The 55,883-nt window shown below is 71.1% G+C and carries 53 protein-coding genes, 1 tRNA gene and 4 pseudogenes (2 of these 58 running past the window's edge); 28 read left to right on the forward strand and 30 right to left on the reverse strand.

Annotated features, from left to right (window positions below; all coding sequences use genetic code 11):
• Positions 1-414: the start of an LLM class flavin-dependent oxidoreductase gene (locus MVG78_RS09935; protein WP_247551103.1), read on the reverse strand. The gene continues 612 nt to the left of window position 1, outside the view; 414 of the gene's 1,026 nt are visible here — the first part of the coding sequence; the start codon lies at positions 412-414; the stop codon falls past the left edge of the window.
• Positions 415-448: 34 nt separating this feature from the next.
• Between MVG78_RS09935 and MVG78_RS09940 the strand changes: the two genes are divergently transcribed.
• Both MVG78_RS09940 and poxB read left to right on the forward strand, forming a co-directional pair.
• A complete protein-coding gene (locus tag MVG78_RS09940; protein WP_345892822.1) occupies positions 449-955 on the forward strand; it encodes a nucleoside deaminase in 507 nt (168 codons plus the stop codon).
• A gap of 437 nt (positions 956-1,392) precedes the next feature.
• Positions 1,393-3,120 (forward strand): ubiquinone-dependent pyruvate dehydrogenase, encoded by a 1,728-nt coding sequence (poxB, locus tag MVG78_RS09945; RefSeq protein ID WP_247551105.1) that lies wholly within the window; start codon positions 1,393-1,395, stop codon positions 3,118-3,120.
• Positions 3,121-3,129: 9 nt separating this feature from the next.
• Here the strand turns inward: poxB and MVG78_RS22050 are convergent, their stop codons facing one another.
• From MVG78_RS22050 to MVG78_RS09955, 3 genes are all read right to left on the reverse strand, one after another.
• Positions 3,130-3,657 (reverse strand): metal ABC transporter permease, encoded by a 528-nt coding sequence (locus MVG78_RS22050; RefSeq protein WP_428480630.1) that lies wholly within the window; start codon positions 3,655-3,657, stop codon positions 3,130-3,132.
• On the reverse strand, positions 3,573-4,001 hold the full coding sequence (locus tag MVG78_RS22055) for a metal ABC transporter permease (protein ID WP_428480631.1): 429 nt from the start codon (positions 3,999-4,001) through the stop codon (positions 3,573-3,575). Before MVG78_RS22055 ends, MVG78_RS22050 begins: the two co-directional genes overlap by 85 nt.
• Before the next feature lie 83 nt (positions 4,002-4,084).
• Positions 4,085-4,828, reverse strand: coding sequence for a metal ABC transporter ATP-binding protein (locus MVG78_RS09955; RefSeq protein ID WP_247551107.1), 744 nt, complete (start codon positions 4,826-4,828; stop codon positions 4,085-4,087).
• Between the two features lie 238 nt (positions 4,829-5,066).
• Here MVG78_RS09955 and MVG78_RS09960 point away from each other — a divergent pair, with 238 nt between their 5' ends.
• A complete protein-coding gene (locus tag MVG78_RS09960; RefSeq protein WP_247551109.1) occupies positions 5,067-6,500 on the forward strand; it encodes a DUF445 domain-containing protein in 1,434 nt (477 codons plus the stop codon).
• 27 nt (positions 6,501-6,527) lie between these two features.
• Here the strand turns inward: MVG78_RS09960 and MVG78_RS09965 are convergent, their stop codons facing one another.
• From MVG78_RS09965 to MVG78_RS09985, 5 genes are all read right to left on the reverse strand, one after another.
• The gene (locus MVG78_RS09965) at positions 6,528-7,181 is read right to left on the reverse strand and encodes a phosphoribosyltransferase (protein WP_247551111.1); all 654 of its coding nucleotides are present in this window, start codon (positions 7,179-7,181) and stop codon (positions 6,528-6,530) included.
• 42 nt (positions 7,182-7,223) lie between these two features.
• Positions 7,224-7,433, reverse strand: coding sequence for a hypothetical protein (locus MVG78_RS21540; RefSeq protein ID WP_282615006.1), 210 nt, complete (start codon positions 7,431-7,433; stop codon positions 7,224-7,226).
• Positions 7,434-7,568: 135 nt separating this feature from the next.
• Positions 7,569-8,498 (reverse strand): alpha/beta fold hydrolase, encoded by a 930-nt coding sequence (locus MVG78_RS09975; RefSeq protein WP_247551113.1) that lies wholly within the window; start codon positions 8,496-8,498, stop codon positions 7,569-7,571.
• A gap of 66 nt (positions 8,499-8,564) precedes the next feature.
• The gene (locus MVG78_RS09980) at positions 8,565-9,050 is read right to left on the reverse strand and encodes a septal ring lytic transglycosylase RlpA family protein (protein ID WP_247551115.1); all 486 of its coding nucleotides are present in this window, start codon (positions 9,048-9,050) and stop codon (positions 8,565-8,567) included.
• Between the two features lie 194 nt (positions 9,051-9,244).
• A complete protein-coding gene (locus MVG78_RS09985; protein ID WP_247551117.1) occupies positions 9,245-10,318 on the reverse strand; it encodes an aspartate-semialdehyde dehydrogenase in 1,074 nt (357 codons plus the stop codon).
• Between the two features lie 373 nt (positions 10,319-10,691).
• Between MVG78_RS09985 and MVG78_RS09990 the strand changes: the two genes are divergently transcribed.
• From MVG78_RS09990 to MVG78_RS21730, 4 genes and pseudogenes are all read left to right on the forward strand, one after another.
• Entirely contained in the window at positions 10,692-11,048 is a 357-nt protein-coding gene (locus MVG78_RS09990) for a RidA family protein (protein ID WP_247551119.1), read from the forward strand.
• Between the two features lie 162 nt (positions 11,049-11,210).
• Complete coding sequence (locus MVG78_RS09995) at positions 11,211-12,218, forward strand: NAD-dependent epimerase/dehydratase family protein (protein ID WP_247551121.1); 1,008 nt, start codon at positions 11,211-11,213, stop codon at positions 12,216-12,218.
• A 106-nt stretch (positions 12,219-12,324) separates the two neighbouring features.
• Positions 12,325-13,104, forward strand: a pseudogene (locus MVG78_RS10000) (DegT/DnrJ/EryC1/StrS family aminotransferase); the annotation flags it as partial.
• 122 nt (positions 13,105-13,226) lie between these two features.
• A complete protein-coding gene (locus MVG78_RS21730) occupies positions 13,227-13,385 on the forward strand; it encodes a DegT/DnrJ/EryC1/StrS family aminotransferase (RefSeq protein ID WP_345892883.1) in 159 nt (52 codons plus the stop codon).
• A 29-nt stretch (positions 13,386-13,414) separates the two neighbouring features.
• On the opposite strand, the gene MVG78_RS10005 is transcribed toward MVG78_RS21730, so the two are convergent.
• A complete protein-coding gene (locus MVG78_RS10005) occupies positions 13,415-14,086 on the reverse strand; it encodes a carbonic anhydrase (RefSeq protein WP_247551123.1) in 672 nt (223 codons plus the stop codon).
• A gap of 371 nt (positions 14,087-14,457) precedes the next feature.
• On the opposite strand from MVG78_RS10005, the gene MVG78_RS10010 reads away from it, so the two are divergent.
• A complete protein-coding gene (locus MVG78_RS10010) occupies positions 14,458-15,021 on the forward strand; it encodes a hypothetical protein (RefSeq protein WP_247551125.1) in 564 nt (187 codons plus the stop codon).
• A gap of 10 nt (positions 15,022-15,031) precedes the next feature.
• Here MVG78_RS10010 and serB read toward each other — a convergent pair whose 3' ends face one another.
• Positions 15,032-15,946 carry a phosphoserine phosphatase SerB gene (serB, locus tag MVG78_RS10015; protein ID WP_247551127.1) on the reverse strand — a complete coding sequence of 305 codons (915 nt, stop codon included), beginning with the start codon at positions 15,944-15,946 and terminating at the stop codon, positions 15,032-15,034.
• Here serB and miaA point away from each other — a divergent pair.
• The 4 genes from miaA to ilvC all read left to right on the forward strand — a co-directional run bounded on the left by miaA (position 15,945) and on the right by ilvC (position 20,474).
• Positions 15,945-16,946 (forward strand): tRNA (adenosine(37)-N6)-dimethylallyltransferase MiaA, encoded by a 1,002-nt coding sequence (miaA, locus tag MVG78_RS10020; protein ID WP_428480633.1) that lies wholly within the window; start codon positions 15,945-15,947, stop codon positions 16,944-16,946. The two genes, serB and miaA, sit on opposite strands and share 2 nt — an antisense overlap.
• A 108-nt stretch (positions 16,947-17,054) precedes the next feature.
• On the forward strand, positions 17,055-18,848 hold the full coding sequence (locus MVG78_RS10025) for an acetolactate synthase 3 large subunit (protein ID WP_247551129.1): 1,794 nt from the start codon (positions 17,055-17,057) through the stop codon (positions 18,846-18,848).
• Between the two features lie 13 nt (positions 18,849-18,861).
• Positions 18,862-19,389 (forward strand): acetolactate synthase small subunit, encoded by a 528-nt coding sequence (ilvN, locus tag MVG78_RS10030; protein ID WP_247551131.1) that lies wholly within the window; start codon positions 18,862-18,864, stop codon positions 19,387-19,389.
• Positions 19,390-19,457: 68 nt separating this feature from the next.
• The gene (ilvC, locus tag MVG78_RS10035) at positions 19,458-20,474 is read left to right on the forward strand and encodes a ketol-acid reductoisomerase (protein WP_247551133.1); all 1,017 of its coding nucleotides are present in this window, start codon (positions 19,458-19,460) and stop codon (positions 20,472-20,474) included.
• A 73-nt stretch (positions 20,475-20,547) separates the two neighbouring features.
• Here ilvC and MVG78_RS10040 read toward each other — a convergent pair whose 3' ends face one another.
• The 5 genes and pseudogenes from MVG78_RS10040 to MVG78_RS10060 form a co-directional block, all read right to left on the reverse strand.
• Positions 20,548-22,176 carry an ABC transporter substrate-binding protein gene (locus MVG78_RS10040; RefSeq protein ID WP_247551135.1) on the reverse strand — a complete coding sequence of 543 codons (1,629 nt, stop codon included), beginning with the start codon at positions 22,174-22,176 and terminating at the stop codon, positions 20,548-20,550.
• A gap of 46 nt (positions 22,177-22,222) precedes the next feature.
• Positions 22,223-22,618, reverse strand: coding sequence for a DUF2155 domain-containing protein (locus MVG78_RS10045; protein ID WP_247551137.1), 396 nt, complete (start codon positions 22,616-22,618; stop codon positions 22,223-22,225).
• Positions 22,619-22,635: 17 nt separating this feature from the next.
• Positions 22,636-22,875, reverse strand: a pseudogene (locus MVG78_RS10050) (hypothetical protein); the annotation flags it as partial.
• 10 nt (positions 22,876-22,885) lie between these two features.
• Positions 22,886-23,385: pseudogene (mlaD, locus tag MVG78_RS10055) on the reverse strand (outer membrane lipid asymmetry maintenance protein MlaD); the annotation flags it as partial.
• A 90-nt stretch (positions 23,386-23,475) separates the two neighbouring features.
• Positions 23,476-23,829 (reverse strand): NADH:ubiquinone oxidoreductase subunit NDUFA12, encoded by a 354-nt coding sequence (locus tag MVG78_RS10060; protein ID WP_247551139.1) that lies wholly within the window; start codon positions 23,827-23,829, stop codon positions 23,476-23,478.
• A 151-nt stretch (positions 23,830-23,980) separates the two neighbouring features.
• Here MVG78_RS10060 and MVG78_RS10065 point away from each other — a divergent pair, with 151 nt between their 5' ends.
• The 10 genes and pseudogenes from MVG78_RS10065 to MVG78_RS10110 all read left to right on the forward strand — a co-directional run bounded on the left by MVG78_RS10065 (position 23,981) and on the right by MVG78_RS10110 (position 36,052).
• Positions 23,981-25,489, forward strand: a complete 1,509-nt coding sequence (locus MVG78_RS10065; RefSeq protein WP_247551141.1) for a TSCPD domain-containing protein — start codon at positions 23,981-23,983, stop codon at positions 25,487-25,489.
• A gap of 88 nt (positions 25,490-25,577) precedes the next feature.
• Positions 25,578-26,044, forward strand: a pseudogene (locus MVG78_RS10070) (RidA family protein).
• A gap of 83 nt (positions 26,045-26,127) precedes the next feature.
• Complete coding sequence (locus MVG78_RS10075; protein WP_247551143.1) at positions 26,128-27,291, forward strand: GNAT family N-acetyltransferase; 1,164 nt, start codon at positions 26,128-26,130, stop codon at positions 27,289-27,291.
• Positions 27,275-28,237 (forward strand): DMT family transporter, encoded by a 963-nt coding sequence (locus MVG78_RS10080; protein ID WP_247551145.1) that lies wholly within the window; start codon positions 27,275-27,277, stop codon positions 28,235-28,237. The genes MVG78_RS10075 and MVG78_RS10080 overlap by 17 nt, the downstream gene beginning before the upstream one ends.
• A complete protein-coding gene (locus MVG78_RS10085; RefSeq protein WP_247551147.1) occupies positions 28,234-30,255 on the forward strand; it encodes a DNA/RNA helicase domain-containing protein in 2,022 nt (673 codons plus the stop codon). Before MVG78_RS10080 ends, MVG78_RS10085 begins: the two co-directional genes overlap by 4 nt.
• Positions 30,236-31,108: an endonuclease/exonuclease/phosphatase family protein gene (locus MVG78_RS10090; protein WP_247551149.1), complete on the forward strand. Its 873-nt coding sequence runs from the start codon at positions 30,236-30,238 to the stop codon at positions 31,106-31,108. Before MVG78_RS10085 ends, MVG78_RS10090 begins: the two co-directional genes overlap by 20 nt.
• A 91-nt stretch (positions 31,109-31,199) precedes the next feature.
• On the forward strand, positions 31,200-32,078 hold the full coding sequence (locus MVG78_RS10095) for a PPK2 family polyphosphate kinase (protein ID WP_247551151.1): 879 nt from the start codon (positions 31,200-31,202) through the stop codon (positions 32,076-32,078).
• A 163-nt stretch (positions 32,079-32,241) separates the two neighbouring features.
• On the forward strand, positions 32,242-33,018 hold the full coding sequence (locus tag MVG78_RS10100) for a gluconate 2-dehydrogenase subunit 3 family protein (RefSeq protein WP_247551153.1): 777 nt from the start codon (positions 32,242-32,244) through the stop codon (positions 33,016-33,018).
• Positions 33,018-34,784, forward strand: coding sequence for a GMC family oxidoreductase (locus MVG78_RS10105; RefSeq protein WP_247551154.1), 1,767 nt, complete (start codon positions 33,018-33,020; stop codon positions 34,782-34,784). Before MVG78_RS10100 ends, MVG78_RS10105 begins: the two co-directional genes overlap by 1 nt.
• Positions 34,784-36,052, forward strand: coding sequence for a c-type cytochrome (locus tag MVG78_RS10110; RefSeq protein ID WP_247551156.1), 1,269 nt, complete (start codon positions 34,784-34,786; stop codon positions 36,050-36,052). Before MVG78_RS10105 ends, MVG78_RS10110 begins: the two co-directional genes overlap by 1 nt.
• 183 nt (positions 36,053-36,235) lie before the next feature.
• Here MVG78_RS10110 and clpA read toward each other — a convergent pair whose 3' ends face one another.
• The 3 genes from clpA to MVG78_RS10125 form a co-directional block, all read right to left on the reverse strand.
• Positions 36,236-38,596 (reverse strand): ATP-dependent Clp protease ATP-binding subunit ClpA, encoded by a 2,361-nt coding sequence (gene clpA, locus MVG78_RS10115; RefSeq protein WP_247551158.1) that lies wholly within the window; start codon positions 38,594-38,596, stop codon positions 36,236-36,238.
• Positions 38,597-38,720: 124 nt separating this feature from the next.
• On the reverse strand, positions 38,721-39,077 hold the full coding sequence (gene clpS, locus MVG78_RS10120) for an ATP-dependent Clp protease adapter ClpS (RefSeq protein ID WP_027279944.1): 357 nt from the start codon (positions 39,075-39,077) through the stop codon (positions 38,721-38,723).
• A gap of 358 nt (positions 39,078-39,435) precedes the next feature.
• Positions 39,436-39,963, reverse strand: a complete 528-nt coding sequence (locus MVG78_RS10125) for a phasin family protein (protein WP_247551160.1) — start codon at positions 39,961-39,963, stop codon at positions 39,436-39,438.
• Positions 39,964-40,249: 286 nt separating this feature from the next.
• On the opposite strand from MVG78_RS10125, the gene MVG78_RS10130 reads away from it, so the two are divergent.
• A complete protein-coding gene (locus tag MVG78_RS10130) occupies positions 40,250-41,515 on the forward strand; it encodes a D-alanyl-D-alanine carboxypeptidase family protein (RefSeq protein ID WP_247551161.1) in 1,266 nt (421 codons plus the stop codon).
• A gap of 58 nt (positions 41,516-41,573) precedes the next feature.
• Here the strand turns inward: MVG78_RS10130 and MVG78_RS10135 are convergent, their stop codons facing one another.
• The 9 genes from MVG78_RS10135 to MVG78_RS10175 all read right to left on the reverse strand — a co-directional run bounded on the left by MVG78_RS10135 (position 41,574) and on the right by MVG78_RS10175 (position 50,867).
• On the reverse strand, positions 41,574-42,683 hold the full coding sequence (locus MVG78_RS10135) for a DSD1 family PLP-dependent enzyme (RefSeq protein ID WP_247551163.1): 1,110 nt from the start codon (positions 42,681-42,683) through the stop codon (positions 41,574-41,576).
• 68 nt (positions 42,684-42,751) lie between these two features.
• Positions 42,752-43,048 (reverse strand): gamma-glutamylcyclotransferase family protein, encoded by a 297-nt coding sequence (locus MVG78_RS10140; RefSeq protein ID WP_247551165.1) that lies wholly within the window; start codon positions 43,046-43,048, stop codon positions 42,752-42,754.
• 41 nt (positions 43,049-43,089) lie between these two features.
• On the reverse strand, positions 43,090-44,499 hold the full coding sequence (gene pgmG / locus MVG78_RS10145; RefSeq protein ID WP_247551167.1) for a phosphoglucomutase/phosphomannomutase PgmG: 1,410 nt from the start codon (positions 44,497-44,499) through the stop codon (positions 43,090-43,092).
• 9 nt (positions 44,500-44,508) lie between these two features.
• Positions 44,509-45,816: a UDP-glucose dehydrogenase family protein gene (locus tag MVG78_RS10150; protein WP_247551169.1), complete on the reverse strand. Its 1,308-nt coding sequence runs from the start codon at positions 45,814-45,816 to the stop codon at positions 44,509-44,511.
• Between the two features lie 13 nt (positions 45,817-45,829).
• Entirely contained in the window at positions 45,830-46,702 is an 873-nt protein-coding gene (gene galU / locus MVG78_RS10155) for a UTP--glucose-1-phosphate uridylyltransferase GalU (protein ID WP_428480634.1), read from the reverse strand.
• 96 nt (positions 46,703-46,798) lie between these two features.
• Positions 46,799-47,485: a J domain-containing protein gene (locus tag MVG78_RS10160; protein ID WP_247551172.1), complete on the reverse strand. Its 687-nt coding sequence runs from the start codon at positions 47,483-47,485 to the stop codon at positions 46,799-46,801.
• Between the two features lie 75 nt (positions 47,486-47,560).
• Positions 47,561-48,100, reverse strand: coding sequence for a VWA domain-containing protein (locus MVG78_RS10165; protein ID WP_247551174.1), 540 nt, complete (start codon positions 48,098-48,100; stop codon positions 47,561-47,563).
• Between the two features lie 282 nt (positions 48,101-48,382).
• On the reverse strand, positions 48,383-50,665 hold the full coding sequence (locus tag MVG78_RS10170) for an NADP-dependent malic enzyme (RefSeq protein ID WP_247551176.1): 2,283 nt from the start codon (positions 50,663-50,665) through the stop codon (positions 48,383-48,385).
• Between the two features lie 116 nt (positions 50,666-50,781).
• A tRNA-Leu gene (locus MVG78_RS10175) sits at positions 50,782-50,867 on the reverse strand.
• 51 nt (positions 50,868-50,918) lie between these two features.
• Between MVG78_RS10175 and lipB the strand changes: the two genes are divergently transcribed.
• A complete protein-coding gene (gene lipB, locus MVG78_RS10180; protein WP_247551178.1) occupies positions 50,919-51,632 on the forward strand; it encodes a lipoyl(octanoyl) transferase LipB in 714 nt (237 codons plus the stop codon).
• Positions 51,633-51,661: 29 nt separating this feature from the next.
• Here lipB and MVG78_RS10185 read toward each other — a convergent pair whose 3' ends face one another.
• Positions 51,662-52,162: a hypothetical protein gene (locus tag MVG78_RS10185; RefSeq protein ID WP_247551180.1), complete on the reverse strand. Its 501-nt coding sequence runs from the start codon at positions 52,160-52,162 to the stop codon at positions 51,662-51,664.
• Positions 52,163-52,329: 167 nt separating this feature from the next.
• Here MVG78_RS10185 and MVG78_RS10190 point away from each other — a divergent pair, with 167 nt between their 5' ends.
• The 3 genes from MVG78_RS10190 to MVG78_RS10200 are packed head-to-tail and all read left to right on the forward strand — an operon-like array spanning position 52,330 to position 54,805.
• The gene (locus tag MVG78_RS10190) at positions 52,330-52,842 is read left to right on the forward strand and encodes a hypothetical protein (protein WP_247551182.1); all 513 of its coding nucleotides are present in this window, start codon (positions 52,330-52,332) and stop codon (positions 52,840-52,842) included.
• Positions 52,839-53,885, forward strand: coding sequence for an ABC transporter ATP-binding protein (locus MVG78_RS10195; RefSeq protein ID WP_247551184.1), 1,047 nt, complete (start codon positions 52,839-52,841; stop codon positions 53,883-53,885). The genes MVG78_RS10190 and MVG78_RS10195 overlap by 4 nt, the downstream gene beginning before the upstream one ends.
• Before the next feature lie 11 nt (positions 53,886-53,896).
• Complete coding sequence (locus MVG78_RS10200; protein ID WP_247551187.1) at positions 53,897-54,805, forward strand: ABC transporter ATP-binding protein; 909 nt, start codon at positions 53,897-53,899, stop codon at positions 54,803-54,805.
• Positions 54,806-54,829: 24 nt separating this feature from the next.
• On the opposite strand, the gene MVG78_RS10205 is transcribed toward MVG78_RS10200, so the two are convergent.
• Positions 54,830-55,645 (reverse strand): NADPH-dependent oxidoreductase, encoded by an 816-nt coding sequence (locus tag MVG78_RS10205; RefSeq protein WP_247551189.1) that lies wholly within the window; start codon positions 55,643-55,645, stop codon positions 54,830-54,832.
• 150 nt (positions 55,646-55,795) lie between these two features.
• Here MVG78_RS10205 and MVG78_RS10210 point away from each other — a divergent pair, with 150 nt between their 5' ends.
• A protein-coding gene (locus tag MVG78_RS10210; protein WP_247551191.1) for a Gfo/Idh/MocA family protein crosses the window boundary here: on the forward strand, positions 55,796-55,883 show its 5' portion. Its footprint extends 1,031 nt past the window's final position; the window shows 88 of its 1,119 coding nt (coding positions 1-88); it begins with the start codon at positions 55,796-55,798; the stop codon falls past the right edge of the window.

Raw genomic sequence — 55,883 nt, forward strand, 5'->3', positions numbered from 1 at the left:
CGGGAAGTGATCCTCCGTCTGCCGGGCGTTCAGCGGGTTCAGCGCATAGGCGGTGCGCCCGTCCGAGCCCGGGGCACGGCCCAGCCCCAGGTCGATCCGCCCCGGCGCGATGGCCGAGAGCACGCGGAACTGCTCGGCCACCTTCAGCGCGCTGTAATGCGGCAGCATGATCCCGGCCGGGCCGACGCGGATTCGGCGCGTGGTGGCGGCGATGGCGGAGACCAGGATCTCCGGCGCCGAGCCCGCCAGGGCCTCGCTGTTATGGTGCTCCGAGAGCCAGTAGCGGGCATAGCCCAGCCGGTCCGCCAGCCTGGCGAGTTCCAGCGTGTCGGGGATGGCCGCGGCGGGCGGGCGCCCGGCGAGCACGGGGGACTGGTCGAGGATGGAAAGCGCGGGCTTCATAAGGGAAGACATGGGGCAGGAACGCCCGATGCGAAAGGATGCGAGCTTGTCCGACACCCAAACCCCCGCGACGCCCCCCGCGGCCGTCACGCCCGAACAGGCCATGCGCCGGGCCATCGCCCTGTCGCGCGAGAATATCGAGACGGGCGGCGGCCCCTTCGGCGCCGTCATCGTGAAGGACGGGCGGATCGTGGGAGAGGGGGCGAACCGGGTGGTGCCGGATGGCGACCCCACCGCCCATGCCGAGGTCACGGCCATCCGCGACGCCTGCCGCCGCCTGGGCACGCACGACCTGAGCGGCGCGGTCCTCTACACGAGCTGCGAGCCCTGCCCGATGTGCCTCTCCGCCACATGGTGGGCGCGGATCGGCGAGATCGCCTATGGCAATGGCCGCGCCGATGCCGCCGCCATCGGCTTCGACGACGCCGCGATCTATGACGAGGTGGCGCGCCCGATCGGGGAGCGCAGGCTGCCCCTGCGGCGCTTCCTGGCGGAGGAGGCGATCACCACCTTCCAGGCCTGGGCCGCGAAGGCGGACAAGGTGCCCTACTGAGACAGCTCCGGCCCCGGGGGCAAGGCGCCGCCTCGCCCCCGGGACCCCCATTCCGCCCATGACCATGAGGGGGGACCGAAGCCGCTTCCCGGACCCCGGGCTGTCATGGGCGCTGGTGGTGGCCGTCAGCCTGCCGTCCGATCCCTGGGCACAGGTGGATCAGTGGGGCACTGGTGGCACTGGCAGCCGCCGGAGAGCCAAGCATTCCGGCGCGATCCGGCGTCAGCAGGAACCAGCGAGTGGGAGGTCCAGGAACCTCAGCTTCCTGGCGGATCAGGGGGCAGGGGGAGAAGGCGGAGCCTTTTCCCCCGGGACGGCGCGACGGCAGCAGGAAGCGATGCGCCGGGCGAATGGCTGCGCCAAAACGAGTCTTCCAGATGAATATCCCGGTGCCCTGTGGTGTTGTCCTGCCGATTGACACCAGCGGGAGTGGCACCATGGCGAATGCGAGCGTGGCCGATCTTTTCGCCGAGACCCTTCAGGGCATCGGCGTCCGGCGGATCTACGGGGTGGTCGGCGACAGCCTGAACGCCATCACCGAGGCCCTGCGCCAGCGTGGGGAGATCGACTGGGTGCATGTGCGGCACGAGGAGGCCGCCGCCTTCGCCGCCGGGGCCGAGGCGCAGCTCACCGGCACGCTGGCGGTCTGCGCCGGCTCCTGCGGGCCGGGCAACCTGCACCTGATCAACGGCCTCTTCGACTGCCACCGCAGCCGCGTGCCCGTGCTGGCCATCGCCGCGCATATCCCGAGCGCCGAGATCGGCTCCGGCTATTTCCAGGAGACGCATCCGGAGAACCTGTTCCGCGAATGCAGCGTCTATTGCGAGATGGTCTCCAGCCCCGAGCAGATGCCGCGCGTGCTGGACAACGCGATCCGCGCCGCGGTGGGCCAGCGCGGCGTGGCGGTGGTGGTGATCCCGGGCGACGTGGCGATGAAGCCTGCCGCTGCGCCCGCCACGACCACGGCGCTGCTGCCCATGGCGCCGGTGGTCCGTCCGGCCGAAGGGCCGCTGGAGGCCCTGGCCGAGATGCTGAACGGCGCCTCGAAGGTCACACTGCTCTGCGGGCGCGGCTGCCGCGACGCGCATGGCGCCCTGCTGCAACTGGCGGAAGTGCTGAAGGCGCCGATCGTCCATGCGCTCGGCGGCAAGGAGTTCGTCGAATACGACAATCCCTATGATGTCGGCATGACCGGGCTGATCGGCTTCTCCTCCGGCTATCACGCCATGGAGAATTGCGAGGCCCTGCTGATGCTGGGCACCGACTTCCCGTACCGGCAGTTCTATCCGCAGAAGGCGAAGATCGCCCAGGTCGATATCCGCCCCGAGAATCTGGGCCGCCGCACGCGGCTGGATCTGGGGCTGGTCGGCGATGTCGGCACCACCATCGCGGCGTTGCTGCCGCGGCTGGTGGAGAAGCAGGACCGCCGCTACCTCGATGCCTGCCTGGCGCATTACCGCAAGGCGCGGGAGGGGCTGGACGAGCTGGCACAGGGGAAGCCCGGGGAAGGGGTGATCCACCCGCAGCACCTCGCCCGGGTGCTGAGCGAGCAGGCGGCGGAGAACGCCATCTTCACCGCCGATGTCGGCACGCCCACGGTCTGGGCGGCGCGCTACCTGACGATGAACGGGCGGCGGCGCCTGATCGGCTCCTGGGTGCATGGCTCCATGGCCAATGCCCTGCCGCAGGCGATCGGCGCGCAATCCGCCTTTCCGCAGCGGCAGGTCGTCTCCTTCTCCGGCGACGGCGGCTTCACCATGCTGATGGGCGAGTTGCTGACCCTGCGGCAGCAGAAGCTGCCGGCGAAAGTGGTGGTGCTGAACAACGGCACGCTGGGCTTCGTGGAGCTGGAGATGAAGGCGGCCGGCCTGCTGGAAACCGGCGTGTCGCTGGAGAACCCGGATTTCGCCGCCATGGCGCGGGCCTGCGGCATTCCGGCGCGCCGCGTCACCGATCCGGGCGAGCTGGAAGCCGCGGTGCGCGACACGCTGGCGGAGGAAGGCCCCGCGCTGCTCGACGTGGTGAGCAACCGGCAGGAACTGGCCATCCCGCCGAAGATCACGGCGGAGCAGATGAAGGGCTTCGGCCTCCTCGCGCTGAAGGCGGTGATGAGCGGGCGCGGCAACGAGATCCTGGACCTCGCGCGCACCAATCTGCGGCTCTGAGGCGGGCTGCTATCCCGCCAGGTGGCGCCGACGCAGCAGCCGGGCCAGCAACCCGTCCACCGGCCCGGCGATCACCGAGACGGCCCAGAGCCCGCCCGCCACCAGCACGATGGCCGGGCCGGTCGGGACGTCGAGGTGATAGGACAGCAGCAGCCCCGCCGTGGAGGCGATGGCCGCCAGCAGCACGGAGGCGCGGGCCAGCCCGCCGATCTGCCGCGACCAGTGGCGGGAGGCGACGGCGGGCAGCATCATCAGCCCCACCGCCATCAGCGTGCCCAGCGCCTGGAAGGCCGCCAGGACGTTCAGCACCACCAGGGCCAGGAAAAGCATGTGCCAGGCCCCGCCATGCGCCCGCTGCGCGGCGGCGAACTGGGGGTCGAAGCATTCCAGCACCAGCGGCCGCCAGGCGGGGGCCAGGGCGAGGAGGGTGAGGGTGGAGACCCCCGCCATCATCAGCAGCGCGTCGTCATCCACGCCCAGCACGCTGCCGAAGAGCAGGTGGGTGAGGTCCACCGCCCCGCCGCGCACGGACACCATGGCGACGCCCAGCGCCAGGGCGAGGAGGTAGAGCGCGGCCAGGGTCGCATCCTCCCGCCCCCCGTGGCGCGGGACAGCGCCCCGGCCCCGAGCGCCACGCCCAGCCCCGCGATCAGCCCGCCCAGGGACATGGCGGTGACGGAAAGGCCGGCGACCCAGAAGCCCGCCGCCACGCCGGGCAGGATGCCATGCGCCAGCACATCGGCGGACAGGCTCATCCGGCGCAGCATCAGGAAGACGCCGAGCGGCGGCGCGGCGAGGCTGAGCGCCAGGCAGCCGATCAGCGCCCGGCGCAGGAAGCCGAATTCGACGAAGGGCGAGAAGAGGAGGTCATAGGCGCTCATGCCGGGGACGGCACCCCGGCGGGTGCCCCGGTGGACACCCCGGCTGGCGGCATGGCGGAATGGCGCATGGCGTCAGGCGTGCCTCAGGCGGCGACGGGGCGGTCGCAGGCTTCGGCGTCCTCGTCCCAGCCCTCCGCCATCATCCGGGCGCGCAGGCGGTTCTGCGCGGTCAGCACCGCCTCGGTCGGCCCCCAGGCCACGGCCTCCCGCGCCAGCAGCAGGCAGTCGGGGAACTCCCGGCGCACCAGATCCATGTCATGCAGCACGGCGAGGATGGTGCGTCCCTGGCCATGCCAGTCCCGGACCAGGCGCAGCAGGTCCGCAGCGGTGCGGGCGTCCACGGCGTTGAAGGGCTCGTCCAGCAGGATCACCGGCGCGTCCTCGACCAGCAGCCGGGCGAAGAGCAGGCGCTGGAACTGGCCGGCGGAAAGGCTGCCCACCGGGCGCCGGCCGAAGCCGTCCAGCCCGACCGCCGCCAGCGCCTCCATGGCACGCTCCCGGTCGGCGGCAGAGGCGCCGCGAAGGGCGCCCAGGCGTGGCCAGTGCCCCAGCATGGCGACGTCGAGGCAGGTGATCGGGAAGGAACGGTCCAGCGATGTCATCTGCGGCAGCAGGGCGATGCGGCCGCAATCACGCTCCACCCGGCCCTCGCTGGGGGCGTGCAGCCCGGCGATGGCGCGCAGCAGGGTCGTCTTGCCGGCGCCGTTCGGCCCGACCACGGCGGTCAGGCTGCCTTCCGGGAAAGTGCCGTTCACATGGTGCACCGCCGGCCGGCGCTCATGTGCCACCGTCAGGTCATGTAGGCGGATGCCGGGCGTGCTGCTCAAGACAGCCCTCCCGCCACCAGAGTGGCCCCACGGGGGGCGACCCCGCTGGAGAGAATTTCGTCCGACATGGCCCAGGCGACCCCCAGCCACAGCAGCGCCGAAAGGCCCAGGGCCAGGATCAGGCGTGGAGCGACACCGGTGGACAAGGCGAGAGGATCGGGCAGGCGGGCCATACGTTATTACATAACACCCCGGAGGCACTGGACAAGCGCTTCCGGCACCGCCAATTCCGCGCCCTATGCAGGACAGCCCCGCTTCCCCCACCGCGCCGCGCGCCGGCTCAGAGGAGAGGGATTTCCGCAGGCCGCCGGAACATCCTTCCTCGCCCCAGCCTCCGGACCCCGCGGCGGTAGAGCGGCCGGACCCGGCGCCCGTTTCGCCGCCCCCCACAGCCCCTCTCCCGGCGGGCGAGGACGAGCTGCGCCGGCGCCTGCGCCGCCACAAGGCCCTGGCGAGCGGGCTGCTGCTGTTCATGGCGGCGCTGACGGTGGGGGCCTATGCCCTGCCGCCCGGCTGGTGGACCGACCTGCTGCAGGCCAGCGCCAAGGCCGGGCTGGTGGGCGGCATCGCCGACTGGTTCGCGGTCACGGCGCTGTTCCGCCATCCGCTGGGCCTGCCCATCCCGCACACCGCCATCATCCCGCGCCAGAAGGAGCGCCTGGGCGCCGCGCTGGGCCGCTTCGTGGCGGAACATGTCTTCACCGAGCGGGAGGTCGCCCGCGTCATCGCCCGGCTCGACCTCGCCGGCGTGATCCGCAACGTCCTGGCCGACGAGGCGACGACGAGGCCGGCCGCCCGGGCCATCGCCGCCTCGGTGCCGCGCCTGCTCACCAGCATGCAGGAAGGGAAGGCGCAGAAGCAGGTCCTGCGCATCCTGCCGCGCCTCGCCGACGGCCCCGCCGCCACGAAGCTCCTGGCCCATGCGCTGCGGACGCTGGTCGAGGGCGGCAAGCACCGCGACGTCTTCGCCCTGGCGCTGGGCGAGATCCGCGAGGTGCTGCGGAACAAGGAGCAGTCCCTGCGCGAGGAGGTGGAGAAGCGCGTGCGCGAGCAGGGCGGTTCCGTGGTCGGCTGGGTGGCCGGGGCCTATCTCGCCAAGCGCGTGGTCACGGCGGTGAACGGCACGCTGGATGAGGCGCTGAATTCCGAGAACGCGGAAAGCGGGCTGCGTGCCGCCTTCGACGAATGGGTGATGCGGGAGCTGGACCGGCTGGAGCACGACCCCCAGCGCGCCGCCCAGATCGGGGCGGCGCTGCGCTCGGCCCTGCGCCATGGCGTGGTGGCGGGCTGGCTGGACGATGCCTGGCACCGGGTGCGCTGGGCGGCGGAGCTGGATGCCGCCAATCCGGACGGGCGGCTGGCGGCACTGGCGCAGGCCGCGCTGAACAATGCGGGGCAGGTGCTGGCCGAGGACCCCGGCGCCCGCGCCCGGGTCAATGCGGCGGTGGAGCGGATGCTGCTGGCGCTGCTGCCTTCCGCCCGGCAGCGCCTGTCCGGCTTCGTGGCCGAGGTGGTCAGCGGCTGGGACGCACAGACCGTGACGGACCGGATCGAGCTGCGGGTCGGGCGCGACCTGCAATTCGTGCGGATCAACGGCACGGTGGTCGGCTTCCTGGTCGGCGGCGTGCTCTTCGCGCTGCTGAGCGCCATCGCGGGACATGTGGCCTTCTGAGGTGATGCGCCCCGGGCTCCGGCTCCGTCACGGCATCGCGCCCGTCCTGGCCTGGCGGAGCAGCCGGATCACCTCGGCATCCCGGGTCTGGGTGAAGTCCTCGTAGAAACGGCCGACCGCGCCGAGCGCATGCGGCCGCAGCAGCACCACGGCCTCGTCGCAAAGAGGCTCCAGCGCGGCGACGGCCTCCGGCGGCGCGACGGGAACCGCCATGACGCGGCGGAGGGCGCCGGCCCCCTCCAGGGATTGCAGGGCCACCCGCATCGTGGCCCCGGTGGCGATTCCGTCATCCACCACGATGACGCTGCGTCCGGCGATGGCGAGCGGCGGCCGGTCGGGCACATAGGCAGCGCGGCGGCGGGCGATCTCGGCGAGCTGCCCCTCGGCGATGCGGTCGATCTCCTCGTCGCGCACCCCGAATTCGCGCCGGATCCGCTCGTTGATCACGCGCCGGGGCGGGGCGCCATCGATGATCGCGCCCAGGGCCAGCTCTGGAGCCCCCGGTGTCGGCAGCTTCCGGACCAGGAGGATGTCGAGCGGCGCCGCCAGTGCCCGCGCCACCTCATAGCCCACCGGCACCCCGCCCCGTGGAAGGGCGAGGACGATGGGCTGCGGCAGGTCCATCCCCCGCAGCCGGTCCGCCAGTCGACGTCCGGCATCCCGCCGGTCGCGGAAAAGCATGGCGAAGCCTCCGGCGGCGCGCGCCGCCTGTCGCGGGGGTGGCTACATGGTGGCGGGCGGCACCTGCGGCGATGGTCCCGGCGGGCTGATGTCCGGGCCGGGGCCGGGGTTCGGCCCGTCGGGTTCCGGCGGCATGGGCGGCGCGGGCTGCCCGGGCGGCAGCGGCGGGATGGGCGAGCCGGGGGGCAGGCCAGGCTCGGGGATGGGATTGCCGCCGGGCTGCGGGCCAGGGCTCGATGCGGTCGGGGACAAGGCGGTCCTCCCTCTGCGTTGACGAGGCGGCCGGTGCGCGATGGCAGGGGCGCGATGGCAGCGGCCGTCCTTCCCGGACACAACGCCTCGTTGCCGCGCGGGTTCGCCGGCAGGGGTGAAAGCAGGGGGGGTGGCTCAGCCGCGATGGCCGGGAGGCGGCAGGAAGGCCAGGAGTTCCCGCAGCGTTTCCTCCGGACATTCCTCCTGCGGCGTATGGCCGCAGTCCAGCGCCCGGCCCCGGACGTCGAGCGCTTTCTCGCGCCAGGTCTCCAGCACGTCATAGAGCGCGCCGACCGTGCCGCGCCCGCCCCAGAGCGCGAGCAGCGGCGCCCGGACGCGGTTCCCGGCATCGGCGGCGTCGTGCTCCAGGTCGATGCCGGCGGCGGCGCGGTAGTCCTCGCAGATGGCGTGGATGGTGGCCGGGTCGCGATAGGGGCGCAGGTATTCGCGGATCACCGCCTCCGGCGTGGCACCGGGGATCTTCACCTGCCCCTCGATATGCTGGCGCAGGAAGAATTCCGGATCGGCCCCGATCATCCGCTCGGGCAGCGGCGCGGGCTGGATCAGGAAGAACCACCAGAAATAGCGGGTGGCGAATTCCTTGTCGGTGCGGGCATACATCGTGGCGGTGGGCGCGATGTCGAAGACGGCGACGCGCTCCACGGCCTCCGCATGGTCCAGCGCCATGCGATGCGCGACCCGCCCGCCCCGGTCATGCCCGACCACGGCGAAGCGGCGATGCCCCAGGGCGCGCATCACCGCCACCTGGTCCGCCGCCATGGCGCGCTTGCTGTAGTTCACGTGCCGCGCGCCGCCCTCCGGCTTGCCGGAATCGCCATAGCCCCGCAGGTCGGTGGCGACCACGGCATAGCCCGCCCCGGCCAGGGCGGGGCCGAGATGGCGCCACGTCACCAGCGTCTGCGGATGGCCATGCAGCAGCAGGACGGGGAAACCCGTGCCGCGCGTGGCGGCGCGGATGCGCAGCCCGGGCGGCGCATGCGGCGTTCCGGCGGGGATCTCCACATCCTCGATGCGGAAGCCGGGCATCAGGCTGGCATCGGTCATCGCGTCCTGTCCTCCTGCTGCCCGATCCTCCGCCCAAAGCCCGGGCCTGTCACCCTGGCTCCCCTCTCAGCGCGGCGGCGTCACATAGGCCTTGCGCCCGGACAGGCCGCTGCCCTGGCCGATGCGGATGCTGCCATCGGCCTGCGGCACGGCCAGCGGCGCGACCTCCACGCGGATGACGCTGCTGCCCCGCATGCCGAGCTGCCGCGCCACCATCGGGCTGACATTCAGGATGCGCTCGCCCCGGCGGGGAAAGCGGTCCCGCACCGCGACGATCGTGCTGCGGCGGTTGCGCAGGTTGGTGACGCGGGCGGTGGCGCCGAGGGGCAGGTCGCTGCTGGCCACGCTGTTGGACTGGGGATCGAAGATCGCGCCATTGGCCATGCGGCGCCCGGCGAGGTCCGGCGCGAAGACCGAGGCCTCCCCTCGCCGGATCTCGCCCGAACGGTCCGGGGCGGGGAGCATGCCCTCCGGCACGGCGGTCTGCGCCATGGCGGGGAGGGCGGACAGCAGCAGGGAAAGGGCCGCCAGGATGCGCATCGGGGCGGGCACCAGGGATCGCCGCCGCCCGGGAAGGGGCGGACGCCAGCTCCACATCGTCAAGACTCCGGAATGGTCCGGAGGCCGGAATGCTACGGCGCGCTGGAAAGGTCGAGGGGGTGGGGCCATGGATCGGCCCGCCTCACCCGATCGGGAATGGCCAGGGGGCGGAGGCGGCCCGGGGCCGCCCCACACCCCGCCCGTCATCAGCCCCGGCGCAGCAGGCGCTCGGCGATCTGCACGGCGTTCAGCGCGGCGCCCTTCAGGAGCTGGTCGCCGGCCACGAAGAGGGCCAGGGTGCGGCCCGAGGGGTCGCCCAGGTCGCGGCGGATGCGGCCGACCAGCACGTCGTCCTGCCCCGAAGCCTCGGAGGGCATGGGGAAGTGGTTGCGGGCGCGGTCGTCCACCAGCTTCAGGCCCGGCGCCCCGGCGAGCAGGGCGCGCGCCTCCTCCGGCGTCACCACCTCCTCGAACTCCACATGCAGCGCCATGGCATGGGCGCGCAGCACCGGCACGCGGATGCAGGTGATGCCGACGGGCAGATCCGGCGTGCCGAGGATGCGGCGGGTTTCCGCCACGACCTTCTGCTCCTCGCCGTTATAGCCGCTCTCCTCGTCCATCTCCGCATTGTGGCTGAAGAGGTTGAAGGCATAGGGGTGCGGCAGGACCTTGGGCTCGAACGCCTCGCCCTTGAGATAGGCGGCGGTGGACTGGCGCAGCTCCTCCATCGCCGCGGCGCCGGCGCCGGAGGCGGCCTGGTAGGTCGCGGCAGTCAGGCGGCGGATCGGATGGGCGCGGTGCAGCGGGGCGAGCGCCACGGTGGCGATGGCGGCGACGCAGTTCGGGTTGGCGATGATGCCGGCATGGCTGGCCATGCTCTCCGCATTCACCTCGGGCACCACCAGCGGCACATCGGCGCGCATGCGGAAGGCGGAGGAATTGTCCACCACCACGGCGCCGGCCTGGACCGCGACCGGGGCGTACTGCTTGGAAACGCCGCTGCCGGCGGAGAAGAGGGCGATGTCCACGCCCTGGAAGCTGTCGGGGCCGAGTGCCTCGATCACCAGCTCCTGGCCCCGGAAGCGCATCGTCTGCCCGGCCGAGCGGGGAGAGGCCAGCAGCTTCAGCGCAGCGACGGGGAAGTTCCGTGCCTCCAGGCAGTGCAGGAGCTCGACGCCGACAGCGCCGGTGGCACCGACGATGGCGACCACGGGCGCGCGCAGGCCGGCGGGTCGGTTCGGGGCGTCGCTCGGTGCTTCGAGGGAAAGGTCCAGGCTCATGGGGGTTCTGGTCTCTGTCTGGAGGCCAGCGGGCGGGAGCCTGTTTCGGGGCCCCGCCGCTGCCGGCGGGGTCCTCGGGGGTCTGCTATGCCGCCGCGATCGCCGCGCGCACGCCCGAGGACGCCCCGCCGGGGGACGTCTTTTTGGTCGTAATGCGCTTGAGCGAGGTCATGGGCACGGGGCAGACGCTACGGAGGCGTCACGGGGCTGTCCACGGGAAAAGCCATGTGCCTGTCGCGGGGCAGGCCAGCCAGGAAGCGCGCCGGGCCGGAAGGCCGGAACCGTCCGGCGGCGAATTTCCACCACGGGGGCTGGCGCGGCGCCGCGTCCCGCGCATGCTGGGGGCGCCATATCCGCCCGGGAGCACGACACCATGACCATCCGACGCCTTGCCGAGGAAGGCCGCCTGTCCGGCGCCACCATCGGCGGCGGGCTGATCTTCCTGGCCGGGCAGGTGGCGGATGACGCCACGCTCGATGCCGAGGGGCAGACCGCCGATATCCTGGCGCAGATCGACGCGCTGCTAGCCGAGGCCGGGACGGACAAGCGGGCGCTGCTCTCCATCACCGTGGTGCTGGCCGACATCGCCGATGCCCCGGCCATGAACCGGGCCTGGGACCGCTGGCTCGACCCCACGGCCAAGCCGGCGCGCATGACGATCCAGGCGCCGCTGGTCGATCCGGCCTGGAAGGTGGAGATCACCGGCGTGGCGCTGGCGCCCGCCGCCTGACGGGCCTTCCGGTCCGGAGGCGGTCCTTTTCGCCTCCGGACCGCCGCAATCGCGCCAGCACCTTGCCCCGCGGCAGGACGAGGATCGCCGAGACATGACGCTTCGCCACCACCACGCTGCCTGGGTCCGCCCGGCCATCGCGCCGTGCCGATGGATGAGGCCATGAGCGCCGCCTTCTGGCGCGGCCGCCGCGCCGTGGTGACCGGCGGGGCCGGCTTCCTCGGCGCCAATCTCTGCCACGCCCTGGCCGCGGCGGGGGCGGAGGTGCTGGCCATCGACGCGATGCTGCCCGGGATGGGCGCGCATCCGGGCAATCTGGAGGGATGCGGCGCCCGGCTGCTGCAAGGCGACCTGCGCGATCCGGCGCTGGACCTGGAGGGTGCCCTGCGCGGGGCGGATGCGCTGTTCAACTGCGCCGCCCAGACCTCCCATGCCGGCAGCATGCGCGAGCCCCTGCCGGACCTGGAGATCAACGCCACCGCGCAGCTCCGCCTGATCGGGGCGCTGCGCCAGGCCGCCCCGGGCGCGGCGGTGGTGCATGCCTCGACCCGCCAGTTCTACGGCCGCCCGCAATACCTGCCGGTGGATGAGCGGCACCCGGTCGTCCCGCCCGATGCCAACGGCGTCTCCAAATTCGCCGGCGAGCAGTACTGGCTGCTGGAAGGCCGCGTGCAGGGGCGGCCGGTCGCCTCGCTGCGCCTGACCAACTGCTACGGCCCCCGGCTGCGCATCCGCGACGCGCGGCAGACCTTCCTCGGCATCTGGATCCGCCGGGTGCTGGAGGGCGAGCCCTTCGAGGTCTGGGGCGGCGAGCAGTTGCGCGACCTCGCCTATGCCGATGACGTGGTGGCCGGTTTCCTGGCGGCGGCGGAGACCCTGCTGGGCCCGGCGCCGGAGCGTTGCGCCGGGCGGGCCTTCAACATCGGCGGCGATGCCCCGGTCTCGCTGCTGCGGCTGGCGGAGCTTCTGGTGGACGCCGCCGGGCAGGGGAGCTACGAGATCCGCTCCTTTCCGCCCGACCGGGCGGCCATCGATATCGGGTCCTACCATGCCGACGACCGCGCGTTCCGGGAAGCGACGGGCTGGGCCCCGCGCGTGCCCCTGGCCGAAGGGCTGCGCCGCAGCGTCGCATGGTTCCGGCCCCGCCTCGCCGACTACATCCAACCCTGATCGCATCTGAGGAAGACCCCGGATGAACGTGCCCGACCTCCTGGTGCCGCAGGCCGATCCCGGCGCCGGCTACCGCGCGCAGAAGGCGGAGATCGACGCGGCGGTGATGCGTGCGCTCGAATCCGGCTGGTACATCCTGGGCCAGGAGGGCAAGGGCTTCGAAAGCGAGTTCGCCACCTGGCTCGGGCGTGGCCAGGGCGCGGCGCAGCACGCGATCGGCTGCGCCAACGGCACGGACGCGCTGGCGCTGATCCTGCGCGGCCTGGGCATCGGCGAGGGCTGCACCGTCGCCACCGTGTCGCACACCGCCGTCGCCACCGTGGCGGCGATCGAGATGGCGGGGGCCACGCCGCTGCTGCTCGACATCGATCCCGACACCTACACCATGGATGCGGACGAACTGGTGGCCGTGCTGGAGGAGCCGCCGCCCGGCCTGCCGCCGATCCGCGCCGCCATCGCCGTGCATCTCTATGGCCAGGCCTGCGACCTCGCCCCGATGCTGGAGGCCTGCCGCGCCGCGGGCGTGGCGCTGATCGAGGACTGTGCCCAGGCCCATGGCGCGACGCTGGGCGGGCGCCGGCTGGGCACGATCGGGGATGCAGCGGCCTTCAGCCTCTATCCCACCAAGAATCTCGGCGCGCTGGGCGATGGCGGCGTGATCGCCACCGCCGATCCCCAGCTCGCCGAGAAGATCGGGGCGATCCGGCAATATGGCTGGCGCTCCCGCTACGTCTCCGACCTCGCGGGGGTGAATTCGCGGCTGGACGAGGTGCAGGCCGCCATCCTGCGCGCCCGCCTGCCGCGCCTGGACAACAACAACGCCCGTCGGCGGGAGATCGCCGGGGCCTATGACGCGGCGCTGGAAGGCGGCCCCGTGGCGCCGCCGCTGCGGCGCGAGGGCGCGACCCATGTCTTCCACCAGTATGTGCTGCGGAGCGCGGAGCGCGACCTGCTGCAGGGCGGCTGCGGGCGCAGGGGATCGGCACAGGCATCCACTACCCCGTGCCCGTGCATCTGCAACCGGCCTATCGTGGCCGCATCGCCCTGGGCCCGGCCCGCTGCGCCGAGACCGAGGCCACGGCGCGTGAGGTCCTGAGCCTGCCGATGTTCCCCGAGCTCAGCGACGCCCAGGTCGAGCGCGTCTGCGGCGCCCTGCGCGAACTCTGATCCGGCCCGGGGGCGGGAAGGGCCGGGCGCTACGCCACCCGGTGGTCCGCGGCACTCACGGCCACGGGCATCTCTTCGCCCTCGGCGACCTCCACGAAGCGTTCCCGCGTCCCATCCAGGGCGAAGAGGCCGCCGGTTTCGAGATCGAAGAACCATCCGTGCAGCGTCATCTCGCCCCGTGCCAGATGGGAGGCGACGGAGGCATGGGTGCGCAGGTGGTTGAGTTGCAGGGCCACGTTCTCCATGGCCAGGACGCGGGTAGCCGCCTTGCTTTCCAGGTCCGGATAGGATTCGCAGACGACGCAGCGTGCCGCATCGGCGTGGCGCAGCCAGGCCTGCACATTCGGCATGGTCTTCAGGGATTCCGGCTGCAGCAGGGCCTTCATGGCCCCGCAATCGGAATGGCCACAGACGACGATGTCGCGCACACCCAGCACCATCACCGCATATTCGATCGAGGCGGAAACGCCACCGGTGAACTGCGCCGTGGGCGGCACGATGTTCCCGGCATTGCGGCAGACGAAGATCTCGCCGGGGCCGGACTGCATGATCTCCTCCGGGATCACGCGGCTGTCGGCGCAGGAGATCACCAGCGCCTTCGGCTGCTGCCCGTTCTGCGCCAGATGGCGGTAGAGGTCCTGGCGCCGCGGAAAGACCTCGGTGCGGAAGCGCGAAGCGCTGCTGATCACGGAACTCGGCATGGGAGGACTCCTGTTACAGGGATGAACATGAACGCCTGCATGAAGCTTTCGTCATGCAGGAGGCGGGCCTCTCTCAACCGGAGTTACCGCATTGCAACATAGACTTCCCGTGAGCCGCACCGGACCGGTGGAAAATCCCGTTGGATCAGTCATCCCGGATAATGCGCCATATAATGCGCCATCCTACGGCACCAGCGGCCAGGGCGGCCCCTGAAACACTTCGTCGCGGCCGGTTCCAATAGGCCGGAACGAAGATGGCGGCACACCGATCAGGGCATGGCTGGCCCGGGCGGAACGACGGGATTCCGTGAAGCGTGGTGCCCATATCGGCGTTGTCCGGGCCGATTGTTCTCCGAGAGAGGATAAGGACCATGATCAACACACGCTTCGCCGTCCGGGCCCTGGGCATGGCACTCGGCGGCGCACCCGCCCTGCTGCCCATGATGGCCCAGGCGCAGGTGCCGACCACGCAGTACAGCCCCGGTTCCACACCGCGCAACGACAGCCGGTCCAATCCGGGTGCTCCGGATGTGGCGCCGAATCCGGATGAGCCGGTCAGCCACGCCCAGCAAGGCGCCACGCCCCGCAATGACAGCCGGTCCAATCCGGGCGCTCCGGATGTGCCGCCGAATCCGAACGAGCCGGTCAGCCACGCCCAGCAGGGTGCCACACCCCGCAATGACAGCCGCAGCGCGGACAGCGCCCGTGGCGGGCCGGGCACTGGTCCGGTGCATCATCGCTCCGGGCGGGCGGCCAGGCAGCCGCAGGCCCCGGCCAGCCATGCACCGGCCATGCCGGCCGCGCAGCAGAGCGGCGTGGTGATCGGCGGCCCGGAGGCCAGCCGGAGCAGCGGCAACCCGGACGGGGCCTTCCTGGGCGGCGGCGGTGTCTTCGAGCGCGCGCCGGATGGCAGCCTGCGCCAGGTGAGCCAGTAACCGCCGGCCGCTATCCCTGGTCCGGAAGGATCTCGGTGACCTTGTAGCCCTGTGCATAGAGCAGGGCGCGCAGGTCGCCATGGTCCACCCGGGCCCGGGCGGCGGCCGCGACCACCGGCTTGGCATGGTAGGCGACGCCGAGCCCGGCCGCGCCGATCATGGCCAGATCATTGGCGCCATCGCCCACCGCCAGGGTTTCCGACATGGCGAGCCCGTTCCCGGTGGCGAGGCGGGTGAGGATCACCAGCTTCGCATCCCGGTCGAAGACCGGCTCCTCGACCCGGCCGAGCAGGTGCCGGCCGTCATCGAGCAGGATATTGGCATGGTGCGTGGTGAAGCCGCAGAGCGCCGCGACGCGGGCGGTGAACCAGGTGAAGCCGCCCGAGGCCAGGGCGCAATGCGCCCCGTTCGCCGCCATGGTCCGGACCAGGGAGCGGGCGCCCGGCATGAGATGCGTCTTCGCCCAGGTGGCCTCCAGCGCCTCGACCGAGAGCCCTTCCAGCAGCGCCACGCGCTCGCGCAGCGAGGTGGCGAAATCGATCTCGCCATTCATGCTGCGCTTCGTGATGGCGGCGACCTTCTCGCCCATGCCCGCATAGGCCGCCAGCTCGTCCAGCGTTTCGCTGGTGACGATGGTGCTGTCCATGTCGGCGACCAGCAGGCGCTTGCGCCGCCCTTCCAGGGGCTGGGCGATGGCATCGACCGGGCGTTCGCCCAGTGCGGCCCGGGCGGCGGCCACGGCCTGGTCCGGGGCGAGGGCGGAGAAGGGAAGGTCCACCGCCTCGCCCTCCGCCAGCCATTCGGGGCGCCCCGTTTCCGCACCGAGCGCCCGCAGGGCATCGGCCACGATGGAAAGGGTAGAGGCGTTCAGCGCGCCACCGGCCACGGAAGCGGGGGCTGCGATCAGGGTCAGGACATGCGACATGCTGGCGGGACCATATTTCACCCGCACTGCCCAGGCCATCCCGATGCGGCAACCGCCCCTTCTGCTGATCGCCGGCCCGACCGCCAGCGGCAAGTCGGCCCTCGCCCTCGCCATCGCCCGCCGGATCGGCGGGGCGGTGCTCAACGCGGACAGCATGCAGGTCTATCGCGACCTGCGCGTGCTCACCGCCCGCCCGACGCCGGAGGAGGAGACCGAAGCGCCGCACCGCCTCTACGGCATCCGGGACGCGGCGGAGGCAGCCAGCGCCGCCTGGTGGCGGGGCGAGGCGGAGCGTGCCATCGCGGAGGTCGCGGCGGCGGGGCTCGTGCCGATCCTGTGCGGCGGAACGGGACTGTATTTCCAGGCACTGCTGAAGGGGCTGGCGCCGGTGCCCCAGGTTCCGGCGGCGGCCCGGGAGGAAGCGCGCGGCCTCCTGGCGGAACTGGGGCCAGAGGCGCTGCATGAGCGGCTGGCCGCGGCCGATCCGGACACCGCCGCCCGGCTCCGGCCGGGCGACAGCCAGCGCATCGCCCGGGCCTGGGAGGTCTGGCGCGGCACGGGGCGCGGGCTGGCGGCATGGCAGGACATGCCCATCCCCGACCCGCCGCCGGAACGGCCGGTCCTGTCCGTCCTGCTCGATCCGCCGCGCGACATGTTACGGGAAGCCATCCGGCGGCGCTGGTCCGCCATGCTGGAACTGGGCGCCCTGGAGGAGGTGCGGGCGCTGCTCGTGCGCGGGCTCGACCCGGCGCTGCCGGCCATGCGGGCGCATGGCGTGCCGGAACTCGGCGGCGTGCTGCGGGGGCGGATTTCGCTGGAGGAAGCGGGCCGACGCGCCTGTCTGGCCATCGGGCAGTACACCAAGCGGCAGGCGACCTGGTTCCGCCACCACGATCTCGCGCTGCCCGCTGCGCGGGGGCAGACCCGAGAGAGGCGCATACGATCCGTGCTCGTTTCACCGATTCAGCGCAACTTTCGGAAAGTCTTCTGGCGGAAATAATAGCATTTGTTGATTCCGCCCGTTGACGCATCACAGCATGACCCCTAGATGGGCCGCTCCGCGCTGTTACCCTGCGTGGGACCAGTTCAAGGAAACGGAACCTCGCCGATGTCCGCCACCCTTCCCGCCGCCTCCGACGCCGATGTGATGAACGGCGCCGAGATCGTCCTGCGCGCGCTGAAGGATCAGGGCGTAGAGGTCATCTTCGGCTATCCGGGGGGCGCCGTCCTTCCGATCTATGACGCGATCTTCCAGCAGAACGCGATCCGCCATGTTCTGGTGCGCCATGAGCAGGCCGCCGTGCATGCGGCGGAGGGCTATGCCCGCTCCACCGGCAAGGTGGGCTGCGTGCTCGTGACCTCCGGCCCCGGCGCCACCAACGCCGTGACGGGGCTGGTGGACGCGCTGCTGGATTCCATCCCGATCGTCTGCCTGACCGGGCAGGTGCCAACGCACCTGATCGGCAACGACGCCTTCCAGGAGGCCGACACCACCGGCATCACCCGCCCCGCGACCAAGCACAACTATCTGGTCAAGCGGATGGAGGATCTGGCGGCAACGGTGCATGACGCCTTCCACATCGCGCGTTCCGGCCGCCCCGGGCCGGTGGTGATCGACCTGCCGAAGGACATCCTGATCGGCAAGGGCCGCTACACCCCCGCGCCGGGCACGCCGCACCGTTCCTACCGCCCGCAGACCGAGCCTTCGGCGGAGAGCATCCGCGAGGCCGTGGCGCTGCTGAAGGGCGCCAGGCGGCCGATGGTCTATACCGGCGGCGGCATCATCAATGCCGGGCCCGAGGCCAGCGAACTGCTGACGCGCTTCGTGCGCGAGACCGGCTTCCCCATCACCAACACGCTGATGGGCCTGGGCAGCTATCCGGCCAGCGACCCGCAGTTCCTGGGCATGCTGGGCATGCACGGCACGGTCGAGGCGAACCTCGCCATGCATGGCTGCGATGTGCTGCTGAACATCGGCGCGCGCTTCGATGACCGCGTGACCGGGCGGCTGAACGCCTTCTGCCCGGATGCGAAGAAGATCCACGCCGATATCGACCCCTCCAACATCAACAAGAACGTGGCGGTGGATGTGCCGGTCGTCGGCGATGCCGCGGCCGTGCTGCGCGCGTTGACCGAGGCCTGGAAGGCCGACGAGCGGCCGGTGGACCGCGAGGCCCTGGCCGCCTGGTGGCGCCAGATCGACGCGTGGCGCGAGACGAAGTGCCTGCGCTACGAGCAGACGGGCTCCATCATCAAGCCGCAGCACGCGGTGCGCCGGCTCTATGAGCTGACGCTGGAGACCGGGCGCGACACCTTCATCACCACCGAGGTCGGCCAGCACCAGATGTGGGCCGCCCAGTATTTCGGCTTCGAGAAGCCGAACCGCTGGATGACCTCGGGCGGGCTCGGCACCATGGGCTACGGGCTGCCGGCGGCCTCGGGCGTGCAGATCGCGCATCCGGACGCGCTGGTGATCGACATCGCCGGCGAGGCCTCGATCCTGATGAACATCCAGGAGATGGGCACGCTGGCGCAGTACCGCCTGCCGGTGAAGGTCTTCATCCTGAACAACGAGTATATGGGCATGGTGCGGCAGTGGCAGGAGCTGCTGCATGGCGGCCGCTACTCGGAAAGCTACTCCGACGCCCTGCCGGATTTCGTGAAGCTGGCCGAGAGCTTCCACGCCAAGGGGCTGCGCGCCACGAAGGCCGAGGAGCTGGACGACGTGATCCGCGAGATGATCGCCTATCCCGGCCCGGTGATCGCCGACATCGCCGTGGACCCGAAGGAGAACGTCTTCCCGATGATCCCCTCCGGTGCCGCGCATAACGAGATGATCCTCGGCCCGGGCCAGCAGGGGGGCGTCGCCGGCGTCACCGACGAAGGCAAGGTCCTGGTCTGAGGGGCGCACCGACATGTCCGACCTGAACAGGGCGCCCTTGCAGCGCACGGCCACCATCGCGGTGCTGGTGGAGAACGAGGCGGGCGTGCTCGCCCGCGTCATCGGCCTCTTCTCCGGCCGCGGCTACAACATCGAGAGCCTGACCGTGGCGCCGGTCGATGACGGCAAGCGCCTGTCGCGCATCACCGTCGTCACCTCCGGCACCGACATGGTGATCGAGCAGATCAAGGCGCAGCTCGACCGGCTCGTCCCCGTCCACCGCGTCGCCGACCTGACGCTGGAGGGGCCGCACCTGACGCGGGAGCTGGCGCTGGTCAAGGTGGTGGGCCATGGCGAGCACCGGATGGAGGCGCTGCGCCTCGCCGATGCCTTCCGCGCCCGCGTGGTGGATGCGACCATCGAGAGCTTCGTCTTCGAGATGACCGGCGCCGCCGAGAAGATCGACGCCTTCATCGAGCTGATGCGCCCCATCGGCCTCGCCGAGGTGTCCCGCACCGGCGCGGTGGGCATCGCGCGGGGCACGCGGAGCCTCGCCACCTGAACCGGCGGCCGGGCAAGGTCCCGGCCCGCCCCGGATTTTCGTCCAACCCTTGAGGGGAGTGCGCGGATATGCGCGTGTATTACGACCGTGACGCGGATGTGGGCCTGATCAAGAGCCGCAAGGTCGCGGTGATCGGCTTCGGCAGCCAGGGCCACGCCCATGCCATGAACATGCGCGACAGCGGCGTGAAGGAGGTCGTGATCGGCCTGCGCCCGGGCGGCTCCGCCAAGAAGGCCGAGGCCGCCGGCTTCAAGGTCATGAGCCCGGCCGAGGCCGCCAGGTGGGCCGACCTGGTGATGGTGCTGACCCCCGACGAGGGCCAGGGCGACCTGTACCGCGACCACCTGCACGAGAACATGCGCGAGGGCGCGGCGCTGGCCTTCGCGCACGGGCTGAACATCCACTTCAACCTGATCGAGCCGCGCGCCGACATCGACGTGTTCATGATCGCGCCGAAGGGCCCCGGCCACACTGTGCGCGGCGAGTACCAGAAGGGCGGCGGCGTGCCCTGCCTCGTGGCCGTGCACCAGAACCCCTCCGGCAATGCGCTGGAGATCGCGCTCTCCTATGCCTGCGCCGTCGGCGGCGGCCGCTCGGGCATCATCGAGACGACCTTCAAGGAAGAGTGCGAGACCGACCTGTTCGGCGAGCAGGTGGTGCTCTGCGGCGGCCTGGTCGAGCTGATCCGCGCCGGCTTCGAGACGCTGGTCGAGGCGGGCTATGCCCCCGAGATGGCCTATTTCGAGTGCCTGCACGAGGTGAAGCTGATCGTCGACCTCATCTATGAGGGCGGCATCGCCAACATGAACTACTCCATCTCCAACACCGCGGAGTATGGCGAGTACGTGACCGGCCCGCGCATCATCACGCCAGAGACCAAGGCGGAGATGAAGCGCGTGCTGGAGGACATCCAGAGCGGCAAGTTCACCCGCGACTGGATGCTGGAGAACAAGGTCAACCAGGCCTCCTTCAAGGCCACGCGCCGCCGCCACGGCGAGCACCAGATCGAGGCCGTAGGCGAGAAGCTGCGCGGCATGATGCCCTGGATCACCAAGGGCAAGCTGGTGGACAAGGCCAGGAACTGAGCCTGTCGCAGGAAGGGCCCCGGGATCGCTCCCGGGGCCCTTTTCGTATTCCGGTTGCGCATCCCGGGGCCGGTCAGCCCCGGCGCAGCCCCCAGAAGACCGGCGCGCCCTTCACCATGCCGGTCAGGTTGCCGCGATAGGCGGTGTTCTGGGTGAAGAGGCCGAGCGGGATGAAGGGCACATCCGCGAAGGCCGCTTCCTGCATCTGCCGCCCGATCGCCGCCTGCTCGCCCTCCGGCGCGTCGAACCAGCGGTCGCGCAGCGCCTCCAGCCGCTCGCTCACCGGCCAGCCGACGATGCTCCGGCGCCCGCTGCCGCGCAGGTAGTTGTGCGCGGCGGGGTTCATCCAGCTCGCGCCCGAGGTGCTGATGCAGGTGACGTTCCAGCCGCCCCGCTCCGGCGCCTCCTGGTTGGCGATGCGGCGGATGAAGGTGCCGAAATCCATCGCCTGCACATCGAGCTTCAGGCCGCAGCGTTGCAGCAGATCGGCGGCCACCGCGTTCAGCGCGGTCACGGAGGGATAGTCGGTGGGGTGGATCAGCACCACCGGTTCGCCACGATAGCCCGCCTCCTCCAGCGCCCGGCGCGTGGCCGCGATGTCGCGCGGGCCGGTGAGCGCCGCCATGCCCGCATCGCTCGCCATGGCGGAGCCGGGCAGGAAGAAGCCCAGATCGTCCCGCCAGAGGCTGCGGTCGTCGCCGGCCACCGCCTGCATGAAATCCGCCTGCCGCACGGCGCCGAGCAGGGCGCGGCGGACGGCCGGCTTGTCGAAGGGCGGATAGAGCTGGTTGAAGCGCATGAAACAGGGTGAGCCCGCCGTATCCAGAACCTCCAGCCGGATGCCGCGGTGCCGGGCGAGCATGGGCGTCAGGTCGGCGGGCGGCTGTTCCCACCAGTCGATCTCGCCCCGTTGCAGCGCCGCCGCGGCGGTGCCGGGATCGGGCATGGAGATCCACTCCACGCGCTCCAGATGCACCTGCTTCGGCCCGGCGAGCAGGCTGGGCGTGCCGCCCTCGCGCGGCACATAGCCGCCGAAGCGCTCATACACCGTGCGGGCGCCGACCACCCGTTCCGCCGCGATGAAGCGGAAGGGGCCGCTGCCCACCATCTCCGTCACCTGCGTGCCGGGATCGGTGAGGGCCAGGCGTTCCGGCATGATGAAGCAGTTCATCGTGCCCGGCTTGCCCAGCGCCTCGGCCAGCATGGGGAAGGGGCGCTTCAGCCGGAAGACGATGCGCGCATCGTCGGGGGCGGAAAGCTCCTCCGTGACGGCCAGCAGCGCCATGCCGAAGGTGTCCCGCGCCCCCCAGCGGCGGATGCTGGCCACCGCGTCGCGCGCCCGCACCGGCTCGCCGTCATGGAAGCGCAGGCCAGGTCGCAGCGTGATGGTCCAGCGCCGCCCGTCCTGGTCGATCTCATGCCCGGCGGCCATCTGCGGCTGCACACGCAGATCGGTGTCCATGCCATAGAGCGTGTCGAAGACCATCAGCGCGTGGTTGCGCGTGACCACGCCGGGCGTCCAGTGCGGGTCCAGGATGGCGAGGTCCGTCTGGGCGACGAAGCGCAGCGGCGCCACCTGGGCACGGGCGAGGCGCGGCGCGGCCAGGGGCAGGGCGAGGCTGGCGCCCAGACTGGCACTCAGGCCGGCGAGGAGGCGGCGCCGCCCTGGCCCTGGGCCAGGGGGTGGATCGGGGGTCTTCATGCGGGGGAGGCTGCGGCCGCCCCCGGTGATCGTCAATCGGCCGCGATCAGTGGCATTCCAGGATGCGCAGGTCGTAGACCGGATGCTCCAGCATGTTCACGGCCGGGGCATTGGCCAGCATCCAGCCCCGGAAGGCCAGCGGCGCATCCTTGGCGGCCAGCGTATCCCGCACCTCGATGAAGGCGGCCGCATCCGGCACCTCGTCGGGCGGGTGGTAGTCGCAGGCACGGACGGTGATGGTGAGTGTGCCGAAGCTGGTCGGCTTGTCCACCGGCGCGTCCAGCACGGTGACCTGCGCGGTCACCTTGTCGAGCGCCTGGAGCTTCGCGATCTTCCCGGGGATCCAGTTGGCGGATTCCTGGGCGCCGGGATGGCCGGGGACAGCGGGCAGCAACAGGGCGGCCAGCAACAGCGCGGGAAGGGGGCAGTCCTCATCGCGCACTCAGCCCCCCGGACGGCGGGGGAGGGGAGGGCATCCACCACCCCGTGCAGCAGCCGGCGCATCGCCGCCTCGTCCACCCCCATCAGCACCGCATCCTCGAAGGCATCCCGCAGCACCTGGACGAGTTCCTCATGGTTCTCGCCCAGCACCTTCAGCTTGTCGCGGCAGGAGAGGGGATGGCCATCCTGGCCGGGCCAGGTCTCCGGCGCCTGCAGCCCCTCGTTCACGGGCGGGGGCTCCGGCCGGGGCGGGGGCATGGGCGGGTTGGCCATCCCCGGGCTGGCCTTCGGGTGCCGCCTCCTCGGGCCTGCTGGAATTCATCTGGGTCACCGAGAAGATGAACTTGCCCAGCAGCGCCTCCAGGCTGACGGAGGACTGGGTGATGGTGATCTCCGACCCGTCCCGCAGGTCCTTGTCGCTGCCACCCGGGACCAGGGCGATGTACTTGCCGCCAGCAGGCTTTCGGAGGTGATCTCGGCCGATGTGTCGTCGGGCAGCTTCAGCCCGGAATCCACCTGCATCGTCACCACCGCGAGGAAGGTCTGCGGGTCGATGCGCTCCTGCGTGACGCTGCCCACCCGCACGCCGGCGATACGGACATCGGAGCCGATGGCGAGGCCGTCGATCCGGTCGAAGCGCGCATGCAGGGTCATCCCGGTGCCGGTGGTGGAACGGCCGGAATTCGTGGCGGCATAGGCGAGAAACACCACGGCGACGACCAGCACGATGGCGCCGGCCGCGAGCTCGGCGAGGCTGCGTCCCTTCAAATCACGATCCTTATCCGACGGGGCGGAACGGGTGCCCGGACATCCCGGAGGGCCGCGGTCCGGCCATCCGGCGCGCCATCACGCGCTTCCTCACACACCGGGGGTCCAGGCTTCGTAGTCGCCCGCGGTCTTCGGACGCTCCCCGCCCTTGTAGTCATGGCCGGGCGGCCGGTGGGCGAGCGCGGTGCCGGTCATGTTCGGCTGGTGGTCGAGCTGCCACGGATAGCGGCGGTTCTCGTCCAGTTGCGGCGTGGCATGGTGCAGCCAGCCGTGCCATTCCGGCGGCACGTTGGTGGCCTCGGGCCGGCCGGAATACACCACCCAGCGGCGGGTGTGGTTGAAGCCGGGCACGACGTTGCGGCTCTCGAAATACAGGTTCCCGTGGCGGTCGGTGCCGACCTTCCGGCCCTTGAAGCCGGAGCACAGGCGCATGAGCATGGACATGGGCTTTGGGGCCTCCTGGCCCCGCCATATGGCATGCGGGCGCCGCGCGTGAAAGGCCGCGCTTTCCCTACCGTATCTGGTGGCGGTTGACTCCGCGCCTCACCACATGTTGCTTCAGCGCCGTGAATTTCCTTTCGGGGGCAGGATAGTCATGCAGAGGCTCGCAGGCACCGTGTGGTCCGATGTGACGCTGCGCCGCACCCACGGCCAGGCGGACCCGGATGCGCCGTCCCGTGCCGTGGCCCTGCCCGCGGCCTGGGACGATGCCGCCGCCGATGCCCTGGCCGCCCTGGTGCCGGAGGCGGGCACCGGCCGCCGCTCCATCTCCCTGATCTCCCAGGCGGAATCCTGGATCCGCCGGGCCGCCGCCGGGGCCTCCGCGCTCGACCTGCCGGAGGCCGGTTCGCTGGCCGAGGCGCTGCGGACCCTGCTGCTGGCGCGGCGCGGCGCCCCCGGCGCCTCCGCCTGGCGCGACTCGGCCAGGGACGACATGCGCGACGAGCCGCGCTTCGTCCTGAACCTTCCCGCCTTCCTGGAGGGGCCGGCGGGCTTCGACTCGACCGGCTACGCCCGGGCCGTGCGCCTTGCCGTGCTGGCGCTGGAGGGGCTTTCCGCCGGGCGTGCGCGCCGGCTGCGCATCGGCTTCGCCGATCTCGCGGGGCTGCTGGCCGGGCTGGGACTCGACTACGAGAGCCGCGAGGCGCGGGAGGTGGCCCAGGCCATCGCCGCCCTGACCCGCGGCGCCGCCGAGGCGGCCAGCGGCGAATGCGCCGCCGTGCTGGGGGAGCGTGCGCCGGTAACACTCTTCGCGCCGCCTCCGCCCGCCGTCTGCGTGGTGCCCGGCCTGGCGGAGGCCGCGCGCGGGGCGCTGGATGCCGCCGCCGCCGCGCCCGGGCTGCGGCATGAATCGCTCTTCGCCCTTTCCCCCGCCGATGCGGTGGAGGCCCTGCTCGGCGCCGAGTCGGCCAGCCTCGCCCCGGCGGCCGGGCCTTGCCGCCTGACCGGCGCGGGGGAGGAGGAGCCCACCGCCGCCGCCCGCCGTGCCGGATCGCGGGCCGAAGCGCTGCTGGCGCCGCGCGGCCCCGAGGCCCGGGCGGCGATGCAGGCCGCGGTGGAACCTTTCCTGCATGCCGGCGCCCCCGTGCCCGTCGCCGCCTCTGACCGGCCCCGCCCGGCGCCGATGCCCGCCCCGACCCGGGCGGCGGCGCGCGGGCAGGTCTGGAAGGTCTCGATCGCCGGGCACAAGGTCACGCTGCGCACGGCCGAGCATCCGGACGGCACGCTGTCGGAGGTCTCGCTGACGCTGGCCAAGGACAGCGCCGCCTTCCGGGGCGTGCTCGATGCGCTGTGTCAGTCCGTCTCTCTGGGTCTCGCCCGGGGCGTGCCGCTGGCGGAATTCGTGCAGGCGCATGCCTATACGCGCTTCGGCCCGGCCGGGGCGGTGGAGGGCGACTCGAGGATCGCCCGCGCCACCTCCATCCTGGACTGGGCCTTCCGGCGCCTGGCGCTGGAATATCTGGAAGGGCCGGTCCTGGCGGACCCGACCGAGGAGGAATGCGGCGCCGAGCTGGGCGTGGCGGCGGGCGAGCAGCCCTTGCTGCCGCTGGAGGCCCCCGCCGGCCCCAAGGCGCGGCGGCGCAGCCTGCGGCTGGTGGGCTGAGGCGGCTGGGCTGAGGCGGCGGGCGGACGGTTTCCCGGGCCATGCGGCCCGGTCTATGACAGCCCCGGTTCTTCCGAGGAGCATGTCCATGTCCGGCCCGATCGACGCCCGCCTGCGCGAGCTCGGCATCACCCTGCCCGAGCCCGCCGCGCCCATCGCCAACTACGTGCCCGCGGTGATCGCCGGGTCGCTGCTGGTGGTGTCCGGCCAGATCCCGATGCAGGGGGGAAGATCGCCGTCACCGGAAAGCTGGGCCAGGGGGTGAGCCCCGAGGCGGGGCGCGAGGCCGCGCGGACCTGCTTTCTCAACGTCCTGGCCCAGGCCCGGGCGGCGCTGGGCGGCGATCTCGGCCGGGTGAAGCGCGTGGTGCGGCTGGGCGGCTTCATCGCCTGCACGCCGGACTTCACGCAGCATGCGGTGGTGATGAACGGCGCCTCCGACCTGGCGGTGGAGGTCTTCGGCGAGGCTGGCCGCCATGCGCGCTCGACCATCGGCGTGCCCTCGCTGCCCGGCGATGCGGCGGTCGAGGTCGAGGCGATGATCGAGATCGCCTGATCCCGGAAACGCCGGTTCCGCCCCATGCCGCATCGCAGCGGCAGGAACTTGCGCTGGCCGGGGGAGGGCGCACATTGGGGCCCATGCCCGATGGCGCGCCCGAACTGACGCTGACCCTGCATCCGCGCATCGCGGAGATCCCCGCCGCCGAGTGGGATGCCTGCGCGGGGGAGGGGAATCCCTTCGTCTCCCATGCCTTCCTGTCGGCGCTGGAGGATAGCGGCTCGGCCGGCGGCAGGACGGGGTGGCTGCCGCAGCACGCGGCGCTGCGCGATGGCGGCGGCACGCTGCTGGCGGTGGCCCCCGCCTATGCCAAGAGCCATTCCTATGGCGAGTATGTCTTCGACTGGGGCTGGGCGCGCGGCTTCGAACAGGCGGGCGGGCGCTACTATCCCAAGCTCCAGGTGGCGGTGCCTTTCTCCCCCGTGCCGGGCCCGCGGCTGCTGACGCGCCCCGGCGGCGGCGTGCCGGTGGCGGCGCTGGCGCAGGGGCTGCGGCAGGCGGTGGCCGATCTGGGGCTTTCCTCCTGCCACGTCACCTTCTGCACCGGCGCGGAGTGGGAGGCGCTGGGCGAGGCGGGCTGGCTCCAGCGCCTCGGCACGCAGTTCCACTGGTCCAATCCGGGCTATGGCAGCTTCGACGATTTCCTGGGCGCCCTGTCCTCCCGCAAGCGCAAGACGCTGCGGCGGGAAAGGCGGGACGCGCAGGCGGCGGGACTGCGCTTCCGCACCCTGCGAGGCGAGGAGATCACGCCGGAGCACTGGCGGGTCTTCCACCAGTGCTACCGCCACACGGTGGACCGCAAATGGGGCGATGCCTATCTGAAGCCGCGCTTCTGGCCACTGCTCTCCGAACGGCTCGGCGACCGCGTGGTGCTGATGGTGGCGGAGCGTGACGGCGAGCCGGTGGCAGGGGCGCTGAACCTGATCGGGCGGGACGCGCTCTACGGCCGCAACTGGGGCTCGCTGGTCGAGGCGCCCTTCCTGCATTTCGAGCTCTGCTACTACCAGGCCATGGACTTCGCCATCGCGCACGGCATCCCGCGCGTGGAGGCCGGGGCGCAGGGCGAGCACAAGATCCAGCGCGGCTACCTGCCGGTGCCGACCTATTCCGCGCACTGGATCGAACATGCCGGGCTGCGGCGTGCCGTGGCGGGCTTCCTGAATCAGGAACGCCCGGCCATGCTGGCGGAGATGGAGGCGTTGGCCCTGGCCTCGCCCTTCCGCCGGGATGGACAAGAGGACTGACACCGCCACCGATGCCCGCTTCACCAGTGCCGCAGGGCGCGGGCCCGGCGCCGCGATGCTGACCGCCTATGCCCAGCTCGCCGCGGCGATGAGCCTCGTCGGCGTCAATGTCGGCGTCGCCAAGACCCTGGCCGCCACCCTGCCCATCGCCATGATCGTCGGCCTGCGCTGCCTGCTGGCGGTGGCGCTGCTGCTGCCGCTCTCGCTCTGGCGCGACGGGCTCCGCCTGCCGCCGCCCGGCGCCCTGCTGAACCTGTTCTGGCAGGCCCTGCTGGGCACCGTGCTCTACAACGCGGCGCTGCTGCTCGGCCTGCGCCTGACCACCGCGCTGGAGGGCGGGCTGATGCTGGCGACCATCCCGGCCGCGGTGGCGCTGGGCGCGGCGCTGCTGCTGCGCGAGCGGCTCACCCCGCGCGGCTGGGCGGCGGCCCTGCTGGCGGCGGGCGGGATCGCCGCGGTCACCCTGGCCCGGGGCGGGGGCGGCGAGGCGGGCGGCAGCCTCGCCGGCAATGCCCTGGTGCTGCTGGCCGTCTGCGGCGAGGCCGCTTATGCGCTGCTGTCCAAGCGCCTCGCCGGGCGCCTGCCGGTGGTCACCGCCAGCCTCTGGATGCAGATCTTCTCCGCCCTGCTGCTGCTGCCCGCCTGGCTGCCCCTGGCGCTGCCCTGGCCAGGTGCCGCGGGCGCGCTGGCCGATCCGCTCCTGGCCGGGCTGCTGGTCTTCCACGGGTTGACGGCGAGCCTGTTCAGCCTGCTGCTCTGGTATTCCGGCCTGCGCCGCGTGCCCGCCGGCCTGGCCGGCGTCTTCATGGCCTTCCTGCCCGCCTCGGCGGCGGCGACGGCGGTGCTGTTCCTGGGGGAGCCGATGACCCCGGCGCATCTCATCGGCTTCGCCCTGATGCTGGCCAGCCTGCTCCTGGCGACCTGGCCTTCGCGGCGGCGTGCGTGAGGGCCTGGTTCGCCTGCACCGGCGCGGAGCTGCTGCGCACCGAACCGGCCGATGTCGCCGCCCGCCTCGCGGCCGCGCAGACCCGGCGCGGCTTCGACGCCACCTATGCCCAGCTCGCGGCCTGGGAAGCCTCAGCGGAACTGCTGCGGGAGGCGGTGGCGCGGGCGGGTGGCGAGGGCTGGACCCTGGCTTTCGAATACGAGCTGCTGCGCCTGGAGAAGCGCATCGACGCGGTGGTGCTGACCGACCGCGCGATCCTGGTGCTGGAGTTCAAGGGGGAGGGTTTCTCCCCCGCCGATCTGCGGCAGGTGGAGGATTACGCGCTGGACCTGCGCGACTTCCATGCCGGCAGCCGGGCGCATCCGATCGTGCCTGTGCTGGTGCCGCTGCTGGCGCCCCAGGCAGGGTCGCGGCCGGGGCCGCAGCAGCCCAGCCTGCTCTGGCATGCGGTGGTGCCGCCGCTGCGCGCCCATGCCCGCGCCCTGCCGGGCCTGCTGGCCGGCTTGCAGGCGGAGATCCCGGCGCCGGCCTCGTCGCTGGACGGGGCGGACTGGCTCGCCGCCCCCTATCGCCCGGTGCCGACCATCGTGGAGGCCGCCACCATGCTCTATGCCCGGCATGGCGTGGCGGAGATCGCGGCCGCCCGCTCGGACGCCGCCAACCTGACCCGCACCACGGAGGCCATCGCGCGGGCGCTGGACGAGGCCCGGCGGGACGCGGCGCGGGTGGTGGTCTTCGTCACCGGCATTCCGGGCGCGGGCAAGACGCTGTGCGGGCTGAACGCGGTCTTCGGCGCGGCGCGGCTGGACGGGGCGGCCTTCCTGACCGGCAATGTGCCGCTGGTCGGCGTGCTGCGCGCCGCGCTGGCCCGGGATGCGGTGGAGCGCGGGGCCTGTGGCCGGGAGGAGGCCGGGCGGCGGGTGAGGATGGCGCTGCAGAACGTCCATGCCTTCCTGGCCGAACATGCCGGCGATCCGGACCGGAAGCCGCCGCCGGAGCGGCTGATCGTCTTCGACGAGGCGCAGCGCGCCTGGGACGCGAAGCAGGCGAGCCGCGACACGCAGCGGCGCAAGGCCGTGCTGACCATGAGCGAGCCCGCCCACACGCTGGAGATCATGGCCCGGGCCGGGGGCTGGTCGGCCATCGTCGCGCTGATCGGCCAGGGGCAGGAGATCAACACGGGAGAGGCCGGGCTGGCGGAATGGGGCCGCTGTATCGCCGCCGATGGGCGCTGGCGCGCCGTGGCCGCGCCGCATGTGCTGGCGGCCTCCGATCCGGTGCAGCGCCTCGCCCCTGGTCCAGCGCCCTGGCTGAGGCTCGATCCCGCCCTCGACCTGACCGTGCCGATCCGCGGCATCCGCAGCGCCGCCGTCGCGCCCTGGGTGGAGGCCCTGCTGGACGGACGCTTCGCCGAGGCGGCGCGCATCGCGGCGGAGGCCGGGGAGGAACTGCCGGTCTTCCTCACCCGCGAGCTGGGCGCCCTGCGCCGGGCCTTGCGGGCCTTCGCGCGGGGCGAGCGGCGGGCCGGCATCCTGCGCAGTTCCGGCGCCCGCCGCCTGCGCGGCGACGGTTTCGGGGAGGAGGTGCCGGCCCCGGCGGTGGCGGACTGGTTCCTGCGCCGCTGGCCCGATGTGCGCGCTTCGGACGCGCTGGAGACCGGCGCGACGGAATATGCCTGCCAGGGGCTGGAGCTGGATGTGGCGGGGCTGGCCTGGGGCGGCGATTTCCTGCCCGCCGGCGCATCGGGGTGGCAGGCGCGCCGCTTCCTCGGCAGCGCCTGGCAGGTGGTGCGCCAGCCGCAGGAGCGCGACTTCATCCGCAACACCTATCGCGTGCTGCTGACGCGGGCGCGCTACGAGACGGTGATCTGGGTGCCACGCGGCGATGCGGCGGACCGGACGCGCGACCCGGCGGCGCTGGACCGGCTCGCGGCGCGGCTGCTCCGCTGCGGCGCGCGGAGCCTGGAGGAGACCATGGCGGATGTGCCGGAGCCGGAAGATGCGCCGTCTCTTTTCTAGCCTCGCCCTGCTTCTCCTCCTCGCGATGCCCTCGCGGGCCGAGGAGATCAAGCTGGCGAGCTGGAACCTCAACTGGCTCACCACGCGCGCCCCGGGCGATCCGCTGCTGCCACCGGAACTCCCCGGCCGCGGCCCGGAGGATTTCGCGCGCCTCCGCCTCTATGCGCAAAGGCTGGCGGCGGATGTGCTGGCGCTGGAGGAGGTGGACGGGCCGGAGGCGGCGGCGCGCCTGCTGGACCCGGCGGAATGGCGCTTCTTCTTCCCCGGGGAGCGCGACGTGCAGCGTGTCGGCATCGCCGTGCGCCGCCGCCTGCGGGCCTGGCAGAACCCCGATCTCGCGGCGCTGGACCTTGCGCCGGAGGCGCGGTTCAGCCTGCGCCGCGGCGTGGATGTGACGGTCCAGGGCGCCGGAGGCGCCACGCTGCGGCTGCTGGCCCTGCATCTCAAGGCCGGTTGCCGCCAGGGGGCCGTGACAGGGGTGGCGGAGGGCGACCGGGAATGCGCGATCCTGGGCGAGCAGGCCGGCATCCTGGCGGAATGGATCGCGGCGCGGCAGGGCGAGGGTGGCGGCTTCGCCGTGCTCGGCGATTTCAACCGGCGCTTTCAGGGGCCGCGCGATGCCTTCCTGCGCCGGATCGCGAAGCGCGGCACGTTGCTGCGCTCCACGGAGGGGCATTCCGATCCCTGCTGGGGCGGGCGGGATTTCATCGACCACATCCTGCTCGGCGGCGCGGCGCGGGACTGGCTGGTGCCGGACAGCCTGCGCGTGCTGGTCTATGCGGAGCGTGAGCCCGGCTGGAAGGATCGCCTCTCGGATCACTGCCCCGTCTCGGTCCGCCTGAACCTGCCCTGACGGCGCTGCGGTCCGGACGGGCAGGCGCGGCGGCCAACGCCGGCGCGCCTGCCGCGTTGCCTGCTGCACCGGAAGGAAGGGAAGGCCAGCCATGTCGAACCCGATCAGCCGTTTCGCGAAACGGCGGCGGATCACCTCGGGCGAGGGGTTCTCGCTGAAGGACTACGCCACCGACGACAAGGGCGGGGTCCAGATGACCAAGGCCGAAAGCGGGGCGGCGCTGCGCGAGCGCATCGAGGCCATCGCCGAGCAGCAGGGCCGCCTCTATGCCAGCGGCCACTGGTCCGTGCTCTGCATCTTCCAGGCGCAGGACGCGGCGGGCAAGGACAGCGCCATCAAGCATGTCTTCTCCGGCATCAACCCGCAGGGCTGCCAGGTCGCCACCTTCTCCGCGCCGGTCGGGCTGGAGCGAGAGCATGACTTCCTCTGGCGCCATGTCGTGGCGCTGCCGCGCCGTGGCCGGATCGGCATCCACAACCGTTCCTGGTACGAGGAGGTGCTGGTGGCCCGCGTGCATCCGGGGATCCTGGACGGCCAGCTGCTGCCGCCAGTGCTGGTGGAAAGCACGATCTGGGACGAGCGGCTGGAGGACATCGCCTGCTTCGAGCGCTACCTCTCGCGGCAGGGGACGGTGCTGCTGAAGTTCTTCCTGCATCTCGGCGAGGAGGAGCAGCGGAAGCGCTTCCTGGCCCGGATCGACGAGCCTGACAAGAACTGGAAGCTGCATCCTTCGGACATCGTGGACCGGCGCCGCTGGCACGACTACCAGGCCGCCTACGAGGCCGCGATCCGTGCCACCGCCTCGCCCCATGCGCCCTGGTACGTCCTGCCGGCGGACCGGAAATGGCTGACCCGGCTGCTGGTGGCGGAGACCCTGCTTGAAACCTTGCGGAAGCTGGACCTGCGCTATCCCGAGGTGAGCGAAACCCAGCGGGAGAGCTTGCAGAAGGCGCGCAAGGCTTTGAGTTGACACAGAAGATTCCGGAGGAACGAGGTGAACTCCCGTCCATGAAGTTCAAGACAAGACGATAAGAGGGCCGGGACTCGCGCGCTTCGCTTTCCTCCCGCGCCATCATGCCTAGCATCGCCCGCAAAGCCGTGGCCGCAGGGCCGCGGGAAGAATGGAGTTTCCGATGCGGGGTGGTTTGACACGGCGGCGAGCACTGCTTTCGGCCAGTGCCCTGGTGGCGCTGGGCGCAACCGGGCAGGCGCGCGAGATCAGCGGCCTGCTCCCCTGGGAGCCGGGCAGCGTCTGGCCGCCGGAAACCATGGCCAAGCCCGGCCCCTGGCTCTTCCTGACGGCGGATGAGGCCGCGGTGATCGAGGCGATCGCCGAGCGGATGATCCCGACCGATTCCCTGGGTCCCGGCGGGCGCGACGCGGGCTGCGCCATCTTCATCGACCGGCAGCTCGCCGGCCCCTATGGCCGCCGCGACGGCTGGTACATGCAGGGGCCCTTCCCCGCCGACCCCTTGCCGACGCAGGGCTACCAGCTGCCCTTCACACCGCGGCAGATCTACCGCCAGGGCCTCGCCGCCCTGGCGCGGCATGTCGCCGCCGGCTCCAGCAACCGCCGCTTCCAGGAACTGAGCGGCGAGGACCAGGACAAGCTGCTGACCGGGCTGGAGAAGGGCGAGGTCAAGCTCGACGGCTTCGACGGCAAGGTGCTGTTCGAACAGATCTACGGCAACGTCATGGAAGGCTACTTCGCCGACCCGATCTACGGCGGCAACAAGGGCATGGTCGGCTGGCGCATGATCGGCTTTCCCGGCGCGCGCTACGACTTCCGCGACGTGATCGCGCATCCGAAGCAGCGCTACACCATCCCGCCTGTCGGCCTCATGGGGCGCCCGGAATGGGGCGGCCCCGGCGGCCCGCCGATCACCGCCGGATCGGGAGGGCGCATCTGATGCAACGCCTGCCACGCAAGGATGCGGTGATCGTCGGCCTCGGCTGGACCGGAGCCATCATGGGCTACGAACTCTGCCAGGCCGGGCTGGATGTGGTGGCGCTGGAGCGCGGCCCCTGGCGCGACACCTCCACCGACTTCAACATCGGCACGGCGCCGGACGAGCTGCGCTACGCCATCCGCAACGAGCTCTTCTCGCAGCCGGCGCAGGACACGGTCACGGCGCGCAACAACCTGTCGCAGCGGGCACTGCCGATCCGCAACTGGGGCAGCTTCCTGCCGGGCAACGGCGTCGGCGGCGCGGGCATCCACTGGAACGGCCATACCTGGCGCTTCATGCCGAGCGACTTCCGCCTGCGCTCGCACCTGACGGAACGCTATGGCGCGTCGATGATCCCCGAGGGCATGACCATCGCCGACTGGGGCCTCACCTATGAGGAGCTGGAGCCCTTCTACGACAAGTTCGAGTATCTCTGCGGCATCGCGGGGCAGGCGGGGAACCTGAAGGGGCAGATCCAGCCGGGCGGCAACCCCTTCGAGGGCCAGCGCTCACGCCCCTATCCGACGCCACCGATGAAGATGTCGCACGCGCAGAACCTCTTCACCCGGGCGGCGACGGAAGTCGGGATGCATCCCTTCCCGCTGCCCTCGGCGAACATGTCGCAGCCCTATACCAACCCTCTCGGCGTCACGCTGGGGCCCTGCACCTATTGCGGCTTCTGCGAGCGGTTCGGCTGCGCCAACTATTCCAAGGCCAGCGCGCAGACCACGATCCTGCCGGTGCTGATGCGCCATCCGGGCTTCGAGGCCCGCACGCAATGCGAGGTCTCGCGCATCCTGATGTCGGCGGATGGCAAGACCGCGACCGGCGTCGCCTATGTCGATCCGCAAGGCCAGGAATGGGAGCAGCCCGCCGACATGGTGCTGCTCTGCGCCTATCAGCTCTGGAACGTGCGGCTGCTGCTGCATTCCGGGATCGGCCGCCCCTACGACCCGAGCACGGGGGAGGGGGTGATCGGCAAGAACTACGCCTACCAGTGCAATTCCTCGGTGAACGGCTTCTTCGACGACCAGATCTTCAATGCCTGGGCGGGGGCGGGCGCGCTGGGCATGACCTGCGACGACTACCAGGGCGATGTCTTCGACCACACCGGGCTGGGCTTCGTCGGCGGCGCCAACATCAACTGCACCACCACCAATGCGCGGCCGATCTCCGCGCGCCCCACCCCGCCCGGCACGCCGCGCTGGGGCAGCGCCTGGAAGAAGGCGACGGCCGAGAACTACCTCAAGGTCGCCAATGTCGGCAGCCAGGGCAGCGTGATGTCCTATCGCGACGCCTATCTGGACCTCGACCCGACCTACAAGGACCGGCTCGGGCGGCCGCTGCTGCGCATGACCTTCGACTATCACGACAACGAAGTGAAGATGTCCGCCTATGTGACGCAGAAGATGGAGCCGATCATGCGGGCCATGGGCGCGAAGCAGATCCGCTCCGCTCCCAAGAAGGCGGGTTGGGACGTGGTGCCCTATCAGACCACGCACAACACCGGTGGCGCGATCATGGGCGCCGATCCGAAGGCCAGTGCCATCAACAAGTATTCCCAGATGTGGGACGTGCCGAACCTCTTCGTGTTCGGGGCCTCCGCCTTTCCGCAGAACCCCGGCTACAACCCCACCGGCACGGTCGGGGCGCTGGCCTACATGGCCGCGGATGCCATCACCAGGCAGTACCTGAAGAATCCCGGCCAGCCGCTGGTGCAGGCCTGATGCGCCCGCTGCTCCTCGCCCTGGCGGGCCTCGCCGCGGCCGCCATGGCCGGCTCGCCCGCCCGCGCCGAACCCGACCGCTACGACCAGATCGAACGCGGCCGCTACCTCGCCACGGTGGGCGACTGCACCGCCTGCCATGCCGGCTCCGGCATCGCGCCTGGCATGCCCGGATACAGCTCCCAGGGCTTCGCGGGCGGGCGGGCGATCGAGACGCCCTTCGGCCAGATCCGCGCAGCCAACATCACGCCGGACCGCGAAACGGGCATCGGGACCTGGACGGCGGAGGATTTCTACCGCGCCATGCATGAGGGCCGCGCGGCGGATGGCACGCAACTCTACCCGGCCTTCCCCTACACCTACTACACCAGGGTGAGGCGGGAGGATTCCGATGCGATCTTCGCCTTCCTGCAATCGCTGGAGCCGGTGCAGAACCGCGTGGACCGGGACACGCTGCCCTTTCCCTTCAACATCCGTGTGCTGATGAAGGGCTGGAACCTGCTCTTCTTCCGTCACGGCGAATTCGAGCCGGTGATCGGCCGTTCGGCGGAATGGAACCGCGGCGCCTATCTCGTGGAAGGGCTGGGCCATTGCGCCGCCTGCCACACGCCCAAGAACATGCTGGGCGGCGACAAGACCTCCCAGACCCTGAGCGGCGGCGAACTCCAGGGATGGTTCGCACCCTCCCTGACCACGGATGGCCGCACGGGCATCGGTGCCTGGTCGATCGAGGAGATCGTGGAATATCTCAGCACCGGCCATAACGTGCATGCCGCCGCTTCCGGCCCCATGGCGGAGGTGGTGGAATACTCCACCAGCCTGATGACCGAGGCCGATCTCCGCGCCATCGCCACCTATCTGAAACAGCCGCGCGAGGAAGCCGCCACCGTGGCGGCGCCCGCGCCCCTGCCAGCCAGCAATGTCCAGATGCAGGCGGGCGCCGCGATCTACATGGATGGTTGCCAGGCCTGCCATGGCGCGGATGGCAAGGGCGTGGCCGGTCTCTTCCCCGCTCTGGCGAACAGTCCCACGGTGCAGCAGTCCGGGCCGGAGACGCTGCTGCGGGTGGTGATGCAGGGCTCCAAACCGGCCACCACCGATGCGGTGCCCACCGCCGCGTCGATGCCCGCCTTCGGCTGGCGCCTGACCGACGACCAGGCGGCGGCGGTGACCACCTATATCCGGAACAGCTGGGGCAATGCCGCCCCCGCGGTCACGGCATCCCAGGCGCAGTCCATGCGCGGCCGGCTGGCGCAGAACCCGAACTAGAACCCCTCCCTGGCTCCTTCGCCCCTGGCGAAGGAGCCAGGGGCCGGACCCGACCTGCTCCGCCCCGCTGAACCCCGCTATCGCCGTCAGGCCGCGCTGGGTGCATCGGCCACACCCTCCAGGCAAAGAAAAGGGCGCGGCGGGTTTCCCCGCCGCGCCCCTGATCTCGGAAAGGCGGGTGGCTCAGTCCGCCGTTTCGGGCTCGCGCTCCGCCTCGCCATCACCCGGGCCTTCCTCGGGCTTGGGCAGGGCAGGGGGCGGAGCCTCGGTGATGTCGAAGGTCAGCGCGCCGTCCTTCATGCCGACCTTCACCGCGCCGCCCTTCACCAGCTTGCCGAAGAGCAGCTCCTCGGCCAGCGGCTTCTTGACGTATTCCTGGATGATCCGGGCCAGGGGGCGCGCGCCGTAGAGCGGGTCATAGCCCCGCTCCGCCAGCCACTCCTTGGCCGCCGAGGACAGCTCGATCGTGACGTTGCGATCCGCGAGCTGGGCCTCCAGCTGCATCACGAACTTCTCGACGATATTGCCCACGATCTCCGGCGTCAGCCCGCTGAAGGGCACCACCGCATCCAGGCGGTTGCGGAACTCGGGAGTGAAGAGGCGCTTGATCGCCTCCTCGTCCTCGCCGGTCCGGATCTCCCGCCCGAAGCCGATGCCGGCCTTGGCCATGTCGGAGGCCCCCGCATTGGTCGTCATGATCAGGATGACGTTGCGGAAGTCCACGATCTTGCCGTTGTGGTCTGTCAGCTTCCCGTGGTCCATCACCTGCAGCAGGATGTTGTACAGATCCTGGTGCGCCTTCTCGATCTCGTCGAGCAGCAGCACGCAGTGCGGATGCTGGTCCACGGCATCGGTCAGCAAGCCGCCCTGGTCGAAGCCGACATAGCCCGGCGGCGCGCCGATCAGGCGGGAGACCGAGTGCCGCTCCATGTACTCGGACATGTCGAAGCGGGTCAGCTCGATGCCCAGCGTCTTGGCGAGCTGCTTGGCCACCTCGGTCTTGCCGACGCCGGTGGGGCCGGAGAAGAGGTAGTTGCCGATCGGCTTCTCCGGGTCGCGCAGCCCGGCGCGGGACAGCTTGATCGCGGCCGAGAGCGCCTCGATCGCCTTGTCCTGGCCGAAAACCATGGACTTCAGGTCGCGCTCCAGGTTCTTGAGCGTCTCCTTGTCGTCCGTGCTGACCGACTTGGGGGGAATGCGCGCAATCTTCGCGACGATGTCCTCCACGTCCTTCAGCGTCACGGTCTTCCGGCGCTTGTTCTCCGGCAGCAGCATGCGGGAGGCGCCGACCTCGTCGATCACGTCGATCGCCTTGTCCGGCAGCTTCCGGTCGTTGATGTACTTGGCCGAAAGCTCCACCGCCGCCCGGATGGCCTCCGGCGTGTAGCGGACCTTGTGGTGCTTCTCGTAATTGGTCTTGAGGCCCTGGAGGATCTTCACCGCATCCTCGACCGACGGCTCGTTCACGTCGATCTTCTGGAAGCGGCGGACCAGCGCCCGGTCCTTCTCGAAGTGCTGCCGGTATTCCTTATAGGTCGTGGAGCCCACGCAGCGCAGCGTGCCCTGGGCCAGGGCCGGCTTGAGCAGGTTGGAGGCATCCATCGCCCCGCCGGAAGTGGCACCGGCGCCGATCACCGTATGGATCTCGTCGATGAAGAGGATGGAGCCCGGATGCTGCTCCAGCTCCGTCACCACGGCCTTCAGCCGCTCCTCGAAATCGCCGCGGTAGCGGGTGCCGGCCAGCAGCGCGCCCATGTCGAGCGCGAAGATGGTGGACTTCAGCAGCACCTCGGGCACGTCGCCCTCGATGATCCGCTTGGCCAGGCCCTCCGCGATCGCGGTCTTGCCCACGCCCGGGTCGCCCACATAGAGCGGGTTGTTCTTGGTGCGGCGGCAGAGGATCTGGATGGTCCGCTCGATCTCGCTGTCGCGGCCGATGAGCGGGTCGATCTTGCCCTGCTGCGCCTTCTTGTTGAGGTTGACGCAGTAGTTGGAGAGGGCGTCCTGGCCCCGCTTGGCGCCTGCCTCGCCGCGCCGCTCCTCCTCCTTGCCCCGGGGCTCGCCCCCTTCCTCGGCATTGCCCTGCACCGGGCGGTTCTGCGACCGGCCAGGAGCCTTGGCGATGCCGTGGGAGATGAAGTTCACGGCGTCGAGCCGCGTCATGTCCTGCAGTTGCAGGAAATAGACGGCATGGCTCTCGCGCTCGCTGAACAGGGCGACCAGGACATTGGCGCCCGTCACCTCGTCGCGGCCGGAGGACTGGACATGGATCGCCGCCCGCTGGACGACCCGCTGGAAGCCGGCCGTGGGCTTCGGATCGCCCCCTCGGTCGCTGATCAGCCCGGCGAGGTCCTTGTCCAGGAACTCGGCGAGATCCCGCTTGAGCTTCTCCAGTTCGACACCGCAGGCGCGAAGCACCGTGGTGGCGTCCGTGTCGTCGCAAAGGGAAAGAAGAAGGTGCTCCAGCGTCGCGTACTCGTGCCGGCGGTCATTCGCGAGCGCCAGGGCGCGATGGAGCGTCTGTTCGAGGTTGCGGGACAGCATACTGAGGCGACGCTCCCCTCATGGTCTGCCCCGGAGCGGGATGCGCCGGGGACAGGGTGGTTAGAAGGCTAATGTGGGGCCTTTCCTGGCGGGGCGGGAGAGGCGTTACACGATTGTTTCACGTCTAGTCTTTCTCAATCGTGCACTGGAGGGGGTGCTGGTTCTGCCGGGCCAGGTCCATGACCTGGGTGACCTTGGTCTCCGCCACCTCATAGGTGAAGACCCCGCAGACCCCGACCCCGCGCCGGTGCACGTGGAGCATGATGCGAGTCGCCTCCTCCCGGTTCTTCTGGAAGAACCGTTCGAGGACATGCACGACGAACTCCATCGGCGTGTAGTCGTCGTTGAGCATCAGGACCTTGTACATGGCGGGCTTGCGCGTCTTCGGACGTGCCTTGACGACCACGCCGCTCGCCGGTCCCTGATCCCCTTGTCCGCCGCCGGGGGTGTTCCCGTCGGGCCTCTTATCCTGTTCGCTCATCGGTCGCCCGCTCAACCGGGCCGTCCCGCCGGAAGGGGCGGGGCGGCGGAATGCTCTCTGGAATGGAAGGCGATTGGCGCGGGAATATCAAGATGAAGCCGCGCCGTCCGCCCGGGCGGCACGCCGGAAATGGCGCGCGCCGGATCGGTGCCGAGATGGCGCTCGGCGCCCGGGAATGCAAGGCATGGGCCCCGCCGCCCAAGTGGCAGTCCAGGTGGCAGCCTGGATTGAGGCCGCGGGAATGCGCGCCGCCCCGCCGGGCCGGAACCCGGAATGGCAAAAGCCCGGCCGCTTCCGCGGCCAGGCTGTGCCTGGGGGCCGGATATCGTCCGGCCCCGCGATGGATCCGTGACGGGGATCAGACGCTCAGCGGCTTGGTGGCCCGCTCCATGGCCAGCGTCATGCGCTGGGCGAGCGGCGCGCTGGCCTGCTCGGCGAGGCGGAAGCCGGCCTCCTGCAGCTTGGCGGTCTCGCCCATCACCTTCTCCAGCGTCTGGCGGGCGAAGTTGGCCTGCAGCTCCGCCGCATCCTTCACGCTGCGCACGGTGGCGAAGGCGCGGGCATTCTCCAGGGCCTGGTCGGACAGGGACTGGAACAGGGCGAAGGTCTGGCGGCTCAGATCCTGGGTGCCGGCCACGTAGGTCTGCGTCGCCTGGGTCAGGGCCTCGACATTGCCACGACCGAAATCCATGGCTTCCTGGGCGGACTTGAAGATGCCCTCGGCGAGCTTGGTGGCCTGGCTCATGCTTTCCTCCATCATGCGGCGGGCCTGGTTCGCGCCATTCTCCAGGGCGGCCTTGCTCTGCTGAATCGTCTCGTTGGTGGCCGTGGCGGCGGCCTGGGTGGTGTCGGACGCGAGCCGCGCAACCTTCGGTTCGGTAGCCATGTCTTTTATATCTCCCAAGACTTGCAGGCACTGGTATAGCTCTTTGCTGCGCCGCAGCAAAGGGTTTTTGGCGACAAATCGGTTCGGGTTCCACAACAAAATTGATGCGAAACACAAAAACTTGTGCGGCAGGTACACTGACAGGCCGGAGCTTACGGAAAATTCGAGCAAAATCCGCATGATGGACGTGGACACGGTCACGGGCGGGCGATTATCGTCGGTTGTCCGGCACGCTGGGGGGTGTGCCTGGGCCTGGACATCGGGTCCACGAGGGGGAACTACGGATATGTCACTTGGCTGGCGCACGCCCCGTCGCGTGCGGAGCTTGGCCCTGGCATTCGCCTTGGTGTCGGGCTGGGGGGCGACGCTCCTGGGGATCGTCCCGGCGGCGGCGCAGATCGGCTCCGACCGCTACGCGTCGATCGTCATCGATGCACGCAGCGGCCAGGCCCTGTCCGCCGCGAATGCCGACGAGCCGCGCTACCCCGCCTCGCTGACCAAGATGATGACGCTCTACCTGCTGTTCGAGGCGCTGCGCGATGGCCGCATGACGCTGGACAGCCGCATGGTGATGAGCTCCGAGGCAGCCTCGCAGGCCCCCTCGAAGCTGGGCATCCCGCCCGGCAGCTCGATCTCGGTGGAACAGGCCATCCTGGCCCTGGTCACCCTCTCGGCCAACGACGTCGCCTGGATGATCGGCGAGACGCTGGGCGGCAGCAACGACCGCTTCGCCCAGATGATGACGCAGAAGGCACGCCAGCTCGGGATGACGAACACCGTCTTCCGCAACGCCAACGGCCTGCCGGATTTCCAGCAGGTCACCACGGCGCGGGACATGGCGACGCTGGGGCGGCGCCTCTACATCGATTTCCCGAACCGCTACCACTACTTCTCCACGCCGGAATTCCGCTACGGCGGCCGGCGCGTGCGGTCGCACAACCGGATGATCGGCACCTATGACGGTGTGGACGGCATCAAGACCGGCTTCATCTCGGCCTCCGGCTTCAACATCGTCACCTCGGCGCAGCGCCAGGGGCAGCGGCTGGTGGTGGCGGTCTTCGGCGGCTCCACCTGGGTGGAACGCGACCGCCATGCGGCCGCGCTGCTGGATGACGGCTTCGCCAAGATGGGTGTCGAGCCCTCCACGCCTTCCTCCCTGCTGATGGCATCCGCCGGCGCGGGTGTCGCGCGTGCCACCGGCGGGCTGATCACCGGCCGGGCCCATGCGGCCACGGTGAGCGTGGGCGGCACGCGGGCGGCCCGCCTCGCCGCGGCCCGGCAGGCCCGGTTGGCCGCGGCCGAGGCGGCGCGCCGCGATCCCCCGGCGAAGCTGGTGCGGACCGCGGCGCAGATCCGTCCGCTGCGTCCGGTCACCCGCAACGCCAAGGTCATGGAACAGGGGGATGGCGGGGCCTTCATCCGCGCGGCGAAGCCCCAGGCCACGCGTGGCCGCGCCGCCACCCCGGTGGCCGCGCGCGCGCCGGCGAAGCCGGCCCATGCGGCCGCCCACCCCGCCAGCGCCACCGCCAAGCAGCGCGAGGCGCGCCGCTGACACGGCCGGCGGAGGGCCGCGCCCTTCGCCGCCAGACTCCGGGCTTCCCGGGCCGGGATCAGGCCATCGCCCCGCGCGCCGCGACCGGCCAGAGACATTCCACGCGCCCCTTCCGCACGCCGACATACCAGTCGAAGCGGTCCACCGTCGGGTCGCAATGGCCGGGTACGAGCCGCAGCTTCTCCCCGATCGCGGGGAGGGCGGCGCCTTCCGCCAGGATGGTGCCGTGCTCGTCGGAGGGGCGCCCGTAGCTCAGCCCGGGGCGCCCATGGACGAGCGGCATGCCGCTGTCGGTGGGCAGTGCCTTATGGCCCGCATCGACCACCGCGCGCCCACTTCCCCTTGGGGCGCTCATCACCTGCGTCAGCACGAAGAGCGATTGCCGGAAGGGCGGGGGCGCGTCGTTGCGGGCGTAATCCGCATCCATGAAGGCATAGGAACCCGCCTGGATCTCCGTCCAGAGTCCGCTTTCCAGCTCCAGCGGGAAGCTGCCGGTGCCGGCGCCGCCCACGATGGGGCAGCCGAGCCCCTGCTGCCGGAGCTGCTCCAGCGTGCGACGGGTGCCCTCGGCGGCGTGGCGGATGGCGGCGGCGCGCTCCTCCGGTGTGCGGAGGTGCTGGGCCCTGCCGTGATAGGCTTGCAATCCGCCGAAGCGCAGATGCGGCGAGGCGGCGATGCGCCCGGCCAGGGCCACCGCCTCCGGCCCCGGCGCGATGCCGCAGCGCCCGGGGCCGACATCGATCTCCACCAGCACAGACAGGCGCCGCCCCGCCGCCTCGGCGGCTTGCTCGATCACCGGGATCAGGGCCGGGTCGTCGGCGCAAAGGGCCACCCGGGCGATGCCCGACAGCGCCGCCAGCCGCGCCAGCTTGCGTGGCGAGACCACCTCGTTGCTGACCAGGATGTCGTCCACCCCGCCCCAGGCGAGGATCTCCGCCTCGGCCACCTTCTGCACGCACTGGCCCACGGCGCCACGGGCCATCTGCAGGCGCGCGATGACGGGGGACTTGTGCGTCTTGGCATGGGCGCGCAGCTTCGCGCCGGTGGGGGCCAGCCGGGCCGCCATGGCATCCAGATTGGCCTCGAAGGCATCGAGGTCGAGGATCAGCGCCGGGGTGTCGACCTCGTCCTCGCGCATCCCCGGCTCCGCCGGCATCCGCTGCATCATTCCACCCATCCCCCGGATCGCCCGGGGCACGGTAGCGCGGGGCGCCGCCCCTGTTCAGGCCGCCGGCCTCACCAGGGCTCCACCCCCGCGAGATGGCGGGGCACGACGAAGGCCCGGGCGTGGCGCGGGCCATGGCGGGTCAGCACGCGGAAGGGATGGAGGCGGTAGCAGGCGCCCTCATAGGCGCGGAGGCGGTGCATCGCCCCGGCGGCGGGGCGGACCAGCAGCCCCGCCACGCTTCCGCCCGGCGCGGGGCGAAGGGTGGGGTAGGGGGTGCCGCGGAAGACCACCCGGCGGTGGCCCTCCAGCCTGGCGGGCAGAGCCCGCCGTGGCAGCCAGGGGTCCCCCGACCGCCGGGCCAGCACGCCGCGGTCGAGCAGCGTGCCGTAGAGAAAGAGCGGAAGCGTCAGTGCCCCGCGTTCTCGCCCGAGAAATCCGGCGCGGCGAGGCCGGAGGCCTGGAGCTGCTCGGACAGGCTGGCCTTCAGCCGCTCCAGCCCTTCCTCGCTCTTGGCCTCGCAGCGCGCGACCAGCACCGCCTGGGTGTTGGAGGCGCGCAGCAGCCACCAGCCATCCTCGGTCAGCACGCGGACACCGTCCACGTCCTGCACATCGGCGCCGGCCTTGGCGAGGCGGTCCTTCACCTCGGACACCACGACGAACTTCTTCTCCTCGGGGCAGTCGAAGCGCAGCTCCGGGGTGTTGATCACCTGCGGCAGCGCCTTGCGCACGTCGGAGAGCTTCTCCGCCATCCGCGCCACGATGCCGAGCAGGCGCACGGCGGAGTAGGGGGCGTCGTCGAAGCCGTACCACTTGTCCGCGTAGAAGGTGTGCCCCGACATCTCGCCGGCGAGCGGCGCCTTGGTCTCGGCCATCTTCTGCTTGATGAGAGAGTGGCCGGTCTTCCACATCAGCGGCTTGCCGCCAGCCTTCTCCACCTCGTCGAACAGGACCTGGGAGGCCTTCACGTCCGCGATGATGGTGGCGCCCGGCATGGCCTTCAGCACGTCGCGCGCCAGCACCACCAGGAGCTGGTCGCCGAACAGCATGTGGCCCTCGTCATCCACCACGCCCAGCCGGTCCGCGTCGCCGTCGAAGGCGATGCCCAGATCGGCCTTCTGCGTCTTCACCTCGGCGATGATCTGCTCGAGGTTCTTCGGCACGGTCGGGTCGGGATGGTGGTTCGGGAAGCGCCCGTCGATCCCGGCATTGATCACGATGTGCTTGCCCGGCAGCACCTTGGCCAGCTTCTCCGTGATGATGCCGCCGGAGCCGTTGCCCGGGTCCCAGACCACGGTCAGCTTGCGGTCGCCGCCGTCATAGTCGTGCATCATGCGGGCGACATAGCGGTCGGCGATGTCCACCGTCTCGGAGGAGCCCTGGCCTTCCTCCACCACGTCGCCGGCGGCGGCCATCTTGCCGATCTGCTGGATCTGCGGGCCGAAGAAGGGCTTGTTCTTCAGCACCATCTTGAAGCCGTTGTAGTCGGGCGGGTTGTGGCTGCCCGTCACCATCACGCCGCCATCGGCCTTCAGCTCATAGGCGCCGTAGTAGAGCATCGGGGTCGGGCAGCAGCCGACGCGCAGGACCTTCAGGCCGCAGGCGGTCAGGCCCTTCACCAGGGCCTCCTCCAGCATGGTGGAGGACAGGCGGCCATCATAGCCGACCGCGACCACCGAGCCGCCCTCGCGCTTCACGATGGTGCCGAAGCAGCGGCCGATCGCGAAGGCATCCTCACCGGACAGGGTCTTACCGACGATGCCCCGAATGTCGTACTCGCGCAGGCTGGTCGGGTCGAATTTGTGCTGGAACGTCATGCGGGTTCCTCAGGGTCGGCCGATGGAGTGATAGCGGAAGCCGGCCTGGCGCATGGCCGCCGGCTCCCAGGCATTGCGCAGGTCCAGAACGAGGTCGCCGCGCATGGCCTGGCGCAGCTTCTCCGGCGCCAGGGCGCGGAACTCGTTCCACTCCGTCAATAGCACGGTCGCGTCCGCGCCGCGCGCCGCATCCAGCGCGTTCTCGGCGAAGACCACGCTTTCGGGCAGGAGCTGGCGGGCATGGCCCGAGCCCTGCGGGTCATAGGCGCGGATGCTGGCCCCGGCCTCGGCCAGCCGGGGGATCACCGCGAGCGAGGCGGCCTCGCGCATGTCGTCCGTCTCGGGCTTGAAGGTCAGGCCCAGGATGGCGACGGTCTTGCCCCGGACATCGCCGCCCAGCGCCGCGATCACGCGTTCGGCCATCTCCAGCTTGCGCGCGTCGTTATAGGCCACGGTCGCATCCACGATGGACATGGGCGCGCCATGGTCCTGCGCGGTGCGGGAGAGGGCGAGCGTGTCCTTGGGGAAGCAGGAACCGCCGAAGCCCGGGCCGGGATGCAGGAACTTGCGGCCGATGCGGCCGTCCAGCCCCATGCCCTTGGCCACGGCATGGACGTCGCCGCCCACCTTCTCGCAGAGATCGGCCACCTGGTTGATGAAGGAGATCTTCACCGCCAGGAAAGCGTTGGAGGCGTATTTGATCAGCTCCGCCGTTTCCAGCCCGGTGGCCAGGATCGGCGTTTCGATCAGGTTCAGCGGGCGGTAGAGCCGGCGCAGCACCGCCTCGGCACGCTCGTCCTCCACCCCGATCACCACCCGGTCCGGGCGCATGAAGTCGCCGATGGCGCTGCCTTCGCGCAGGAATTCCGGGTTGGAGGCGACCTGGATGTCGAGCTCGGGGCGGACCCGGCGGACGATCTTCTGCACCTCCCGCCCCGTGCCGACCGGCACGGTGGATTTGGTGACCAGCACCAGCGGCCCTTCCGCCGCCCGCGCCACCTGCTCGGCGGCGGCATAGACATAGGTCAGGTCGGCATGGCCGTCGCCGCGCCGGGTGGGCGTGCCGACGGCCAGGAAGACCGCATCGGCCCGCCGCACAGCCTCGGCCAGATCGGTGGTGAAGTGCAGCCGCTCGTCGCGGACATTGTCCTCCACGAGCCGGTCCAGGCCCGGCTCGTAGATCGGCATGCGCCCTTCCCGCAGGGCCCGGATCTTCTCCGCCTCGCTGTCCACGACGTGGACGTCCACGCCGAACTCCGCGAAGCAGGCTCCGGAAACGAGGCCGACATAGCCGGCCCCGATCATGGCGATACGCAAGTGTTGGCCCTTCTCAGCCGCAGTACTTGGGCAGGAACTCGCGCACCTTGTCCGCCAGGTCCGGCCGCTTCAGGGCGAAGGCGATCTGCGCCTCCAGGAAGCCGCCCTTGTCGCCGCAGTCGAAACGGCGGCCCTCGTAGCGCAGCCCGTGGAAGGGCTGGTCGGGGATCAGCTTGGCCATGGCGTCGGTGAGCTGCACCTCCCCGCCTGCGCCGCGCTCCATGCGGGAGAGGTACTGCACCACTTCCGGCATCAGCACATAGCGGCCGATGATGGTCAGGTTCGAGGGCGCATCCTCCGGCGCGGGCTTCTCCACCAGCCCCTTCACGGAGACCAGCTTGCCCTTGTCCTCGGCCACGTCGAGCACGCCGTAGTTCTTGACGCGCGACATGGGGACTTCCTCGATCGCCACCACATTGCCGCCGGTCTCCTGATAGGCATCGGCGAGCTGCTTGGTGCAGGAGGTCTCGCAGAGCATCAGGTCGTCGGGCAGCAGGATGGCGAAGGGCTCGTCGCCGATGAAGGCGCGGGCACACCAGATGGCATGGCCCAGGCCCATCGGGATCTGCTGGCGCACCGTGGTGATGCTGCCCGGCGGCAGGGACTGGTGCCGCAGCATTTCCAGCAGCTCGGTCTTGGAGCGCTCCTCCAGTGTGCGCTCCAGCTCGTAGGCGACGTCGAAATGCTCCACGATCGCCGTCTTGCCGCGGCCGGTCACGAAGCAGAACTGCTCGATGCCCGCTTCCCGGGCTTCCTCCACCGCATACTGGATCAGGGGCTTGTCAACGACCGGCAGCATCTCCTTGGCCAGCGCCTTGGTGGCGGGCAGGAAGCGCGTGCCCAGGCCCGCGACGGGCAGGACAGCCTTGCGAAGAGGCTTGTTCACAACATCGGGTCCTTTCGAAACGCCGGCTAGGATTGCCATGATGGCCGCCCGCTGTCAGCCCGCGGAACATGCCACCCGGAGTTGTAGGTTAATATTTCAGCGAAGCAACGTATCGCGCGCTTCATTCAATCGCGCCGCCAGCCAGTCCGAGCCGCCACGGTCGGGATGCGCCACCCGCATCAGGCGCAGATAGGCGGCCTGGACCTGCTCTGGGCTGGCTTCCGGCGGCAGGCCGAGCACCGCCAGCGCCTCCTCCCGCCTCATCGGTGCCGAGCCCGGAGGGGGTGGTTTTTCTTCGCCTTCCGGTTGCATCCGGGCCAGCCATGCTTCCAGGAGAGGAAGGCTGTCCGGATCATTCTCCAGGCAATCCGCAAAAATTTCTTCAATTTGTGATCGCTGCAACCGGGCGAGGTCGCGCCCGGCATAACGGCCACGCAGCACCGTTCCCGACATGATGCCCGAGGCCGGGTCGATGCGCAGCGACAGGGTGGCGGTTTCCACCGCGTCCTCCGGCGATCCCTGCGGGGGCGGCGCGGCCCCGAACCCCCTGGCCAGGCGCCGCGACTGCCACCGGCGCCAGGCCAGGGGACCCAGGGTGAAAAGCAGGAAGAGCGCCACCGGCCCCCGCCCGCTCAGGACCAGCAGCCCCCCAAGGGCCAGGGCCAGGAAAACGGCCAGCCAGAACAGCGCGGCCTTCACCTGGGCGGGGGAGGCACTGGCGAAGCCGCGCAGCGCCAGCAGCAGGAGAAGCAGCGAGAGGCTGCCGAGCGCGATCCAGGCCATGGGGCTTCAGCGCCTCTCCGCCCTATGGGACAGCCATTGGGCCAGGCCCGCCGAAGGAAGCTCCTGGAGCATGCCTCAGCTTCCGGACGGGGCGGGGATCTGCCGGGCGAGGGCCTGCGCCGCCACCCCGGGCAGGCGCGACAGCGCGGCATGGCCGCCTGCCGCATAGACCGCCACGGCGCGCAGCAGCTCCGCCAGGGCGCGCGGGGAGGACGAATCGAACGGGGCCCAGGCGCCGCCGGAAAGCCGCGCTACCTGCCGGAACACCCCCTCCACGGCCGGGTCGCGGCCCTCCTGGAACAGGAAGACGGGGGTCTTCCGTGCCCCCAGCATCCCGGCGGCGTGGCAGATCGGGTCCGCCGCCTCCTCCAGCGCATCGCCGACGAACACCATGGCGGCGAGGCGTTCCCGCCCGCCTTCCGCCAGGGCATGGTGCAGCAGGCGCAGCAACTGGGTGCGGCCGCCGAGGCAGGAGAGGCCGGACATGCGCCGCGCCAGCTCCGCGCCGTCGGTCAGATAGGGCGTGGCGGCGAACTCCCCGAAACCCCGGTAATAGGCCAGCGAGACCGCGATGCCGCCGAGGCCGCGCACCGCCAGGAACATCTCCCCCTGCACGGCGCAGGCGCGGTCCCAGGCCGGCTGGCGGCTGGCGGTGGCATCGATGCCGAAAAGCAGGCGCGCCGGGCGTGGCCGGGGGCGAGGCGAAGTCCGGGCAGGGCCTCTGCCCGCCGCAGGAAACCGGCCACCGCGCGGCCCGGGCTGGCGGGACCGGCAGGAAGGCCGGACGAGGGAGGGACGGGCGGCTTCGCCATCACAGGAGAATGGGGGCGCCGCCCGCCCGGCGCCAGGGTATGGCCCCCTGCGAGGCCCCGCCCGGTTGGGGCGGGGCCGCGGGGGTCAGAGGTGGTCCTGCGCCTGGACCTCCTTGGCCACCACCAGCGCCGTCAGGTTGACGATGCCACGGGCGGTGACGGAGGGCACCAGCACATGCACCGGCTTGCGCATGCCGAGCAGCATGGGCCCGATCTGCAGCCCATCGGTCGCCGCCTTCACCAGGTTGTAGGCGATGTTGGCGGAATCGAGGTTCGGGAAGACCAGCAGGTTCGCCGCGCCCTCCAGCCGGCTGTCGCAGACCGCGCGGTCGCGGATCGCGGGGATCAGCGCGGCATCGGCATGCATCTCGCCATCCACCATCAGGTCCGGCGCCTTGGCACGGATCAGCTTCAGCGCGTCCCGCATCTTCTTGGCCGAGGGGGCCTGCGAGGCGCCGAAGGAGGAATGCGACAGCAGCGCCGCACGCGGCCTGCGCCCGAAGGCATGCACCTGCTCCGCGGCGAGGAGGGTCATCTCCGCCACCTGCTCCGCCGTGGGCTCCACCAGCAGATGCGTGTCCACGAAGAACAGGTTGCCCGCCTGGGTGATGACGCCGGTCAGGGCATAGGCGCGGCCGACCTGCGGGTCCTTGCCGATGATGTCGTTCACCTGGTGCCAGTGGCGCATCCACTCGCCGGTGCCGCCGACGATGGCCGCGTCCACCTTGCCCGCCTCCAGCAGCAGCGCCGCCGCCACGGTGGGACGGGTGCGGACGTTCAGCGCGGCGGCATCGGGCGGGATGCCGCGCCGCCCGGCCCGGCGGGTATAGATCTCGGTGAGCGGCCCGAAGAGATCGGTATCCGCCACCGGGTCCAGGATGGTGACGCTCTTCTCCAGGTCCATGCGCAGGCCCATCGCCCGGACCTTGGCGGCGATCACCTCACGCCGGCCGACCAGCACCGGCTCGGCGATCCCCTCGTCCAGCACGGTCTGCACCGCGCGCAGGGTGCGCTCGTCCTCGCCCTCGGCATAGGCGACGCGCTGCGGCGCCTTGCGCGCGGCCTCGAAGACCGGGCGCATCAGGTCGCCGGAGCGGAAGACATGGCGCTCCAGCTTGCGGCGGTAATCGGCGAGGTCGGCCACCGGGCGGGTGGCGACGCCGCTCTCGGCGGCCGCCTTGGCCACGGCCGGGGCGATCTCCAGGATCAGGCGCGGGTCGAAGGGCTTGGGGATGATATAGTCCGGCCCGAAGACCGGCGCCTGCCCGCCATAGGCGGCGGCCACCACCTCGCTGGCCTCGATGCGGGCGAGGCGGGCGATGGCCTCCACCGCCGCGACCTTCATCTCCTCGTTGATCGTGGTGGCGCCGGCATCCAGCGCCCCGCGGAAGATGAAGGGGAAGCAGAGGACGTTGTTGACCTGGTTCGGGTAGTCCGAGCGCCCGGTGGCCACGATCGCATCCGGCCGCACGGCGCGGGCCGCCTCGGGCAGGATCTCCGGCTCCGGATTGGCGAGCGCCAGGATCAGCGGCTTCTCGCCCATGCTCGGCAGCCATTCGGCCTTCAGCACGCGCGGGGCGGAAAGGCCCAGGAAGACATCGGCCCCGGCCAGCACGTCCGGCAGCTTGCGCGCGTTGGTCTGGCGGGCATAGCGCGCCTTGTAGGGGTCCATCAGGGCCGTGCGGCCCTCATAGACCACGCCCTCGATGTCGCAGACGGTGATGTTCTCGCGCTTCGCCCCCATCGCCACCAGCAGGTCGAGGCAGGCGAGCGCCGCCGCGCCCGCGCCGGAGGCCACGATCTTCGCCTGGGAGATGTCCTTGCCCTGCAGCAGCAGCCCGTTGCGCACGGCGGCGGCGACGATGATGGCGGTGCCGTGCTGGTCGTCGTGGAAGACCGGGATCTTCATGCGGGCGCGCAGCTCGCGCTCGATCTCGAAGCACTCGGGGGCCTTGATGTCCTCGAGGTTGATGGCGCCGAAGGAAGGCTCCAGCACCGAGACCGCCTCGATGAACTTCTGCGGGTCGCGCTCCTCGACCTCGATATCGACGCTGTCGATGCCGGCGAACTTCTTGAAGAGGACAGCCTTGCCCTCCATCACCGGCTTGGAGGCCAGCGCCCCGATGGCGCCGAGGCCGAGCACGGCCGTGCCATTGGTGATCACCGCCACCATGTTGCCGCGGGTGGTGTAGTCGTAGGCCGTTTCGGGGTTCGCCGCGATCTCCTCGCAGGCGGCGGCGACGCCGGGCGAATAGGCCAGTCCGAGATCGCGCTGGGTGGCCATGCGCTTCGTCGGCTCGATGCTCAGCTTTCCCGGACGCGGGAGCCGGTGGTAATCGAGCGCGGCTTTGCGGAAATCCTCGTCCATGATGCCCTCTTCGCGGCAGCCAGATCGGGCTGCGCCCCAACGTCAACAGTCAAAACTGACTGTTCACACTTACCAGCGGGGGGCGTTCGGGGAGAGATGCCTGGATGAAGAAAATCTGGTGCGGTCGAGAAGATTCGAACTTCCACGGGGTTTCCCCCACCAGCACCTCAAGCTGGCGCGTCTACCATTCCGCCACGACCGCGTGCAGACGAGGCGCCTATAACCGATGAACACGAACCTAGCAACGGCCCCCATGACAGTGATTTCGCCCGAACGCCTTTCCACCCTCCCCGGGAACGGCCCGGAGGCCGGAGGGGGAGCCCCGGAAGGGCCCCTCTGGACGGTGGTGGAAGGGCGCACGCCCTATCCCGAGGCGCTGGCCGCCATGGAGGCGCAGGCCGCAGCCATCCGCGCCGGCACGGCCGGAGAGGCCGTCTGGCTGGTGGAGCATCCGCCCACCTACACCGCCGGGACCTCCGCCACCGCGGAGGGGCTGGTGGATGCGCGATTCCCCGTCTTCAAGGCCGGGCGGGGCGGGCAATGGACCTATCACGGCCCCGGCCAGCGCACCGCCTATGTCATGCTCGACCTGACCAGGCCGCATGGCGGCATCGTGGCGCGGGACGTGCGGGCCTATGTCCACGGGCTGGAGGAATGGATCATCCGCGCCCTGGACCGCTTCAACGTGAAGGGCGAGCGGCGCGAGGGGCGGGTCGGCATCTGGGTCGCCGATCCGGCGACGAGGCAGGAAAGCAAGATCGCCGCCATCGGCGTGCGGGTGACGCGCTGGGTGAGCTGGCACGGGATCGCGCTGAACGTGGAGCCGGACCTGTCGCATTTCGGCGGCATCGTCCCCTGCGGCATCAGCGAGCACGGCGTCACCAGCCTGCACGCCCTGGGCATCCCCGCGACCATGGAGGAGGCCGACTCGGCCCTGCGCGGCGCCTGGGCCGAGGTCTTCGGCTGAAAGGCCGCCCCGCCCACCCGGCGGGCAGCTCAGTGCAGCAGGGTGGAGGCCGCCGGCCGGATCTCGAAGGGCAGCACGCGGCCACCGCCCCCGGCCGGAAGTGGCAGGTCATGCCCGGCCCGGAGCAACTGCCGGGCCAGGGGCTGGATGGCCCGGGCGCATTCCTCCAGCGTATGGGGCATGGCCAGCCCGGCCAGCCGCCGGGCCGCCTCGGCCGGCCGGTCCCTCTGCGCCAGGGCGAGGCATTCCAGCAGGGCGAACTCGTCGGGGCTCACCTCCTCGCAGCAGACGCAGTTCACCTCGATCAGCCGCGACGCGCCGCCATTGAGGGCGCCCATCATGCCGTCGAGCGGCCGCATCGCCCCGGGTGCGCCGATGGCCTCCATCGCCTCCTCGATCTCCTCCGCCAGGGCGATTCCGTGGAAGCGGTCCAGCACCCAGGCGCGCATCGACCAGAGCATCAGGTTCTCGACCGCGGACAGGGACCAGACCTGCCGTCTCTCGCAGGCCCTCTGGCAGTTGTCGTGCATGGGACATCTCCGGTTCCGGGCGGCGTCGCCCCAGGGGCCAGACTATCCTCTTTGCAGATGCAATTGCAATTCGTTTGCATTATCATGGCGCATGGCTATCCTGCCCTGGCCATGACCTTTCCCTGCGACCTGCTGCGCCTGACCTCCAGCGAGCACCTGCTGCTCTGGTGCCTCCGCACCGTCGTCCAGAGGGGGAGGATGCCGAGATCCACGAGGGCATCGTCGGCGCCCTGGAGGGAGAGGGGGAGGAGACGGCGCGGGCCCTCTACCGCTTCCTCTTCCTGCTCGGCTTCGGCGCCCGCCGCCCGATCGTGATGGAGGCGCCCGGCTGCCTCCGGGTGACCGCCGACGAGCGCCGCCTCCTCGCCATCCTCGCTCTGGCCCAGCACGACATCCAGGCCGGGGAGGCGGCGGAACTCTCCCGGGCAGCCCTGGCGGCGCATCTCGCCTGGCTGGTGCGGGGGCCGGTGGCCGCCCCCGCCACCGCCGCAGCCAGGATGCTCGCCCACGCGCTGCTGGCTCAGGACCACCGCCTGCCCGCCCCGGCGGCACCGGCTCCCGCCCCCAGCCCCGCCGGAGGCGCGGTCCTGCGCCTCCTGGCCTCGCCTGCCGCCCCTCCCATCCCCCATCCCGAACCCCTGACGAGGTCCGCCATGCCCTGGCCGGAAACTGCCCGATGACGGCGCCGCTGCTCGATGTCCGGGACCTGACGGTCCGCTTCGACACCTGGGAGGGCACGGTGCATGCCGTGACCGGCGTGACCTATGCGCTCCAGCCCGGCGAGACGCTGGGCATCGTGGGCGAGTCCGGCTCGGGCAAGAGCGTGCACGTCCTGTCCATGCTCGGGCTGATCCCCAGGCCGCCGGGACGCATCGCCGCCGGCAGCGCGCTCTTCGAGGGGCGCGACCTGCTGCGGATGAGCGAGGCGGAATTGCAGGAACTGCGCGGTGGCAGGATCGGCATGATCTTCCAGGATCCGATGACCTCGCTGAACCCGGTCCTCACCGTCGGCTACCAGATCTGCGAATCCCTGCGTCGCCACCTGAAGCTCTCGCGCGGCGCGGCACTGAAGCGGGCGGTGGAGCTGCTGGACCTGGTCGGCATCCCCGACCCGCAGAAGCGCGTGGAGCAGTACCCGCACCAGTTCTCCGGCGGCATGCGCCAGCGCGCGATGATCGCCATCGGCATCGCCTGCGAACCCAGGCTGCTGATCGCCGACGAGGCCACCACCGCGCTCGACGTGACGGTGCAGGCCCAGGTGCTGGACCTGATGCGCGACCTCAAGCGCAAGCTGGGCATGGCGATGATCTGGATCACCCATGACATGGGCGTGGTCGCCGGCCTCGCCGACAATGTGCAGGTCATGTATGGCGGCCGCATCATGGAACGCGGCCCCGCCCGCGCTGTCTTCCACGACACGCGCAGCGCCTATACCTGGGGCCTGCTGCGCTCCCTGCCGGAGGAGGAGGCCGTTCCGGTCCCGGACCCGGCACCGGCCGCGAAGCGCAAGCGCCTCTACCAGATCCCGGGATCGCCGCCCGACATGTACCGCCCGCCGGCGGGCGATCCCTTCGCCCCGCGCAACCCGCTGGCCACCGAGCGCTGCCTGACCGAGGTGCCGCCGCTGGTGCAGGCGCCGGAAGGCGAGCCCGGCCATCTCGTCGCCGCCTGGTACGACCTGCGCGCCGCGCGTGCGGCAGGGGCGGGCGAGGTGGTGGCATGAGCGCCGGGAGGATGGACAACGGGACCACGCGCGAACCGCTGCTGCGCGTCGAGGGGCTGACCCGGCACTATGTGAGCAAGAGCCTCTTCGGCAAGGTGACGCATACGGTGCGCGCCGTGGACGGGATCTCCTTCGACCTCCAGCCGGGCGAGACGCTGGGCCTCGTCGGCGAATCCGGTTCCGGCAAGAGCACCACCGGCCGGCTGGTGCTGCGGCTGGAGGAACCCACCGCCGGGCGCGTCTTCTTCGAGGGCGAGGAGATCACCCGCCTGCGCAAGCAGAGCCTGCGCCGCGTGCGGCAACGGTTGCAGGTGGTGTTCCAGGACCCCTATGCCTCGCTGAACCCGCGCATGCGTGTGGGCGACAGCGTGGGCGAGCCGCTGACCAACCACGGCGCCGTCCATGGACGCAGGGAGCAGCGCGAGAAGGTCGCCGAACTGTTCCGCCTCGTCGGCCTCGACCCGCGCTTCATGGACCGCTTCCCGCACCAGTTCTCCGGCGGCCAGCGGCAGCGCATCGGCATCGCCCGCGCCATCGCCCTGCGCCCCAGGCTGATCGTGGCGGACGAGCCGATCACCGCGCTCGACGTCTCGATCCAGGCACAGATCGTGAACCTGTTCATGGACCTGCAGGAGGAGATGGGCATGGCCTATCTCTTCATCGCGCACGACCTGGGCATGGTGCGCCACCTCTGCCACCGCGTCGCGGTGATGCTGCGCGGCCGCATCGTGGAGCTCGGCACCACGGCGCAGGTCTTCGGCGATCCGCGGCACCCCTATACCAAGGCACTGCTCTCCGCCGCGCCGATCCCGGACCCGGATCGCGAGCGGTCCCGGCAGCGCCTCTTCTACGAGCCGAAGCCCGCCGCACCGGACGCGGCGCTGCGGGAAGTCTCGCAGGGGCATTACGTGCTCGCCTGAAGGCGCTCGCCTGGGCCGGGACCTTCAGCGCAGCGGGAAGCCCAGCCGCTCCAGCGCTTCCCGCAGCCGGTCCCGCCCCGCCATGGCGCGCAGCGTGCCCCAGCGCGCCATGGCCCGCTGCGTCCAGGTATAGGGGCTGCGCTCCTGCCCCCGGCTGAACGCTTCCAGCGCCGCGTCATAGCCGGGCAGGGCGAGCATGTCGGCCTCCGGGTCGTAGCGCCCATGGTGCAGGACCGCCGCCTGCGGCAGGCGCGGCTTCACCGCCCCGCCATCCGGCGCGGCATGGCCGACGCAGAGGCCGAAGACCGCCACGGCGCCGGGCGGCAGGCCGAGCTCCTCCGCCACCGCCTCCACATCGTTGCGCAGGGCACCGATATAGACCGTGCCAAGCCCCAGCGATTCCGCCGCGACCACGGCGTTCTGCGCCGCGAGTCCGGCATCCAGCGCGGCGACGAGGAAGGTCTCCAGGAAAGGCAGCCCTTCCAGGGGCCGGCCCGTCCGCTCCGCCAGCCGGGCATGGCGCGACAGGTCCGCCAGGAAGACGAGGAGGAGCGGGCACTGCTCGACATGCCGCTGCCCGCCCGCCACCGCCGCGAGCCGCCGCTTGCTGTCCGGATCGGTGACGGCGACCACCGACCAGGCCTGCATGTTGGAGGAGGTGGCCGCCGACTGCGCCGCCGCGACCAGCGCCTCCAGCGTGCCCTCCGGCAGCGGGTCGGGCCGGTAGGCACGCACCGAGCGATGCGACAGCAGCAGGTCCAGCGCGGGATTCCAGGGAATGGCGGCGGCGGGAACAGCCGCGCCATAGCGGGCGCGCAGGGCGGCAGCGGATTCGGTCATGGGCAATCCGGTTCAGGTGGGCTCATATCGCCCGGCAGGTTCGGACGGCTCGTGCCGCAGGGCAACATGGCAGGGCAACAGGGCCGCCGCAGGCAACACCCGCCGCGCCGCCGCGTTGTCGCGGCGCGCAGGACGCAGAAGGAGACCGCCATGCCCGCACGTCAGGTGAAGGGGCGCAAGGTACGCTACGCCGTGGTGGGCGGCGGCTGGATTTCGCAGGCCGCCTTCATGCCGGGCG

The organism is Roseomonas gilardii subsp. gilardii, assembly GCF_023078375.1.
GTDB classification, from domain to species: domain Bacteria; phylum Pseudomonadota; class Alphaproteobacteria; order Acetobacterales; family Acetobacteraceae; genus Roseomonas; species Roseomonas gilardii.

Coding starts and splice junctions, on each gene's coding strand:
- poxB (WP_247551105.1), top strand. CDS start 1,393: ATGGCGAATGCGAGCGTGGCCGATCTTTTCGCCGAGACCCTTCAGGGC.
- MVG78_RS22050 (WP_428480630.1), bottom strand. CDS start 3,657: ATGGTGTCCGTGCGCGGCGGGGCGGTGGACCTCACCCACCTGCTCTTC.
- MVG78_RS22055 (WP_428480631.1), bottom strand. CDS start 4,001: ATGAGCGCCTATGACCTCCTCTTCTCGCCCTTCGTCGAATTCGGCTTC.
- MVG78_RS09960 (WP_247551109.1), top strand. CDS start 5,067: ATGCAGGACAGCCCCGCTTCCCCCACCGCGCCGCGCGCCGGCTCAGAG.
- MVG78_RS09965 (WP_247551111.1), bottom strand. CDS start 7,181: ATGCTTTTCCGCGACCGGCGGGATGCCGGACGTCGACTGGCGGACCGG.
- MVG78_RS09975 (WP_247551113.1), bottom strand. CDS start 8,498: ATGACCGATGCCAGCCTGATGCCCGGCTTCCGCATCGAGGATGTGGAG.
- MVG78_RS09985 (WP_247551117.1), bottom strand. CDS start 10,318: ATGAGCCTGGACCTTTCCCTCGAAGCACCGAGCGACGCCCCGAACCGA.
- MVG78_RS09990 (WP_247551119.1), top strand. CDS start 10,692: ATGACCATCCGACGCCTTGCCGAGGAAGGCCGCCTGTCCGGCGCCACC.
- MVG78_RS09995 (WP_247551121.1), top strand. CDS start 11,211: ATGAGCGCCGCCTTCTGGCGCGGCCGCCGCGCCGTGGTGACCGGCGGG.
- MVG78_RS10005 (WP_247551123.1), bottom strand. CDS start 14,086: ATGCCGAGTTCCGTGATCAGCAGCGCTTCGCGCTTCCGCACCGAGGTC.
- MVG78_RS10010 (WP_247551125.1), top strand. CDS start 14,458: ATGATCAACACACGCTTCGCCGTCCGGGCCCTGGGCATGGCACTCGGC.
- miaA (WP_428480633.1), top strand. CDS start 15,945: ATGCTGGCGGGACCATATTTCACCCGCACTGCCCAGGCCATCCCGATG.
- serB (WP_247551127.1), bottom strand. CDS start 15,946: ATGTCGCATGTCCTGACCCTGATCGCAGCCCCCGCTTCCGTGGCCGGT.
- MVG78_RS10025 (WP_247551129.1), top strand. CDS start 17,055: ATGTCCGCCACCCTTCCCGCCGCCTCCGACGCCGATGTGATGAACGGC.
- ilvN (WP_247551131.1), top strand. CDS start 18,862: ATGTCCGACCTGAACAGGGCGCCCTTGCAGCGCACGGCCACCATCGCG.
- ilvC (WP_247551133.1), top strand. CDS start 19,458: ATGCGCGTGTATTACGACCGTGACGCGGATGTGGGCCTGATCAAGAGC.
- MVG78_RS10040 (WP_247551135.1), bottom strand. CDS start 22,176: ATGAAGACCCCCGATCCACCCCCTGGCCCAGGGCCAGGGCGGCGCCGC.
- MVG78_RS10060 (WP_247551139.1), bottom strand. CDS start 23,829: ATGTCCATGCTCATGCGCCTGTGCTCCGGCTTCAAGGGCCGGAAGGTC.
- MVG78_RS10065 (WP_247551141.1), top strand. CDS start 23,981: ATGCAGAGGCTCGCAGGCACCGTGTGGTCCGATGTGACGCTGCGCCGC.
- MVG78_RS10075 (WP_247551143.1), top strand. CDS start 26,128: ATGCCCGATGGCGCGCCCGAACTGACGCTGACCCTGCATCCGCGCATC.
- MVG78_RS10080 (WP_247551145.1), top strand. CDS start 27,275: ATGGACAAGAGGACTGACACCGCCACCGATGCCCGCTTCACCAGTGCC.
- MVG78_RS10090 (WP_247551149.1), top strand. CDS start 30,236: ATGCGCCGTCTCTTTTCTAGCCTCGCCCTGCTTCTCCTCCTCGCGATG.
- MVG78_RS10095 (WP_247551151.1), top strand. CDS start 31,200: ATGTCGAACCCGATCAGCCGTTTCGCGAAACGGCGGCGGATCACCTCG.
- MVG78_RS10100 (WP_247551153.1), top strand. CDS start 32,242: ATGCGGGGTGGTTTGACACGGCGGCGAGCACTGCTTTCGGCCAGTGCC.
- MVG78_RS10105 (WP_247551154.1), top strand. CDS start 33,018: ATGCAACGCCTGCCACGCAAGGATGCGGTGATCGTCGGCCTCGGCTGG.
- MVG78_RS10110 (WP_247551156.1), top strand. CDS start 34,784: ATGCGCCCGCTGCTCCTCGCCCTGGCGGGCCTCGCCGCGGCCGCCATG.
- clpA (WP_247551158.1), bottom strand. CDS start 38,596: ATGCTGTCCCGCAACCTCGAACAGACGCTCCATCGCGCCCTGGCGCTC.
- clpS (WP_027279944.1), bottom strand. CDS start 39,077: ATGAGCGAACAGGATAAGAGGCCCGACGGGAACACCCCCGGCGGCGGA.
- MVG78_RS10125 (WP_247551160.1), bottom strand. CDS start 39,963: ATGGCTACCGAACCGAAGGTTGCGCGGCTCGCGTCCGACACCACCCAG.
- MVG78_RS10130 (WP_247551161.1), top strand. CDS start 40,250: ATGTCACTTGGCTGGCGCACGCCCCGTCGCGTGCGGAGCTTGGCCCTG.
- MVG78_RS10135 (WP_247551163.1), bottom strand. CDS start 42,683: ATGATGCAGCGGATGCCGGCGGAGCCGGGGATGCGCGAGGACGAGGTC.
- pgmG (WP_247551167.1), bottom strand. CDS start 44,499: ATGACGTTCCAGCACAAATTCGACCCGACCAGCCTGCGCGAGTACGAC.
- MVG78_RS10160 (WP_247551172.1), bottom strand. CDS start 47,485: ATGGCCTGGATCGCGCTCGGCAGCCTCTCGCTGCTTCTCCTGCTGCTG.
- MVG78_RS10170 (WP_247551176.1), bottom strand. CDS start 50,665: ATGGACGAGGATTTCCGCAAAGCCGCGCTCGATTACCACCGGCTCCCG.
- lipB (WP_247551178.1), top strand. CDS start 50,919: ATGACAGTGATTTCGCCCGAACGCCTTTCCACCCTCCCCGGGAACGGC.
- MVG78_RS10185 (WP_247551180.1), bottom strand. CDS start 52,162: ATGCACGACAACTGCCAGAGGGCCTGCGAGAGACGGCAGGTCTGGTCC.
- MVG78_RS10195 (WP_247551184.1), top strand. CDS start 52,839: ATGACGGCGCCGCTGCTCGATGTCCGGGACCTGACGGTCCGCTTCGAC.
- MVG78_RS10200 (WP_247551187.1), top strand. CDS start 53,897: ATGGACAACGGGACCACGCGCGAACCGCTGCTGCGCGTCGAGGGGCTG.
- MVG78_RS10205 (WP_247551189.1), bottom strand. CDS start 55,645: ATGACCGAATCCGCTGCCGCCCTGCGCGCCCGCTATGGCGCGGCTGTT.